At 74.8% G+C, this 56,867-nt stretch carries 44 protein-coding genes and 2 pseudogenes (1 of these 46 running past the window's edge); 15 read left to right on the forward strand and 31 right to left on the reverse strand.

Annotated elements, in window-relative coordinates; all coding sequences use genetic code 11:
• Positions 1 to 144 precede the first annotated feature (144 nt).
• From ACFW6A_RS20790 to ACFW6A_RS20810, 5 genes and pseudogenes are all read right to left on the reverse strand, one after another.
• A complete protein-coding gene (locus tag ACFW6A_RS20790; RefSeq protein WP_386641864.1) occupies positions 145 to 555 on the reverse strand; it encodes a hypothetical protein in 411 nt (136 codons plus the stop codon).
• Between the two features lie 58 nt (positions 556 to 613).
• Positions 614 to 1,852, reverse strand: coding sequence for an IS110 family transposase (locus tag ACFW6A_RS20795; protein WP_386642022.1), 1,239 nt, complete (start codon positions 1,850 to 1,852; stop codon positions 614 to 616).
• Positions 1,853 to 2,474: 622 nt separating this feature from the next.
• Positions 2,475 to 2,909 (reverse strand): hypothetical protein, encoded by a 435-nt coding sequence (locus tag ACFW6A_RS20800; RefSeq protein ID WP_386642025.1) that lies wholly within the window; start codon positions 2,907 to 2,909, stop codon positions 2,475 to 2,477.
• A gap of 318 nt (positions 2,910 to 3,227) precedes the next feature.
• A pseudogene (locus ACFW6A_RS20805) lies at positions 3,228 to 3,359 on the reverse strand (IS5/IS1182 family transposase); the annotation flags it as partial.
• Entirely contained in the window at positions 3,356 to 3,601 is a 246-nt protein-coding gene (locus ACFW6A_RS20810; protein ID WP_386641867.1) for a hypothetical protein, read from the reverse strand. The gene ACFW6A_RS20810 and the pseudogene ACFW6A_RS20805, both read right to left, overlap by 4 nt.
• Positions 3,602 to 4,142: 541 nt before the next feature.
• Between ACFW6A_RS20810 and ACFW6A_RS20815 the strand changes: the two genes are divergently transcribed.
• From ACFW6A_RS20815 to ACFW6A_RS20825, 3 genes and pseudogenes are all read left to right on the forward strand, one after another.
• Positions 4,143 to 4,955: a hypothetical protein gene (locus ACFW6A_RS20815; protein WP_386641870.1), complete on the forward strand. Its 813-nt coding sequence runs from the start codon at positions 4,143 to 4,145 to the stop codon at positions 4,953 to 4,955.
• Between the two features lie 145 nt (positions 4,956 to 5,100).
• Complete coding sequence (locus ACFW6A_RS20820) at positions 5,101 to 5,661, forward strand: SUKH-4 family immunity protein (RefSeq protein ID WP_386480661.1); 561 nt, start codon at positions 5,101 to 5,103, stop codon at positions 5,659 to 5,661.
• Positions 5,662 to 5,737: 76 nt separating this feature from the next.
• Positions 5,738 to 6,507 (forward strand): annotated as a pseudogene (locus ACFW6A_RS20825) (transposase).
• Positions 6,508 to 6,533: 26 nt separating this feature from the next.
• On the opposite strand, the gene ACFW6A_RS20830 reads toward ACFW6A_RS20825, so the two are convergent.
• The 3 genes from ACFW6A_RS20830 to ACFW6A_RS20840 form a co-directional block, all read right to left on the reverse strand.
• Positions 6,534 to 7,067, reverse strand: coding sequence for an Imm21 family immunity protein (locus ACFW6A_RS20830; protein WP_386480658.1), 534 nt, complete (start codon positions 7,065 to 7,067; stop codon positions 6,534 to 6,536).
• Positions 7,068 to 7,303: 236 nt separating this feature from the next.
• Positions 7,304 to 8,857 (reverse strand): acyl-CoA synthetase, encoded by a 1,554-nt coding sequence (locus tag ACFW6A_RS20835; protein ID WP_386641872.1) that lies wholly within the window; start codon positions 8,855 to 8,857, stop codon positions 7,304 to 7,306.
• Positions 8,854 to 9,963 (reverse strand): NAD(P)H-dependent flavin oxidoreductase, encoded by a 1,110-nt coding sequence (locus tag ACFW6A_RS20840; RefSeq protein WP_386641875.1) that lies wholly within the window; start codon positions 9,961 to 9,963, stop codon positions 8,854 to 8,856. The genes ACFW6A_RS20835 and ACFW6A_RS20840 overlap by 4 nt, the downstream gene beginning before the upstream one ends.
• 373 nt (positions 9,964 to 10,336) lie before the next feature.
• Here ACFW6A_RS20840 and ACFW6A_RS20845 point away from each other — a divergent pair, with 373 nt between their 5' ends.
• Entirely contained in the window at positions 10,337 to 12,184 is a 1,848-nt protein-coding gene (locus ACFW6A_RS20845; protein ID WP_386642028.1) for a serine hydrolase domain-containing protein, read from the forward strand.
• A gap of 34 nt (positions 12,185 to 12,218) precedes the next feature.
• On the opposite strand, the gene ACFW6A_RS20850 is transcribed toward ACFW6A_RS20845, so the two are convergent.
• The 9 genes from ACFW6A_RS20850 to ACFW6A_RS20890 all read right to left on the reverse strand — a co-directional run bounded on the left by ACFW6A_RS20850 (position 12,219) and on the right by ACFW6A_RS20890 (position 24,114).
• On the reverse strand, positions 12,219 to 13,136 hold the full coding sequence (locus ACFW6A_RS20850; RefSeq protein WP_351843095.1) for a LysR family transcriptional regulator: 918 nt from the start codon (positions 13,134 to 13,136) through the stop codon (positions 12,219 to 12,221).
• A 112-nt stretch (positions 13,137 to 13,248) separates the two neighbouring features.
• Entirely contained in the window at positions 13,249 to 14,448 is a 1,200-nt protein-coding gene (locus ACFW6A_RS20855) for a glycine C-acetyltransferase (RefSeq protein WP_351843093.1), read from the reverse strand.
• Positions 14,449 to 14,451: 3 nt separating this feature from the next.
• On the reverse strand, positions 14,452 to 15,486 hold the full coding sequence (tdh, locus tag ACFW6A_RS20860; RefSeq protein WP_351843260.1) for an L-threonine 3-dehydrogenase: 1,035 nt from the start codon (positions 15,484 to 15,486) through the stop codon (positions 14,452 to 14,454).
• Positions 15,487 to 15,648: 162 nt separating this feature from the next.
• Entirely contained in the window at positions 15,649 to 16,419 is a 771-nt protein-coding gene (locus ACFW6A_RS20865) for a 4'-phosphopantetheinyl transferase family protein (RefSeq protein ID WP_386641879.1), read from the reverse strand.
• Positions 16,420 to 16,452: 33 nt separating this feature from the next.
• A complete protein-coding gene (locus ACFW6A_RS20870; RefSeq protein ID WP_386641882.1) occupies positions 16,453 to 18,732 on the reverse strand; it encodes a tetratricopeptide repeat protein in 2,280 nt (759 codons plus the stop codon).
• Entirely contained in the window at positions 18,714 to 19,610 is an 897-nt protein-coding gene (locus ACFW6A_RS20875; protein ID WP_386641886.1) for an oxygenase MpaB family protein, read from the reverse strand. Before ACFW6A_RS20875 ends, ACFW6A_RS20870 begins: the two co-directional genes overlap by 19 nt.
• Positions 19,611 to 19,709: 99 nt before the next feature.
• On the reverse strand, positions 19,710 to 20,975 hold the full coding sequence (locus tag ACFW6A_RS20880; RefSeq protein ID WP_386641889.1) for a VWA-like domain-containing protein: 1,266 nt from the start codon (positions 20,973 to 20,975) through the stop codon (positions 19,710 to 19,712).
• Positions 20,972 to 22,279 (reverse strand): AAA family ATPase, encoded by a 1,308-nt coding sequence (locus tag ACFW6A_RS20885; RefSeq protein WP_386641892.1) that lies wholly within the window; start codon positions 22,277 to 22,279, stop codon positions 20,972 to 20,974. The genes ACFW6A_RS20880 and ACFW6A_RS20885 overlap by 4 nt, the downstream gene beginning before the upstream one ends.
• A gap of 269 nt (positions 22,280 to 22,548) precedes the next feature.
• A complete protein-coding gene (locus ACFW6A_RS20890; protein ID WP_386641895.1) occupies positions 22,549 to 24,114 on the reverse strand; it encodes a hypothetical protein in 1,566 nt (521 codons plus the stop codon).
• A gap of 214 nt (positions 24,115 to 24,328) precedes the next feature.
• Between ACFW6A_RS20890 and ACFW6A_RS20895 the strand changes: the two genes are divergently transcribed.
• Together ACFW6A_RS20895 and ACFW6A_RS20900 are read left to right on the forward strand one after the other, a co-directional pair.
• Complete coding sequence (locus ACFW6A_RS20895; RefSeq protein WP_351843079.1) at positions 24,329 to 24,802, forward strand: GreA/GreB family elongation factor; 474 nt, start codon at positions 24,329 to 24,331, stop codon at positions 24,800 to 24,802.
• Positions 24,799 to 25,629, forward strand: coding sequence for a hypothetical protein (locus tag ACFW6A_RS20900; protein WP_386480863.1), 831 nt, complete (start codon positions 24,799 to 24,801; stop codon positions 25,627 to 25,629). Before ACFW6A_RS20895 ends, ACFW6A_RS20900 begins: the two co-directional genes overlap by 4 nt.
• A 27-nt stretch (positions 25,630 to 25,656) precedes the next feature.
• On the opposite strand, the gene ACFW6A_RS20905 is transcribed toward ACFW6A_RS20900, so the two are convergent.
• Complete coding sequence (locus ACFW6A_RS20905) at positions 25,657 to 26,022, reverse strand: YybH family protein (RefSeq protein WP_386480850.1); 366 nt, start codon at positions 26,020 to 26,022, stop codon at positions 25,657 to 25,659.
• Positions 26,023 to 26,128: 106 nt separating this feature from the next.
• On the opposite strand from ACFW6A_RS20905, the gene ACFW6A_RS20910 reads away from it, so the two are divergent.
• Positions 26,129 to 27,019, forward strand: a complete 891-nt coding sequence (locus tag ACFW6A_RS20910) for a LysR family transcriptional regulator (RefSeq protein WP_386641900.1) — start codon at positions 26,129 to 26,131, stop codon at positions 27,017 to 27,019.
• Here ACFW6A_RS20910 and ACFW6A_RS20915 read toward each other — a convergent pair.
• Genes ACFW6A_RS20915 through ACFW6A_RS20930 form a run of 4 tightly spaced genes read right to left on the reverse strand, consistent with a single transcriptional unit; the run spans position 27,002 to position 31,055 of the window.
• Entirely contained in the window at positions 27,002 to 28,501 is a 1,500-nt protein-coding gene (locus ACFW6A_RS20915; protein ID WP_386641903.1) for a phytoene desaturase family protein, read from the reverse strand. The two genes, ACFW6A_RS20910 and ACFW6A_RS20915, sit on opposite strands and share 18 nt — an antisense overlap.
• 42 nt (positions 28,502 to 28,543) lie before the next feature.
• Positions 28,544 to 29,185: a DUF1345 domain-containing protein gene (locus ACFW6A_RS20920; RefSeq protein WP_351843069.1), complete on the reverse strand. Its 642-nt coding sequence runs from the start codon at positions 29,183 to 29,185 to the stop codon at positions 28,544 to 28,546.
• Entirely contained in the window at positions 29,182 to 30,009 is an 828-nt protein-coding gene (locus ACFW6A_RS20925) for a family 1 encapsulin nanocompartment shell protein (RefSeq protein WP_351843067.1), read from the reverse strand. Before ACFW6A_RS20925 ends, ACFW6A_RS20920 begins: the two co-directional genes overlap by 4 nt.
• Positions 30,006 to 31,055, reverse strand: coding sequence for a Dyp-type peroxidase (locus tag ACFW6A_RS20930; RefSeq protein WP_386480857.1), 1,050 nt, complete (start codon positions 31,053 to 31,055; stop codon positions 30,006 to 30,008). The genes ACFW6A_RS20925 and ACFW6A_RS20930 overlap by 4 nt, the downstream gene beginning before the upstream one ends.
• Positions 31,056 to 31,305: 250 nt before the next feature.
• On the opposite strand from ACFW6A_RS20930, the gene ACFW6A_RS20935 reads away from it, so the two are divergent.
• A complete protein-coding gene (locus ACFW6A_RS20935) occupies positions 31,306 to 33,627 on the forward strand; it encodes an FdhF/YdeP family oxidoreductase (RefSeq protein WP_351843062.1) in 2,322 nt (773 codons plus the stop codon).
• Here the strand turns inward: ACFW6A_RS20935 and ACFW6A_RS20940 are convergent.
• Positions 33,599 to 35,458 (reverse strand): FUSC family protein, encoded by a 1,860-nt coding sequence (locus ACFW6A_RS20940; RefSeq protein ID WP_386484762.1) that lies wholly within the window; start codon positions 35,456 to 35,458, stop codon positions 33,599 to 33,601. The two genes, ACFW6A_RS20935 and ACFW6A_RS20940, sit on opposite strands and share 29 nt — an antisense overlap.
• A gap of 209 nt (positions 35,459 to 35,667) precedes the next feature.
• Here ACFW6A_RS20940 and ACFW6A_RS20945 point away from each other — a divergent pair, with 209 nt between their 5' ends.
• Positions 35,668 to 36,588: a LysR family transcriptional regulator gene (locus ACFW6A_RS20945; protein ID WP_351856787.1), complete on the forward strand. Its 921-nt coding sequence runs from the start codon at positions 35,668 to 35,670 to the stop codon at positions 36,586 to 36,588.
• Between the two features lie 57 nt (positions 36,589 to 36,645).
• Here ACFW6A_RS20945 and ACFW6A_RS20950 read toward each other — a convergent pair whose 3' ends face one another.
• A complete protein-coding gene (locus ACFW6A_RS20950) occupies positions 36,646 to 39,195 on the reverse strand; it encodes an AAA family ATPase (RefSeq protein WP_351856785.1) in 2,550 nt (849 codons plus the stop codon).
• 459 nt (positions 39,196 to 39,654) lie between these two features.
• On the opposite strand from ACFW6A_RS20950, the gene ACFW6A_RS20955 reads away from it, so the two are divergent.
• Positions 39,655 to 40,188 (forward strand): N-acetyltransferase family protein, encoded by a 534-nt coding sequence (locus ACFW6A_RS20955; RefSeq protein WP_351856783.1) that lies wholly within the window; start codon positions 39,655 to 39,657, stop codon positions 40,186 to 40,188.
• A 48-nt stretch (positions 40,189 to 40,236) separates the two neighbouring features.
• On the opposite strand, the gene ACFW6A_RS20960 is transcribed toward ACFW6A_RS20955, so the two are convergent.
• From ACFW6A_RS20960 to ACFW6A_RS20975, 4 genes are all read right to left on the reverse strand, one after another.
• Positions 40,237 to 41,586, reverse strand: a complete 1,350-nt coding sequence (locus tag ACFW6A_RS20960; RefSeq protein WP_351856782.1) for a diacylglycerol kinase family protein — start codon at positions 41,584 to 41,586, stop codon at positions 40,237 to 40,239.
• Positions 41,587 to 41,593: 7 nt separating this feature from the next.
• Entirely contained in the window at positions 41,594 to 42,616 is a 1,023-nt protein-coding gene (locus tag ACFW6A_RS20965; RefSeq protein WP_386641908.1) for an ROK family protein, read from the reverse strand.
• A gap of 168 nt (positions 42,617 to 42,784) precedes the next feature.
• Positions 42,785 to 43,963, reverse strand: a complete 1,179-nt coding sequence (locus ACFW6A_RS20970; protein WP_351856778.1) for an acyl-CoA dehydrogenase family protein — start codon at positions 43,961 to 43,963, stop codon at positions 42,785 to 42,787.
• A gap of 168 nt (positions 43,964 to 44,131) precedes the next feature.
• Entirely contained in the window at positions 44,132 to 47,692 is a 3,561-nt protein-coding gene (locus tag ACFW6A_RS20975) for an ATP-binding protein (protein ID WP_386641913.1), read from the reverse strand.
• Positions 47,693 to 48,070: 378 nt separating this feature from the next.
• Between ACFW6A_RS20975 and ACFW6A_RS20980 the strand changes: the two genes are divergently transcribed.
• Both ACFW6A_RS20980 and ACFW6A_RS20985 read left to right on the forward strand, forming a co-directional pair.
• A complete protein-coding gene (locus ACFW6A_RS20980; RefSeq protein WP_351856683.1) occupies positions 48,071 to 50,155 on the forward strand; it encodes a SpoIIE family protein phosphatase in 2,085 nt (694 codons plus the stop codon).
• A 169-nt stretch (positions 50,156 to 50,324) separates the two neighbouring features.
• The gene (locus ACFW6A_RS20985) at positions 50,325 to 50,921 is read left to right on the forward strand and encodes a hypothetical protein (protein ID WP_351856685.1); all 597 of its coding nucleotides are present in this window, start codon (positions 50,325 to 50,327) and stop codon (positions 50,919 to 50,921) included.
• A 16-nt stretch (positions 50,922 to 50,937) separates the two neighbouring features.
• Here ACFW6A_RS20985 and ACFW6A_RS20990 read toward each other — a convergent pair whose 3' ends face one another.
• Positions 50,938 to 52,335, reverse strand: a complete 1,398-nt coding sequence (locus ACFW6A_RS20990; protein ID WP_386641918.1) for an NADP-dependent succinic semialdehyde dehydrogenase — start codon at positions 52,333 to 52,335, stop codon at positions 50,938 to 50,940.
• Positions 52,336 to 52,494: 159 nt separating this feature from the next.
• Positions 52,495 to 53,154 carry a ThuA domain-containing protein gene (locus ACFW6A_RS20995; protein ID WP_386641921.1) on the reverse strand — a complete coding sequence of 220 codons (660 nt, stop codon included), beginning with the start codon at positions 53,152 to 53,154 and terminating at the stop codon, positions 52,495 to 52,497.
• Between the two features lie 186 nt (positions 53,155 to 53,340).
• On the opposite strand from ACFW6A_RS20995, the gene ACFW6A_RS21000 reads away from it, so the two are divergent.
• Positions 53,341 to 54,186, forward strand: coding sequence for a DUF3626 domain-containing protein (locus tag ACFW6A_RS21000; protein WP_351856691.1), 846 nt, complete (start codon positions 53,341 to 53,343; stop codon positions 54,184 to 54,186).
• A gap of 268 nt (positions 54,187 to 54,454) precedes the next feature.
• Positions 54,455 to 55,261, forward strand: coding sequence for a class II aldolase/adducin family protein (locus tag ACFW6A_RS21005; RefSeq protein WP_351856693.1), 807 nt, complete (start codon positions 54,455 to 54,457; stop codon positions 55,259 to 55,261).
• On the opposite strand, the gene ACFW6A_RS21010 is transcribed toward ACFW6A_RS21005, so the two are convergent.
• Positions 55,225 to 55,875: a TetR/AcrR family transcriptional regulator gene (locus ACFW6A_RS21010; protein WP_351856695.1), complete on the reverse strand. Its 651-nt coding sequence runs from the start codon at positions 55,873 to 55,875 to the stop codon at positions 55,225 to 55,227. The genes ACFW6A_RS21005 and ACFW6A_RS21010 overlap by 37 nt on opposite strands.
• A 127-nt stretch (positions 55,876 to 56,002) precedes the next feature.
• On the opposite strand from ACFW6A_RS21010, the gene ACFW6A_RS21015 reads away from it, so the two are divergent.
• Positions 56,003 to 56,867, forward strand: the 5' end (the start) of a protein-coding gene (locus ACFW6A_RS21015) for an FHA domain-containing protein (protein ID WP_386641926.1). Its footprint extends 1,754 nt past the window's final position; the window shows 865 of its 2,619 coding nt (coding positions 1-865); it begins with the start codon at positions 56,003 to 56,005; the stop codon falls past the right edge of the window.

Consider the following 56,867-nt stretch of genomic DNA (forward strand, 5'->3'; position numbering starts at 1 on the left):
CGACCCTTGCGGTTCGCGTCTGCCCCTTCGTGTCGCAGCATGGTCACCAGCTTCCGGAACAGCCTCGGGCTGAGCCCCGTGAACGGGCCTATCCAGACACCTCACGTTGCTACGCCGTCAAGTCAGGCTGCCCGAGTGGTGAGGTCAGGCCTCGTCTTCGTCGAACAGGGCGTCTCCGATTTCGACGAGTTCATCGTCGGTCAGCTGCGGCGGGCTCCAGTTCCGGCTTCGGGCGTGCTGGACGAATCGCTGGTCCAGGGTGACGTGGTAGCGCTCGACGTAGTGGGCGAGGTCCGAGTACCAGAGCCACTGGCCGTCGGTGAGCAAGGACAGTCCGCCGATCAGCTCGCGCTCCGGGCTGAGGATGTCGTAAAGCCTGGTCCCGGTGACAGCAAGGACTCCCCCTTCACGCAGGTAACGCGCGAGGGACTGCTCGTCCGGGTCTCCTTCGTCACGTACAGCAGCATGGAGCGAGGGCCCGTCACGTCGGCCGTGCCCGAGTTCCCGGAAATCGCCGACGAAGCGGCCTGAGATGGAGGACTGGTCGCTGCTCATGGCTCGGGAGCCTAGCCACGCAAGCCATAGCTCCCTTGCCCTTTTCCAATGGCCAGGACTATGCAGCGTGCGCTGCCTCCTCGACCCCTGTCGGGAAGGCGACTGACTCGTCGAAACGTCGGCGGTGCTGGAGGCAGTGGTAGAGCTGTCCGATCATGCGGTTGAAGAGGTTGCGCTGGGCAGCAGCGTGCCAGTCGCCTTGTTCGCGGCGGCGCCGGTAGTGGGCGTTGGCCCCGGTGGATGCCCGTAGTGAGGCGAAGGCCCAGAGGTAGCCGGCGTGGTTGAGCCGGTCGTTCTTCACCCAGCGTCTGGTGATGGCAGACTTCTTGCCGGAGGCGCGGGTGATGGGTGAGGAGCCGGCGTAGGCCTTCAGGCCGCGGGCGTCGGCGAAGCGGGTGCGGTCGTCGCCGATCTCGGCCAGGACGCGGGCGGCGAGCTGGATTCCGAGGCCGGGGAAGCTCAGCAGGATCCCGGCGTCCGGGTGCTGAGGGAAGGCCTCTTCGACCGCTTCAGCGAGGTTGTCGGCGGCGGTGCAGGCGGCGTCCAGCTGGATGAGGAGGGCGAGCATCTGCTTGCCGAGCGCGTCCTCGACCAGCGGCGGCTGGTGGGCCCATTCGGCACGGAAGACTTCGCGGAGGCGCTCGGCCTCGGCTTCGATGCCGCGCTGGCGGTCGGCGCGCTTGAGGGCGGCTTGGAGCTGGATGCGGGTCAAACGTGCGGCCCGGGCCGGGGTCGGAGCGGTCTTGAGGAGTTCGCGCGCTTCGGGCCGGCACAGGCCGTTGGTCCAGGTGGCGAAGGCGGCCAAAGCGGCGGGGTAGTACTCACGCAGCAGGGACCTGAGCTGGTTGGCGAGCTGCTGCCGGTTCCAGAGAGAGTCCTGCTGGGCGCGGGCCAGGACGGTGATCGCGCGGCCGAGGTCGCTGTCGTCGGGCAGGGGCCGGTGGGCATGCATGTCGGTGCGGAGAATGTTGGCGAGGGCGAGGGCGTCGCCGGGGTCGGACTTCTTGCGGGAGACGGAGTGCCGGTCGCGGTAGCGGGCGGCGGCCATCGGGCTGATCGCGAAGACCTTGCGTGTGCCGGTCCGCAGGACCGCGACGAGCAGGCCGCGGGAGGTCTCGATCGCGACCGGGATCGGGGACTCTTCGGTGTCGCCGTACTCGGCGAGCAGTTCCAGCAGGATCTTGTAGCCGGCCGCGTCGTCGGTGATGTGCCGCTTGGCGAGCAGTTGGCCGGTGTCGTCGACCAGGGCGACGTCGTGGGTTCGTTCCGCCCAGTCGATTCCGCAGTAGATCAAGATCCCCCTCCCCAGAGCCCGGTGTTTGCGCTGGTCACGAGCGCATGCGGGCCACGCAGCGACCTAATCCCAGGCCTCGACCGCAGTGCGGTCGGGCCGCCACCTCACTAGCCGTTCGTGGCACCAGCGCACCTCACGGGCCTCGGTCTATGCGGGAGCTCGGCGGCTCGGGCGTATCGAGAGGTCACCGTGCGATGGGCTCGCACCACCAACGCAAACGAGTGATCAGGTCGAGAGGTGTTGACGCGCGACGGCCCTGGACGCCGCCGCTCTCTTAATAGGCATCGATGCCGGGTGAGTTTTGGGCATCCGTCCAGCGCCGACGAGCAGCAACACCTCTCGATGGTGGTGGCGGCCACGATGACGCCGGACGCCGCACGGTCTGTCCCGAGGCGTCGACGCCAGGCAGACATCAGGCATCCGTCCGGCGCCCACGTGACCGCCACCACAATCTGCACCAGACCCGTGCACCGATCTACGTTGAGGCCTCCGTGAGGCCCGGCTGCACCTGGATGTCACGGTCTGGTACTCGAACGCTCCGAGAAGCACCCGCTCCTACGGTTCGCTCATAACTACGGATTAAGACGACTCTGACGCCGTGATCACACCAGTCACGCCAAGATCATCACACCGAGGTCAAGCGGAGGTCCCCAGCCCAGCTCTCACAACGGACCCGACCCGTGGGGAATGTGAGCTCCAAGGCGACGCGCCCGGTGTTCCGCGCGTATTCCTCCCGCGCCTCCAGTACGTCCTCCCCGACGTGGTCCGCGAACGGCGTCTCCTCACCGATCGTCCCCACGTTGACGCGCCCCGAGTCGCCCATGTCGTAGCCGGCGTGCGGCTTCGACGCCTCGATGATCAGACACCAATCCGATCCGGTCGTGAGGTGGATGGCGGCACCCCGGTCATCGATCAGCCACACATCCAGCGGTCCCGCGGGGGCAGCACTGCCGTACATGTGCCACGAGCCGACGACCTCCACGAGCCGGCGACCCACCATGCTCTGCGCGCTCACCCCAGCATCATGAAGCGGGCACTCGTTCGACTTGTCAGGCTCCATCGGCCGACAGTACCGCCGACCGATCTCCCAGGTCACAGCCTTATACGGGACAAGCCTTGGTGAGCCTTTTCCCACTTCACGCTGTCGCGTGGTGAAGGACGAGGACGGCCTGGACGATCGCTGTGATGCGGGTGGTGCTGCAGCGGAGCTTCCGCAGGAGGCGCCACCCTTCGAGGGTGGCCATGGGCTGCTCGCCGAGACAGCGGATCTCGGCGTGGGTGGTGGTGTGGCGGCGCTTCCACCGCTTGAGGCGCGGCCCCGAAGCGGTACGCGGGCGGGATTGCCGGCGGCTTGGTACGCCTTGTCCGCCCGGCATCCGAGGCCTGCTTCGGCGAGGGCTTCGACGATCCCCTGGTGTCGCGCGGCGGTCAGATCGTGAGTCGAGCCGGGCAGAGCCGGCGAGGCCCGGAGCAGCCGTCCGAACGGATCGGTGAGGACCTGCACGTTCATGCCGTGGCGCTTGTGCGTCCCGAAGCGATAGGGGATGTCGGCGGCGAGGCGGTCGATCGGCAGCAGGGTGCGTCGAGGAGGGCGAACGCCTTCTCCCGGATCGTCCGCAGCGCCTCGGCCAGGGACGGGACAAGGCGTGCCAGGGCCTCGACGGCTTCGCATATGTAGCGGTAGACGGTCGCGATCCCGACGCCGAACCCGGCGGCCGGGTCGCCCGGCTGACCATCGACGACGCAGTCCACGATAGCGAGCAAGTCCTGCTGTGGTTCGGCGAGCCATCGTCCCGGTCCCCGCGCCGTTTGCCGAACTCCTTCCGTCTTGGGTCGACAACCGGGACAACATGAACACCGCGACGAGCTGCGACTCCTCCTGGCTGTTCCCTGGCGGACACGCTGGCCAGCCGCTGCATCCCTTCGCTCTCGCCGAGCCGCCCAACGGCCTTGGTGTCCCCGCGACCGCCAACCGGGCGGCGGCGATCCGCCAGCAAGTCCTGGAGATGCAGGCCCCCGTCGTCGCCGATGCCCTCGGCTACCACCAGGTCACCACGGCCCGCCTCATGTCCGAGGCCGGAGGCACCTGGAGCCGATACGCCCCCGGCGACCACACACGGTCACCCGCAGGATGGGCTCCACGAGGAAATGGCGACAGCTGATGGCGATTCCACCAGCACCGAGGCTGGCGTACCTCTGAACTTGCTCAACTACCGCTTAACCAAGGAATCCCTGCGGTATGCAGACCGTGCTCGCGCCAAGCAAAGAGAGCTCGGGTTAAAGGAGACTTCAGATGGACCAACTGGCAACTGCGATTATCGCCATGTCTGCTGTTGCATTTCTAATAGAGCTGATCGTCGGAATGAGGTCGGATGCCGGAACATGGATCCATGCCATTCTTGATCGAGAGTGGCTGACGTTCCGCTCCGGTGCTTTAATATTCCTTACCCTCACTGCGGCCCTGTCTGTAGGGGCAGGCAGAATTCTCATGAGTGGAGTGCTCCTCCTTTCTGCCGCCTCCATTCGCCTTCTTAGTCCTAGAGTAACGCGCACCGACTGGGGCTTCGACGACCTGAACTACCATATCGCCAGCGAGGTCTTCTTTCACTGTACGGCAATCCTTGGGACAGCCCTGGGGCTTGCAGGGGTAATCCTTGGGATTCTCTCCGACCTACAAACAGCACCTCGGGTCACGATCGCAGTGACACTTGCACTTGCCGGCCTCGTAGCGGTCAACAAGTCGGCAGCCCGCACCAGGAAGCTTTGCAGTGAAATCAGCAAGCGGAGCTCTGCTGTCGCCAGGTCTTTCACTCATCTCCACGCAATCTGCGATTCCGACGAGGCCGATCCGCGAATCGATGAGCTGAAGCAGAAATGCTTCGAAGATATCGATGACCTTGCTCGCGCGCTCGACACGCGCCTGAACACCGGATATCGCGCGATCGGAACACCGATTCTCCCTTCCCTCGCCTATCAGAGGACTGTTGCGGAACTCCGTGTAGCCGCTCGAAGCGGAGACATGAATGGTGCCGCGTGGCGGGGAGCTGAACCGAAGGTACGGAAGATCACACGGGCGTGTTCCAAATGGACAGACGAGATGGCTTGACCATTGGAGGCCGGAGGCAGCCGGAGCCAGTATGTCTCCGGCGGTCACACACGATTACCAAGGGCTGTCCCGCAAGTACGGTCGTGCCGTGACTGAGGCCGGCTCGATAGGGTCAGGACCCCAGCTGACGGAAGAGGGTCCTTCGATGGCGACGTACGACCAGCTGACCGAATGGGCCGGTCTGGGGCATGTCACGCGAGCCGGACGGGACGGTGTGGCTGGCTGGCGGATCTCTGGCTTCGCGAAGGCGCAGCTCGTCGAGGTGGGCATCCCGCTGGCTCCGCGCCTCATCGAACGGGTCGTGATGCAGAGCGAGGCTGAGCCGGTCCTGCTCACATCCCGAGGCCCGCTCTACCGTCTCACCGAGCAGGCGGACCCCGACGATCAGGCCGAGAGGTCATCGTTCGGCGTCGAGCCGGAAACCGGGGCGGTCTACTTCGTCATGCCGGACGGGGAGGCATGGTTCGCCAACTCAAGTGTCAACGCGTGGCTCAACGTCCTCCACTGTTACGGCAGTCGGGTCACAGCTTCAGAGCTTCTCAGCGAGCCGGACGGCCCAGAGGAGTACCTCTCCGAAGAGGAGGAAGAGCGGGCCTTTGCTGAGCTGAACCGGCTGGCAGAGGAGCTGAAGGAGATCGACCCGGCGGCCTTCAACGGCTACGAGGGGTTTCTCTGGCCAGCGCACCTGGACCGCTGGCTCTACTGACCTCGGGCGGCAGGTCCAGAGCCCGTAGGTCTGGACCGTGCAGGAACGCCAGGACCACCACTGAGATGATCTTCATGTGGGGGCTGTGATCACGGCGTCGGAGCCGTCATGGATAGCGCCGTACTCCGGGTTGAGTCCGAAGCAGTTCGGAAAACTGATCACCGTGCTGCGACGTGGAGGACCATCCCTTGTCTGCAGGGGTCGTCCGTGGAGTCTGCCACTGGAGGACCGGGTGCTACTGGTTGCCGCCTACTGGCGGACGAACCTGACCTTGCGGCAGCTGGCCCCCTTGTTCGGGATCTCGAAGTCGGCCGCGGGCCGGATCGTGGGCCAGCTCGGACCCCTGCGCGCGCTGCGGCCACGGAGCCGCTTCCGCAGAGACACGGTGCTGATCGTGGACGGCACCCTGGTGCCGACACGGGACCACAGCGTGCCGAGCAGTCCAAGAACTACCGCTACTCGACCAACCACCAGGTCGTCATCGACGCAGACTCACGCCTTATCGTCTCCGTCGGCCGGCCCGTGCCCGGCAACCGCAACGACTGCAAGGCATGGGAGCTATCCGGGGCGAAGGCCGCCGTCGGGAACACCATAGTGATCGCCGACGGCGGCTATCGAGGTACCGGGCTCGTCATCCCGCACCGCCGCGCCCCTGGACAGAGCGAACTGCCCGCCTGGAAGGAAGAACACACCACCTCCCACCGCAAGGTCCGCGCTCGGGTCGAACATGCCTTCGCCCGGATGAAGACCTGGAAGATCCTGCGCGACTACCGACTCAAGGGCGATGGCGTGCACCACGCGATGCTCGGCATCGCGCATCCGCACAACCTTGCGCGCCGCGGCTGACCACACCCGACCGAAGCGCGGCCCGTTCAGGATTCGGCGGGCAGGAGCCGGACCAGGCCGACCCAGTTCTCCTCGTCCACCTTGGTCTGCGTGGCGAGGACCCTCCAGCGGCCGGCCGGCAGTGGGACCGGCGCCTCAGCGGGCATCCCACCGTCGGGGTACTCGACGCCCAGGTCGGAACCTGCTTCGGCAGAGTCCATGAGCACCGCCGGACCGTCCGAGGCCCAGGTGCCGCACTCCTCCCACACCGTGGCCGGGTCCGCAAGGACGGTGTCCGCCGCGGCTCTCAGTCCGGCCTCGGAGTCAGCAGCTCGCCACCGCAGGAACGCTCGGTGCTGGGGCAGGTAGCAGCTGGTCACCGGCTCGTCCGCCAGCACCAGTGCCTGCGCACCGTTCTCGTCGACAGGGATCACACCGGCCAGATCGTCCACCGCGCAGGCCCGGTCGTAGTCGTCCGGGGTGGTGGCGTCTCCCGCCATAAGACCACCCTCCGTGCACCCGCCCCAGGAGGCCAGGGCGGAGACGGGGACGACGATCAGAGGACCGCCCATCGACTCCACCCAGACAAGGGAGGGGCTAGAGGCATCATCTGCGATAGATGGAGAGGTGAGCATGCAGTCAGTGTGCCCTCACCTCCTGACACCGCCATCACACTCATGCAGCAGTTACGGGACAGCCTTTAGCGAGGTGGACTCCGCGGGGAACTGGAGACGGTTGAATAGGCGAGCTCGCCAGTACCAAGGCCGGAGGAGGCGCGGCTGCTGCCGGTCCTGAGGGGTGGCGGGCCGGCGGGGCGTCACAGCGGGCGCTCGTGGCCCTCCCAGTACGGGTCGCGGAGGCGGCGCTTGTAGAGCTTGCCGTTGGGGTCGCGGGGCATGACCGGGGTGAAGTCGAGGGACTTGGGGCGCTTGAAGGCGGCCAGGTGGTCCGCGCAGTGGGCCAGGATCTCCTCGGCGAGCTCCGGCCCCTCCGCGTACCCCTCGGCGGTCTCGACGACCGCCTTCACCTCCTCGCCCCAGTCGGCGTGCGGGATCCCGAAGGCGGCGGCGTCCGCGACGGCGGGGTGGGCGAGGAGGGCGGCCTCGATCTCGGCGGGGTAGATGTTGACCCCACCGGAGATGATCATGTCGATCTTGCGGTCGCGGAGGTAGAGGTAGCCGTCCTCGTCGAGGTAGCCGAGGTCGCCGACGGTGAAGAAGTCGCCGACCCGGCTCTTCGCCGTCTTCGCCTCGTCCTTGTGGTACTGGAAGCCGCCGGTGTTCATCTTCAGGTAGACGGTGCCCAGTTCGCCGGGCGGGAGGCGGTGGCCGTCGTCGTCGAGGACGGCGAGTTCGCTGATCGGCCATGCCCTGCCGACGGTGCCGGGCCGCTTGAGCCACTCCTCGGCCGTGGCGAACGCGCCGCCGCCCTCGCTGGCCGCGTAGTACTCCTCCACGCACCCGCCCCACCAGGCGATCATCGCTCGCTTGACGTGCTCGGGGCAGGGCGCGGCGCCGTGGATGGCGTGCCGCATCGAGGACACGTCGTAGCGTGCGCGGACCTCCTCGGGGAGGGCGAGGAGCCGGTGGAACTGGGTGGGCACCATGTGGGTGTGGGTGCAGGCGTGCGCGTCGATCAGCCGCAGCATCTCCTCGGGCGTCCACTTGTCCATGAGGACCAGCGGATGCCCGATGTGCAGGGCGGCGGCCGCGAACTGGAGGACCGCCGTGTGGTACAGCGGGGAGCAGACCAGGTGGACGTTGCCGTCGAAGGGGCGGATGCCGAAGATGCCGAGGAAGCCGCCGAGATGGGACTCCTCGGGGAGGCGGCCGGGCAGCGGGCGGCGGATGCCCCGGGGGCGGCCGGTGGTGCCCGAGGTGTAGTTCATGACCCAGCCGAGCGTCCGCCCGTCGGGCGCCGACTCCGGCTGCCCGTCGAGGAGTTCGGCGTACGGGCGGAAGCCGGGGACCGCTCCGACGGCGTACCGGTGGCTCGGTGCGAGGCCCGCGCCGTCGGCGGCGGCGACGGCCGCCGCGGCGAAGCGCTCGTGGGCGACGAGCACCTTGGCGCCGGAGTCGGCGACGATCCAGGCGATCTCCGCGCCCACGAAGTGGTGGTTGACCGGGACGAGGTAGAAACCGGCCTGGGTGGCGGCGAGATGGGCGGTGAAGAACTCGACGCCGTTGGGCAGGACGACCGCGAAGGCGTCGCCGCGCTCCAGGCCCGCCGCGCGCAGCCCGTGGACCATGCGGTTCGCGGCGGCGAGCAGCCGGCCGGCCGACCACTCCTCGCCGTCGGGCGCCACCAGTGCCGTGCGGTCCGGGTCGGCGGCCGCCTGGGCCCAGAAGCCGTTGGGGGGCGTGTCGCTCATGACCGGCTCCTTCCCGCGATCCGGTTGATCCGGTTGACGGCCTTCTCGAAGCCCCGGGTCAGCTCGTCGACGACCTGCTGGACGCCGCGCTCGGAGTTCATCCGGCCGACGATCTGCCCCACCGGGGTGCCGAGCAGCGGGTCGACCTCGTACTTCTGGATGCGGGAGACCGCCTCGGCGACCAGCAGCCCCTGGAGCGGCATCGGCAGCGGGCCCGGGCCGGCCGGGTCCTCCCAGGCGTCGGTCCACTCGGTGCGCAGCTGCCGGGCGGGCTTGCCGGTGAGCGCGCGGGACCGGACGGTGTCGCCGGAACCGGCGGCGAGGAGCTTGGCGGTGAGGGCGCGCGAGTGGAGTTCGGCCTCGGTGGTGGTGAGCCAGATCGAACCGAGCCACACGCCCTGGGCGCCGAGCGCGAGCCCGGCGGCGATCTGCTCGCCGCTGCCGATGCCGCCCGCGGCGAGCACGGGCAGCGGGGAGACGGCGTCCACGACCTCGGGCGTGAGCACCATGGAGGCGATCTCACCGGTGTGGCCGCCCGCCTCGTACCCCTGGGCGACGACGATGTCGATGCCGGCCTCGGCGTGCCGGCGGGCGTGCCGGGCGCTGCCGGCGAGCGCGGCGACGAGCACCCCGTGCTCGTGCGCGCGGGCGACGACGTCCGGCGGCGGGGAGCCGAGGGCGTTGGCGAGGAGCTTGATGGGGTAGTCGAAGGCGACGTCGAGCTGGTTGCGCGCGACCTCCTCCATCCAGCCGGTGATCCGCCACCCCGACGCCTCGCCCTCGGCGAGTTCGGGCACGCCGTGCTTGGCCAGGACCGACCGGACGTACTCGCGGTGCCCGGCGGGGATCATGGCCTCGACCTCGGCCTCGCTGACGCCCTCGACCTTCTTGGCGGGCATCACGACGTCGAGGCCGTAGGGCCGCCCGTCGGTGTGCTCCTGCATCCAGTCGAGGTCGCGGGCGAGGTCGTCCGGCGCGGTGTAGCGGACCGCGCCCAGCACGCCGAAACAGCCGGCCCGACTGAGGGCGGCGGCGACCGCGGGGAAGGGCGTGAAGCCGAAGATGGCGTGCTCGATCCCCAGTGTGCGACTCAGCTCCGTCTCCATGGGCGGCAGGATGCCGCAGCGGGGCGGTGGAGGGAAGAGGTTTTCTGATGGAGCGTCAGATTCTTTGGTGAGGGGGCGGTTCGGGGGCGGTGGGGGTGGTTCGGGGGCGGTGGGGCGGTTCGGGGGCGGTGGGGGTGGTTCGGGGGCGGTGGTGCGGGGGTGGTGGCGCGGGGGTGGTGGGGACGGTGAAGGGTGCGGGAAAGGAGCGGGGAAGAGGGGAGGCCGGCGGGACGGGGCGCGAGGGGTTCGCGGCGGGCCGCGGCGGGCCGCTGCGGCCCGAGAGGGGGCGCGTCGGGGAGGGTGGGGGCGTACGACGGCGGCCGTGGTGAGCGTGGCGGCGGAGGTGGCGGGCGTGACGACGGAAGGCGGGCGGATGGGCGAGGCGGGGAGCGGTCCGGACGGGAGGCTCGACGGGTGCGGGCCGGGTGGGGGGAGGCCGGACGGTGGTACGCCCGACGACGGCGGGCCCGGCGGCGGGAGGCCCGACGACGGTACGCCCGGTCCCGGCAGCGGAAGGCCCGGCGACGGTACGCCCCACAGCGGCGCGCCCGGCGGCGGCGAACCCAGCGGGGGCGCGGTGCTTCGGTGGGGGACGGCGGCGGAGGCGGGGCTGCTCGGGCGGGAGCTGGAGGGGATGGTCGCGGACGTGAGCCGGTTCCTCGGGCCCTCGCCGGTGCGTCCCTGGTGCGCGGGGGCCGTGCTGCTCGCGGGGCGGGGCCGGACGGTGGCGCTGCACCGGGCGGTGGGGTGGGCGGCGCGCTGGGCCGCGTACGACGAGGCGCACGACACGGCGGTCGAGGCGGCGCCGGAGCTGCGGGTCCCGATGACCCCGGACACCGTCTTCGACGTGGCCTCGCTGACCAAGCTCTTCACCTCCCTGCTGGCCGTGCGGCAGGTCGAGCGCGGCGCGCTGGAGCTCGGGGAGCGGGTCGCGGCGTACCTGCCGGAGTTCGGCCGGGCGGGGAAGGCGGGGATCACGGTCCGGCAGCTGCTCGCGCACACCTCGGGCCTACGGGCGGAACTGCCGCTGTACGGGGCGCCGGACCGGGAGGCGCGGCTGCGGATGCTGTGGGAGGACGCGCCGGTCGACCCGCCGGGGACGGCGTACCGCTACTCGGACCTCAACCTGATCGCGCTGCAGCTGCTCCTGGAGCGGATCACCGGTCGCGGTCTGGAGGTGCTGCTCCGCGAGGAGATCACCGCCCCGCTCGGGATGCGCCGCACGCGCTTCGTCCCGCCCCCCTCGTGGCGGGCGGAGACCGCGGCCACCGAGGACGCGCGCCGGCCGTGGGCCCGGCTCGACCGGGGCATGGTGCGGGGCGAGGTCCACGACGAGAACGCCTACGCGATGGGCGGCGTCGCCGGTCACGCCGGCGTCTTCTCCCGCGCCCGCGACCTCGCCGTCCTGGCCCGCACCCTCCTCGACGGCGGCGCGTACGGCTCCGTGCGCGTCCTCTCCCCCGAGTCGGTGCGCCTCCTCCTCACCGATGTCAACCAGGACTTCCCCGGCCACGCCCACGGCCTCGGCTTCGAACTCGACCAGCGCTGGTACATGGGCGCCCTGTCCGGGCCGCGCACCGCGGGGCACACCGGTTTCACCGGCACCAGCCTGGTCCTCGACCCGGAGGCCGACGCGTTCCTGATCCTCCTCGCCAACGCGGTGCACCCCGTCCGCACCTGGCGCTCCGGCTCGGCCCCCCGCGTGGCCGCCGCCCGCCGCCTGGCCCGGGCGATCCCGGTACGCCCTCCGGCCGGTACGGGCCCCACGGCCTGGTTCTCCGGCATGGAGGCCCCCGACGGCGCCGTCCTCGCCCTCCCCGCGACGGGGCCGGGCGCGGCCCGCCTCACCTGCCTCCTGTGGTGGGACACCGCTCCGGACGCCGACCGCCTCGTCCTGGAGGCCGCGTCCGCCTCCGGCCCGCGGCCCGTCCCCTTCCGCACGGCGCCCCTCGACCACCCGGCGGAGGCGCTCCCCCACCCGGACGGCGCCGCCACCGGCTGGTCCGGCCGCCGCTGGCACCGCCTCACCGCCGACCTCCCGCCCGCCGCGCCCCTCCGGCTCCGCTTCCGGTACGCCACCGCCTCCCCCGCCGTCGGACGGGGGGCGTACGTGACCGCGATCCGGCTCCTGGACGGCGCCGGCCGGCCCCTCTTCGACGAGTCCCGCCCGGCGGACGCCTCCCGGATCGAGGCGTCCGGATGGCACCGCTCGGCCGACTGAGGAGAGCGGACCGGCCCGCGCGGGCCGGCAGGGGTCAGGGCGTGCCCGGGCCGGGGGCGGCCGCCGTGCGGAGGGCGGCCAGGACGGGGGAGATGAGCGGGTGGTCCTCGGCGCCCCGGCGGACGGCCGCGAAGACCCGGCGGGTGGGCGCGACGCCCTCGACGGGGCGGATCGCGACGTCCGTGAGGTCCATGCCGCGCAGCGCCGAGCGGGGCACGAGCGCCGCGCCGGCGCCGGCGGCGGCGAGCGCGACGACGGCCCTGAAGTCGTCCGAGACGTGCTCGAAGCGGGGGGCGAACCCCGCGTACTCGCAGGCCAGCACGGTCACGTCATGGCAGGGGTTGCCCGCGGACTGGCCGACCCAGGCGTCCTTGGCCAGGTCGGCGAGCGCGACCCGCTCCCCCGCCGCGAGGGGGTGGCCCGGCGGCAGCACCGCGTCGAAGGGCTCCGCGTAGAGCGGGACCCGGGTGAGCCGGTCGTCGTCCTCGCCCGGGGCGCCCCGGTACTCGACGGCCACGGCCACGTCCACCTGCCGGTCCAGCACCATCAGCAGGCTCTCGTCCCCCTCGGCGTCCCGCACCCTGACCCGGATGCCCGGAGCCGTCGCGGCCAGCGCCGCGATGGCCGGGGCCACGACCAGCCCGATGCCGGTGGCGAATGCGGCGACCGTGACGGTGCCCGCCTCGCCGGAGCCGTACGCGGCCAGCTCCGCCTCCGCCCGCTCCAGCTGGGCGAGAACGGCGTTGGCGTGGCTCAGGAGGATCTCCCCGGCGGGCGTCAGCCGCGCGCCCCGGGCGCTGCGGTCGACCAGCCGGTGGCCGGTCTCCTGCTCCAGCGCGGCGAGCTGCTGCGAGACGGCGGAGGGGGTGAGGTACAGCGCGGCGGCCGCCGCCGTCACCGTGCGGTGGTCGGCCACCGCGCGGAGGATGTGCAACCGCCGTGCTTCGATCATGCGTCCAGTCTCCCAGGCCGGGGGTGGGGGTCGTGCCCACGGCCGGGGCCTGGGAGAGAGGATCCGGGAGGTCGGTTCCGGAAGGTCGGATCCCGGATCCCGGATCCGTGGCTCAGCCCTGGAGTTCCGCGCGCGCCGCCACGAACGCCTCCACCGCGCGGTTGACGTCCTCCGTGGAGTGCGCGGCCGAGAGCTGGACGCGGATGCGGGCCTGGCCCTGGGGGACGACCGGGTAGGAGAAGCCGATCACGTAGACGCCGCGCTCCAGGAGCAGCTCGGCCATCTTCCCGGCCTCCGAGGCGTCGCCGATCATGACGGGGGCGATGGCGTGGTCGCCGGGGAGGATGTCGAAGCCCTCCTCGGTCATGCGGCTGCGGAAGAGCGCGGTGTTGGCGTTGAGCTTGTCCCGCAGGTCGCCGGCGGACTCCAGGAGGTCGAGGACCTTGAGGGAGGCGGCGGCGATGACCGGGGCGAGGGTGTTGGAGAAGAGGTAGGGGCGGGAGCGCTGGCGCAGCAGGGCGACGATCTCGGCGCGGGCGGCGACGTAGCCGCCGGAGGCGCCGCCGAGGGCCTTGCCGAGGGTGCCGGTGATGATGTCGACGCGGTCCATGACGCCGTGCAGCTCGGGGGTGCCGCGGCCGCCGGCGCCGACGAAGCCGACGGCGTGCGAGTCGTCGACCATGACCATGGCGTCGTAGCGCTCGGCCAGGTCGCAGATCTCGGCGAGCGGGGCGACGTAGCCGTCCATGGAGAAGACGCCGTCGGTGACGATCAGCTTGCGCCGGGCGCCGCCCTCGGTGGCCTCCTTGAGCTGCTGCTCCAGGTCGGCCATGTCGCGGTTGGCGTAGCGGAAGCGGCGGGCCTTGGAGAGGCGGATGCCGTCGATGATGGAGGCGTGGTTGAGGGCGTCGGAGACGACCGCGTCCTCGGCGCCGAGGAGGGTCTCGAAGACGCCGCCGTTGGCGTCGAAGCAGGAGGAGTAGAGGATCGTGTCCTCCTGGCCGAGGAAGGAGGACAGGCGCGCCTCCAGCTCCTTGTGGACCTCCTGCGTGCCGCAGATGAAGCGGACGGAGGCCATGCCGTAGCCCCAGCGGTCGAGGGCCTCGTGGGCGGCGGCGACGACGTCGGGGTGGTCGGCGAGGCCGAGGTAGTTGTTGGCGCAGAAGTTGAGCACCTCGCCCGGGCGTCCGCCGGCGGTGACCTCGACGGTCGCGGACTGGGGGGTGCCGATGACGCGCTCGGGCTTGAAGAGGCCGTCCGCCCGGATCTCGTCGAGGGTGGCGCGGATGTCGTCGCGTACGGAATCGAACATGGGTCAGGCTCCCGCAGTCCAGTCGAGGATGATCTTGCCGCTCTTGCCGGAGGCCGCGTCGTCGAAGGCGGCCTCGTAGTCGGTGAAGTCGTACCGGCCGGTGATGACCGGGGAGAGGTCGAGCCCGCCCTCCAGGAGGACGGACATCGCGTACCAGGTCTCGAACATCTCGCGGCCGTAGATGCCCTTGATGGTGATCATCGAGGTGACGATCTTCGCCCAGTCGACGGCGAAGTCCTCGCTCGGCAGGCCGAGCATGGCGATCTTTCCGCCGTGGGTCATGTTGGCGATCATGTCGCGCACGGCGTGCGGGTTGCCGGACATCTCCAGGCCGACGTCGAAGCCCTCCTTGAGCCCGAGGGTGCGCTGGCCGTCGGCGATGGTCCCCTCCGCGACGTTGAGCGCGAGGGAGACCCCGGTCTTGCGGGCGAGGGCGAGGCGCTCCTCGCTGACGTCGGTGATGACGACGTTGCGGGCGCCGGCGTGCTTGGCGACGGCGGCGGCCATGATGCCGATCGGGCCTGCTCCGGTGACCAGCACGTCCTCGCCGACGAGCGGGAAGGAGAGCGCGGTGTGGACGGCGTTGCCGAAGGGGTCGAAGATCGCGGCGACGTCGAGGTCGACGGGGACGCGGTGCACCCACACGTTGGAGGCGGGCAGCGCCACGTACTCGGCGAAGGCGCCGTCGCGGCCGACGCCGAGGCCGACGGTGGCGCGGCAGAGGTGGCGGCGGCCGGCGAGGCAGTTGCGGCACTTGCCGCAGACGAGGTGGCCCTCGCCGCTGACCAGGTCGCCGACGGCGATGTCGGAGACGTCACGCCCGACGGAGACGACCTCGCCGACGAACTCGTGGCCGATGGTCATCGGGGTCGCGATGGTCTTCTGCGCCCAGCCGTCCCAGGACCGGATGTGCAGGTCGGTGCCGCAGATCCCGGTCCGCTTGACCTTGATCAGTACGTCCCCCGGACCGGTCTCCGGCTCGGGCACGTCCGTGAGCCAGAGTCCCGGCTCCGCCTTCAGCTTGACCAACGCCTTCAATGCCACGGCTCCCGACGTGCGTGTCCTGTGATGTACGGGTCAGGGCACGCGCACGCGCCCAAGATCCTCGGGGAAGAATCTTCCGTACCGGGGGCCCGCGGTCCATCGAGGTTTTCTTAAGCGCGCTCGCAGTTCAGCTTCACGCCGGGGCGTCGCCGCTGCTCAGAAGGGTCCGCCGGCGCTCGCGGCGGTCACGAAGGCGGGCGGAAGCCAACTCGTACGGACGCGTCCCATGGAGCCTTCGACGGCGACGGCCGCCGCGTGTCCGTCGGCGGTGGGCACGCACCGGACGTCCCAGCCGCCGGGGAGGGCGGAGGGGTCGCGCTCGCCGAGGTAGTCCTTGTCGAGGGAGCGGGCCACGCCGATGCCGATGCCCTTGAGGTAGGCCTCCTTGCGGCACCAGACGCGGGCGAAGGCCTCGGGCGCGTGCCCGGCCCCGGCTATCTCGGCCTGCTCCGCCGGGTGGAGGACGGAGGTGACCTCGCGGACGGTGGTGGCCTGGGGGAAGCTCTCGACGTCCACGCCGACGGGCCGGGCGGCGATGCCGATGAGGACGACGTCGCCGCTGTGCGACAGGGAGAAGTGCGGGGCTCCCGGCGGGCCGTCGACGGCGGGGCGGCCGTGCGGGCCGCCGCAGCCGGGGCAGGCTTCGCGGCGGTACGCGATCTCGGCCGGCGCGACGCCCAGGCGCGGGGCCAGGAGGCGGCGCAGGGCGACGTGGCCGATGCCGTACCGGAGCCGGTCGGCGACCCGGAGGGGGGCGGCGAGCCGGGCGCGCTCCTCTGCGTCGAGCTCGGAGGGGTCGAGGTCGTCCTCGGCGAGGTGGTCCACCCGCAGCTGCCACAGGTCGACGTCGACCCGGTCGGGGCCGGGGGCGGCGTCGGCGGGCGTACGGGACTCGGGGGCGGGGTCGCCGGGGCGGTCGGTGATCACGTCGGTCATTAAATCAGCGCGGCCCGGGCGGACTCAGGGCGCGCCGGGGGCGGTCGGGCCGCCGGGGCCGGGGCCTCCGGGAACCACCGCGCCGCCCCGGCGGACGGCGTCGGCCTCGGTGTGGCGGCCGAGCCGGTCGAGGCAGTGGGTGAGGTCGGCGAGGGCGGAGAGGGTGTCCGGGTGGAGGGGGCCGAGGGTCCGGGCGCGGGCCTCCGCGAGGGAGCGCAGCGGGGCGAGGGCCTCGTCCCAGCGGCCCAGCCGGCCGAGGACGACGGCGGCCTCGCGGCGGCTGCGCAGGGTGTCGGGGTGGTCGGGGCCCAGCACCCGGCGGCGGGCGGCGTGCACGGCCTGGGCGGTGTCGAGCGACTCCTGCCAGCGGCCGAGCCGGGCGAGGTGGAGGGCGAGGGCGTGCCGGACGCGGAGCGTCTCCGGGGCGTCGGCACCCTGGGTGCGGGTGCGGACGGCGACCAGGTCCCGGCAGACGGCGAGCGCGTCGGCGGCCCGGCCGAGCCGGCCGAGGCAGGCACTGGTCTCGTAGCGGGCGGCGAGGGTGTCCGGGTGGTCCGGGCCGAGCGAGGAGGCCCGCCCCTCGGCCACCGCGCGGTACTGGTCGAGGGCCTCCTCGACGCGGCCCAGGCGGCCGAGGGTGTGGGCGAGTTCGTGGCGGGTGACGAGGGTGTCGGGGTGGTCGGCGCCGAGCAGCCGGGTGCGGGTGTCGGCGACGGCCAGGCCCGTGCGGTACGACTCCTCCAGGCGGCCGAGCCGGGCGAGGGTGTACGCGAGGTTGTGGCGGCAGCGCAGGGTGTCGGGGTGGTCGGGTCCCGCGGTGCGCTCGCGGACGGCGAGGACGTCGGCGTAGAGGTCGTGCGCCTCGGCGTGGCGGCCGAGCCGGCCGAGGGTGAAGGCCCGCTCCTGGCGGGCGGCCAGGGTGTCGGGGTGCTCCGGGCCGAGGACCCGGGCGCGGGCCTCGGCGACGCGCTCGAACGCCTCCAGGGCCTCGGCCGCGCGGCCGAGGCGGCCCAGCGCGAAGGCGACCTCGTAGGCGCTGGCCAGGGTGTCGGGGTGGTCGGGGCCGAGGACCCGGACGCGGTCGCCGGCGACGGAGCGGTGCAGGTCCTCGGCCTCGGCCCAGCGGCCGAGCCGTCCGAGGCCGAGTCCGGCCCGGTGGCGGGCGGCCAGCACGGCGAGCAGTTCGGGCGTGGCGTCCGTCGTGGGGCGGGTGGGGCGGGCGGGGCCGTCGGCGGTCGCCCCGGCGGTCGTCCACTCGGTGGTGAGGACGGCCGCGGCGGGGTCGTGGCCGGCGGGGCGGGGCGCGCCGGGCGCGGCGGGGCGCGGTCCGCCGGTGAGGGCCCGGGCCCACGCGGGTGGGGGGCCGGACTCCGGCGGGGGGAGGGCGCCGGCTCCGTCGGTGGGGTGCGGCGGGCGGGACGGGATCGGCGGCAGGACGCGGGGCTCACCGCCGAGGGTGCGTCCGGTGACGATGCGGCGGCGCAGGTCGGAGGCGTCGCGCGGGCGCTGGTCGGGCACCTTGGCGAGAAGGTCGACGACGAGCCGGTCGAAGTAGTCGGGCAGTTCGGAGCGCAGGACGCGCGGCGGGCTGGGCACGGTGTCCCGGTGGCCGACGAGGACCGCCCAGGAGTCGTCCAGGTCGAACGGCGGTGCGCCGGTGGCGAGTTCGTACAGGACGCAGCCGAGCGAGTACAGGTCGCTGCGGTGGTCGATGTCGCCGCCGCCGATCTGCTCGGGGGACATGTAGTGGGGGGTGCCCATGGCGATGCCGGTGCCGGTGAGCCGGGAGGTGAAGCCCATGTCGGCGCCGAGGCGCGCTATCCCGAAGTCGCAGATCTTCACGGTGCCGTCGCGCAGCCGCATGATGTTGGCGGGCTTGAGGTCGCGGTGGACGATGCCCATGCGGTGGGTGTATTCGAGGGCGTCGGCGACCTGGTCGGCGATGTCGACGACCTCGTGGACGGGGAGCGGGCTGCGGGCGTTGGCGGCGAGGAGCTGGCTGAGGTTCTGGCCCTCCAGGAGCTCCATGACGAGGAAGAGCACGCCCTCGTACTCGCCGAAGTCGTGGACGACGGTGATGCCCCGGTGCTGGAGCGCGGCGGCGACCCGGGCCTCGCGGCGGAAGCGCTCGCGGACCACGGTCTGCACCCCGGCGTCCTGGTGCGGGCCCAGCGGTTTGAGGCACTTGACCGCGACCCCGCGGCCCAGTGCCTCGTCCGTGGAGCGCCACACCTCGCCCATCCCGCCGCGGCCGATGACCTCGTGCAGGCGGTAGCGCCCCTGGATCAGTCTGATGTCCCCCATCGTGCGCCGTCGCCCCCGTCGTCCTCGTGCACGCTCTCCGGCCCGTCCAGTATGGCCGCAGGGTCGGACAGTGTGTACGGGTCGGGTCGGGTGTCCGGGCCGAGCCGGTCCACGGCGCGGAGGATGTGGCGGGGCGGGAGGCGCCAGCGGAGCGTCGCGGGGACGCGGCGCAGCAGGCGGGCGGTGGAGGCGAGGCGCCGGGTGACGGCGGCCGGGGGCGGGGCGGGGCGGCCGTACAGGTCGTGGGCCCAGTCCGGCAGCGTGTCGTACGCCAGCGAGCTGACGCGCCGCCACAGCAGGGCGCGGCCGGCGAGCAGCGCGGGCGGGACGGGCGGTCTGCGCAGGAAGGCGAGGACGGCACGGGCGTCCTCGCCGGCGGCGAGTTCGCCCCGGACCGAGTCGAAGTAGGCGGCGAGCCCCGCCTCGGTGGCGGGGACGTCCGCCGGGTCGAGCCCCACGAGCCGTGCGGAGGTGCGCTGCTCGTCCACGTACCGGTCGGCGGGCGCTCCGGTCAGCGGCAGTCCGGAGCGGCGGGCGACGGAGACGTACGAGTCGATCTCGGCGCAGTGCACCCAGAGCAGGAGCGCGGGGTCGTCGACCCCGAGCAGCCGGTGGATCCGCCGGACCCGGGCGCCCGCGGCCTCGGCGGCCTCCCGGGTCCCGTAGCTGAGCGTGCCGACGAAGCTCGCGGTCCGCAGGAGCCGCCCCCAGGGGTCCTCCCGGAAGCTGCTGTTGATCATGACTCCGCGCACGGCGACGGGGTGCAGGGCCTGGAGGTACAGGGCCCGCACCCCGGCGATCCACATCACCGGGTCGCCGTGCAGCTGCCAGGTGACGGAGCGGGGCCCGAAGAGCCCGGGGTCGGCGTCCTGCCTCATGGGATGCAGGCTACGCGGCCGGATCCAGGAGGCTGGATACCGGATCCAGCCACCCCGTCGGGCTCGTCGGGCTCGCGGGGTTCGAGGAGTTCGACGGGCTCATCCGATCTCCACCACCCGGGCCCACTCCGGCGGCCGCGGCAGGTAGTCGTCCTCCCCGTCCGACCCGTCCTCGTCGTCGTGGGCGGGCGGCCGGGGGAAGAGGCCGACGACGGTGCGGCAGGAGGGGGCGTCCTCGGGCCAGGGGGTCTGGCCGTCGGTGAGGACGACGAGGACGTCGGGGCGGGGGTTCAGGCGCAGCGCGCGGGCGAAGCCGGCGCGCAGGTCGGTGCCGCCGCCTCCGAGGAGGGGGACGCCGGCGCCGTCGCAGAGCCGCTGGGCGGAGTGGGCGGCGGCGTCGCAGGCGATGACGGAGACGAGGTCTCGGCGGCCTCCGAGGGCGCGGGCGAGCGCGGCGACCTCCAGGAGGGCGCTGCCGAGTTCGGCGTCGGAGACGGAGCCCGAGGTGTCGATGACGACGGCGACCGGGGGCGGGGTGCGACGGAGCCCGGGCAGGACGGCGCCCGGGAGGGCGGTGGCGCGGCGGGAGGGACGGCGGTAGGTGTGGGCGCCGCCGGTGCCGGCCGCGACGGCGGCGCCGAGGGCCGCGCCGAGGAGTTCGCGCCAGGGCTGGGGCGGGTGGCAGACCTCTTCGGCCCAGCGTTCCCAAGCCGCGGGGGCGGAGCCGGGGCGGCCCTTGATGCCCTGGGCGACGCGGTACACGACGGCCGCGTGTTCCTGCGGGGTGAGGCCGTCGGCGCCGTCGGGACCCAGCTCCCAGGCGCGGGCCAGGCCGTCGGCGCCGCTGCCGCAGTCGAGCCAGGCCATCCCCGGGCTGCTCGGCGTGATCCGTACGGCCCGGACGTAGTCCTCCATGAGCAGCCCGGGGGCCAGTTCCAGCATCTCGGGGCGGAGGGCGCCGACGGGGCGCGGGAGGCCGTCGCCGTAGACGTCGTCGTTGATCTCGAAGTCGCCCGCGATGTTCATCCGGTGCCGGTCGGCCTCGCCGTCGAGGCCGAGGTCGCGGGCGAGGCGGTCGCCCCGGCCGTGGTGGTCGCGGAGCAGGTGGGCGGCCTCGTGGACCCAGACGCCGGCGAGTTCGCGCAGCGGCGTCCGGTCGACGAAGGCCGGGGAGACGTACATCCGCCAGTGGCGGTCGACCCCCATGGTGGGGACGGACCGGGAGGGCACCACGCGGAGGGCGAAGAGGGCGGTGGCCAGGTAGGGGCGGACGCGGACGGCGTAGAGGCGGGCGGCGTACAGCTTGTCGTGGTCCAGGGCCTCCTCGGCCGGGACCGGGCCCGCGGGGGCGGCGGGGGCGTTCACCGGCGTCCCCGGGCGGCGTGGCGGACCGCGCGCCGGGAGAGGTCGACGGCTCCGGCGAGGCGGTCGATGGCGGCGGGGACGTCCCAGTCGTCGCGGCGGAGCGCGGCGAGCGTGGTGGCGGGCACGACGACGAGGTCCGGGGGGCCGGTCTCGGCGGCGCGGGCGAGCAGGGCCCAGGCGGCGTCCCAGCGGTCGCGGTCGGGGTGTTCGCGGACGGCGGCCACGACGCCTTCGAGGGCGGCCTGGCGCCGGTCGCCGCGCTCGGGGAGCGGGGCGCCGGCCGGGTCGGCGAGGAGGTCCTCGGGGTCGGGGAGGTCCATCCGGTCGAGCCAGGCGAGGAGTTCGAAGCCGGGGCCGTCGCCGACGGTGCCGCGGACCAGGAGGGAGAGGACGTCGCGGGAGGAGCCGGCGACGGTGGCGAAGGCGATCAGCCGCAGCGTCATGTCCCAGCTGCGGGGCGACGGCCAGGGGCCGCCCCGGCGGGTCTCCTCCCCCGGCAGCCGGTGGACCAGCGTCGGGCGGCCGCCGAGCAGTCCGCAGACCGCCCGGCGGGCGTGTGCCACGGCTTCGGGCAGCCGCTCCGGGGCGAGCCGGGGCAGGGTGACGCGGGGCCAGGTGCCGCCGAGGCCCCGGACGACGACCTCGTGTTCGTGGGTCCAGCGCAGGTGGACGAAGCGGTTGGCGAGCGGGGCGCTCAGCTCCCAGCCGTCGGCGGCCGAGGCGCGGGGGTTGGCGGCGGCCACGATGCGCACGCCGGGCGGGAGCGTGAGGGCGCCGACCCGGCGCTCCAGGACGAGCCTGAGGAGGGCGGCCTGGACGGCGGGCGGGGCGGTGGACAGCTCGTCGAGGAAGAGCAGGCCGCGGCCCTCGCGGACGAGCCGGACGGCCCAGTCGGGCGGGGCCATCGCCACGCCCCGTACGGCCGGGTCGTCGCCGAGGACGGGCAGGCCGGAGAAGTCGGTGGGTTCGTGGACGCTGGCGATGACGGTGGTGAGCGGCAGGTCGAGCTCCTCGGCGAGCCGGGTCAGGGCCGCCGTCTTGCCGATGCCGGGCTCGCCCCACAGGAGCACGGGCAGGTCGGCGGCGACCGTCAGGGTCAGCGCCTCCAGCTGGTCGTCGGCGCGGGGCTCGGTGCGGGTGTCGCCGAGGAGGGCGAGCAGATCGGCCGCGACGTCGAGCGGAGTGGGGTCGAGCGGAGCGGACTCGGCCGGGGCGGGGCGGGGCGTGGGGTCGGCCGGGGCGGGGTTCGGCGCGGGGCGAGTGGCGTGGACGGGGTGGCCGGGACGGGTGTCCTGGATGCGCATGGGTCATCACCTGGGGTGGGTGCGGGCGTGCCGGGGCACGGCGGCGGAAGGAGGCGTGCGGAGCGGGGGCCGTCGGTGGACGGGTGCGGTGGTGCGGCGAGTACGGCGGTACGGGAGGTGCGGCGGGTACGCCGGGTATGTCGGGTACTGCGGCCCGCCGGGTACGGCAGGTACGGAGGACGCGTCGGGTACCGCAGGTACGGAGGACGCGTCGGGTACGGCAGGCATGGAGGACGCGTCGGGTACGGCAGGTGCGGCGGGCTCGGCGGTCAGCGGGCGAGGGCGTGGCGCGGGTGGTCGCGGTGGGAGAGGGCCCGGCGGGCCTCCCGGGCGCCGGGCCGGGTGCCGCGGGAGCGCCGGAGCGGGCCCCGGTCCGGGTCGGGGCGGGGTGCGGGCGGCGGTTCGGCGACGTCGGCGGGGCCGGTGGCGCGCAGGCCGGTGCGGTAGAGGCCGTGCAGGACCTTCCGTTCGGCGGCCCGTTCGAGGGCCTCGCGCAGGGGTCCGTCGCGCAGGGCGGCGCCGGGGCCGAGGAGGGCCTCGACGGCGGCGAGCGCGCCGGCCGTGTCGCCGTGGGCGAGGCGTTCGCGGATGCCGGTGAGGCTGTCGGGCCTGCGGTGGGCCGTGTCGATCGCCCGCAGGCAGGGCAGGGGCGTCCCGCCGAGGGCGACGAGGAGTTCCTCGCGGCGGAGTTCGGCCGGGTCGTGGTCGAGGGGGACGAGGACGCCGTCGACGAGACCGATGCGGTGCCGGCTCCCCCGGCACTCCACGAGCCGCCGCCCGTCCTCGGCGCCCGTCCGGCGGCCGGTCCCGTGGCCGGGGGCCAGCGCCTCCGCGACGAGCGGGTGCAGGTCGCCCGGGGTGAGCAGGCCGGCGCGGAGCAGGGCGAGGTCGGGCGGGGTCCAGACGGCCGCGTCGGGGAGCACGGCCGCCCGGCGGGCCGCCCCGTCGCCCCCGGGGCCGTGCCGTTCCCGGCCCTGCGGCGCGGGTTCGGTGCGGGCGGTGCCGTCCGGCTCGGGCGTGAGCAGGATCCGGTGCCGGGCCCCGAGGCGTACGAGGACGGGGCCGGTGGTCCGGCCGTCGGCGGCGAGCAGGAGGCGGGCCTCGGCCGCCCAGCGGTGCACGGCCCAGCCGGGGCCCGGCGGGTCGCCGGGCGAGGCCGGGAGGGCGGGGAGCAGGTCCGCGCCGGACCGGGTGCGGAGTTCGCCCGCGCGGGTGGCGTCCCACAGGTGCCGGTGGAGGTCGAGCCGGAAGCGGGGGCCGGGGTGCGGGTGGGGGTGCGCGGCGGCGGGATCGTGTGCGCTCCACCGGCACGGTGCGGTGTCGGCCGGGTCGTACGGGCTCCGCCGGCGCGGCTCCGGGCCGGCGGGGTCGTCCGGGCTCCGCCGGCGCGGCCGCGGGCCGGCGGGCGGGCCGTCCCAGAGGGCGAGGGAGATCCGCTGTCCGGCGTCGGCCCAGGCGGGCGCGGTGCGGGCCACGAGGTGGACCGGGCGCGCGCGGTGCCCGCCGGGTTCCTCGTGGTCGGCGTAGACGGCCAGGGTGAGGGTGGTCCCGGGGCGGAGCAGGCCGTCCGGGGCGGTTCTGGGCAGGTGCCAGCGGAGCAGGTCGGGGGCGAGCCGGCGGAGGTCGGCGCGGACGCGTGCGGCCAGTTCGGTGCCGTGGGTCCGGGCCAGGGCCCTGGGTGTCAGGTCGAGGTCGACGCCCGCGGCGGCGCACGCGCCGGCCCAGTCGCCGGCGAGGCGGCGGGCGGTGGCGGTCTCGATCGTGGTGGGCGGCACGGCGTAGGCGCGCACGCGCCGCCAGAGGGAAAGGCGGGTGTCCTCCCGCACGGTGTCCATCAGGACGCTCCGTGCGTGGTGAGGACCCCCCATCGGCGTGAGGAGTGAGTGATCATCGCGGTCACGCTAACGCTCCCGGTCCCGGGGGCGCCAGGGGTTTTCCCGGGGCCCCTGCGGGCCCGCGAACGTTCCGTGCGATTTGACGGGCTTTTCCGGTGATGTCGGAATGGTGAGCGTCGTCCTTCGTCTCCGCCACCGCACGACGGGAGCAGTCATGACCGCTGGACCGGAGCCCATGAGCGAGGCCGCCCGCGCGGCGCTGAACCGCGAACTGTCCGAGCTGCGCACCGAGCGGGCGAACGTCGCCGCGACGCTCGGCGACGCCGACGAGCCGGGCGACCGGGCCGACCAGGCCGACGAGTTGCAGCGGGCCACGGAGGCGGACCGGCTGGACGCGCGGATCGAGGAGATCGAGGGGCGGCTGCGGGAGGCGTCGGACGCCGGGCCGCCGTCGGAGGGGACGATCGGCGTGGGCAGCACGGTGGCCGTGCGGTTCGGCGACGGCACGGAGTCGACCCTGCACATCGGCGAGCTGGCCGACGCGGACGATCCGGCCCTGGTGACCACCGACAGCCCGCTCGGCCGGGCGCTGCTCGGGCACGCGGCCGGCGACAGCGTCGCGTACGCGACGCCCCTCGGCCGGACCACCGCCGTCGTCCTCTCGGTGGGCGCGGGCGGCGGCTCCTGACCGGGGCGGCCGACGCCCGCGCCGACCGGGACCTGGAGGAGGAGCGCCGGGCCGACCGCAAGGGCGGTCCCGGGCACACCGTCCTCCTCGCGCTGGCGCTCGCCGTGCCGGTGGCCAAGGTGGCGTACACGGTGGGCGGCGGGGACGCGGTGCGGGACGTGTTCGTCGGCATGGAGCCGGCGAACTGGCCCGACGTGCTGCTCGGCATGGTGATCACCGATCCGCTGCTCGGCTCGGTCCTCGCCGTGGTGGTCTCCCGCGTCGCCTTCGCCCTCTTCGCGGCGCGCGGCGCCGTCCCCGCGGGCCGGGGAACGCTCGCGCACCTGCGCAGGGTCGGGGTCACCGTCCTGAACCCGCTGGCGGTCGGCGTCATCGACGCCTGCCTGTTCGGGCCCTGGTGGGGCCTGGGCACGGCGCTCGCCGCGTACGCGCTCCGCAAGGGCGTGGTCGTGGAGTACCGGACGGGGCGGCGCCGGCCGCACCGCGCGCACGGCACCGCGCACGACGACCCGCACGACCCGGAGTACCGCCCGCCGCCGTGGCTGCGCCGGGCGGCGGGCGCGGAGCAGTGGGTGGCCCTGCTCCTCACGGTCGTGGTCCTGCCGTCGCTCTTCCTCGTCTCGGCGCTCGACGGGCAGGCGTGGACCTCGATCGTGGCCTGCCGGGTCACCGACGGGACCCGCACCGCCGACGCGCGGCTGATCGAGCTGAGCCGCAAGGGCAACGGGGTGGTGGGCTGGAACCTGGAGGCCGAGGAGATCTCCAACGGGCTGGGCTGCACCGCCACCGAGAGCCGTTTCGTACGGGAGCCCTGGTGGCGGTCGTAGGCACGCGCGCGCGTGCGCGGGTCCGTCTCAGCGGGCCGGCGGGAGGAACTCGGGCTGGTCCAGGATCCGCAGCCAGCTGCCGTCGGGCTGACGCCGGACGACCTGGGCCCGCGCGCCGGCGCCGTCCCCGGGCGGGGTCGAGGTGAGGGCGGTGTCGCCGTTCACCAGGGTGGGCAGCGGCTCCTCCGGCTCGAAGTGCGGCCGGTGGGCCAGCACCTTCGCCCACAGCTCGCGGATCGCCTCCCGACCGACCGTCAGCTCGCCGGGCGGGTAGGCCAGCACGGCGTCCTCGGCGTAGAGCGCGGCGACGCCGGCCGCGTCGCCGGCGTTGGACCGCTCGACGAAGAGACGGGTGATGTCCTCGGGGCGCATGGCCTTCTCGTACTCCTGCACGACTTCCTCCTGGGGCGCTTCCTGGTCGTTCCCGGTGTCTCCAGCCTCGCGCCCGGCCGATCAGAAGTCCAACAGATGGTTCTCCTGCCTACTAGAATCTCCAGTCATGGACCTGAGGCAGCTGGAGTACTTCGTCGCGGTCGCCGAGGAACGGAACTTCACCCGGGCCGCCGAGCGGGTGCACATCAGCCAGTCCGGTGTCAGCGCGCAGATCCGGCGGCTCGAACACGAGCTGGGCGCCGAGCTGTTCGACCGGTCGGCCCGCGCGGTGACCCTCACGGTCGCCGGGGAGGCCGCCCTCGCGCACGCACGCGCGGCACTGGCCTCGGCCGACGCGGTGGGGCGGGCGGTGGACGAGGTGACCGGCCTGGTGCGGGGCCGGCTGACCGTCGGCATGGTCGCCGGCTGCACCCTCACCCCGCTGTTCGACGCCCTCGCCGCCTTCCACCGGGCGCACCCCGGGGTGGAGGTCCTGCTCCGGGAGGACGACTCCGACCGGCTCGCCGACGGCGTCCGGAGCGGCACCCTCGACCTCGCGCTCCTCGGGGCCGCCGCGACCACCCCCGACGGCCTCGACGCGCTCACGCTCGTCAGCGAGGGACTCGTCGCGGCCGTCCCGCCCGGCCACCCCCTGGCCGGCCGGTACGCCCTCTCCCTGCGCGACCTGACGGCCCACCCGATCGTCTCCATGCCCCCCGGCACCGGGCTGCGCGCGGTCCTCGACCGGGCGTGCGCCGCACAGGACCTCCGCCCGGCCATCGCCCTGGAGGCGGGCGCGGCGGACGCCATCGCCGGCCTCGCCGTCCGCGGCCTCGGCGTCGCCGTCCTCAGCGCGTCGATGGCCGCCCCCTACGCCGACCGCCTCACCGCCCTCCCCCTCCACGACGTGGACGTCCCCGCCCTCCTCGCCCTGGTCTGGAGACCCGCCCACAGCCCCGCCGTCCGCGCCTTCCTCCCCCACGCCCGCCACGCGTTCGGGTCACCGGGCGGGGCGTGACGGCTCCCCCTGCCGCCAGGGTGCCCTGAGGCCCAGGTGGCGGAGGGCGGAGGTGGCCGCGCCGGCGCCGGACATGCCGTGGGCGCCGGGGCCGGGCGGGGTGGCGGCGGAGCAGAGGTAGACGCCGGGGAGGCCGGTGGCGTAGGGGTCGAGGGCGGGGCGGGCGCCGAGGACGAGCTGGGGGACGTTCTTGGCGCCCGTCAGGATGTCGCCGCCGGCGAAGTTGGGGTTGGCGGCGGCGAAGTCGGCGGGGCGGGTGACGCGCAGGCCGACGATCCGGTCGCGGACGCCGGGCGCGAACTGTTCGAGGCGGGCGAGGACCGCTTCGGTGGCGTCGCCGTCGTAGCCGTGGGGCACATGGGCGTACGTCCACACCGGGTGGACGTCGCCGGCGGAGCGGGTGGGGTCGGCGAGGTACTGCTGGCCGACCAGGACGAAGGGGCGCTCGGGCATCCGGCCGGCCGTCACGTCCCGTTCGGCGCGGACGACCTCGGCGAGCGGGCCGCCCAGGTGGACGGTGCCGGCGCGGCGGGCGGCCTCCGCCCGCCAGGGCACGCCGCCCTCGACGGCGAGGTCGACCTTGAAGGCGCCGGGGCCGCGCCGGAAGCGGCGGTACGCGGCGGCCGTCCGGGGCGGCAGCAGGTCGCCGTACACCCCGGCGACCTGCGCGGGGTCGAGGTCGAGGAGGGTGAGGTCGGCGGGCGGCAGCTGGGTGCGGTCGGTGATCCTGACGCCCGTCTCGATCCGGCCGCCGTGGGCGCGGAGCGCGGCCGCGAGCGCGTCGGTGATGGCGCGGGAGCCGCCCTCGGCGACGGCCCAGCCGGCCGCGTGGCCCGCGGTCAGGATGCCGAGTCCGATGGCCGAGCTGAAGGGCTCGGTCAGCGGGCGGTACGCGTGGGCCGCGACGCCCGCCCACAGCGCGCGGGCGCCGGGGGTGCGGAAGAGCCGGGCGAGGGCGGCGGCGGGCAGGACGGTCGGCAGGCCGAAGCGGGCGAGGAGCAGCGGGTGGTCGGGGAGGCGGAGCAGCGGGCCCATGACGTCCGTGGAGAGGGCTTCCCAGCGGCGTACGGAGGGGCCGAGCAGGGCCCGGTAGCGGGCGGCGTCGGCGCCGAGGCCGGCGGCGGTCTCGGTGACGGAGCGGTACAGGGCGGCGGCGGTGCCGTCGGCGAGCGGATGGGCGCAGTCGATCTCGGGGAGCCGCCAGGTCAGCCCGTACCGGTCGAGGCGGAGGTGGCGCAGGGCGGGCGAGGCGACGGCGAGCGGGTGGACGGCCGAGCAGTGGTCGTGGAGGAGTCCGGGCAGGATCGCCTCGTCGGTGCGGGTGCCGCCGCCGATCGTCTCCGCGGCCTCCAGGACCGTGACCTCGACGCCGGCCGCGGCGAGCAGGGCGCCGGCCGCGAGCCCGTTGGGGCCCGCGCCGACGACGACGGCGGTCGGGACGGATCCGGCGGGCCGGGCGGGGCGGGGGCGCTCGCTGCTCATGGGGCGAGTCTGCCGGGGTGCTCGCGGGGCGCGCACACCGGGTCAGCCGGTGACGATGCCGGCCACCAGGTTGATCGCGGTGGCGAGGATGCTGGCGCCGAAGACGTAGGACAGGAGGCAGTGGCGCAGGACGACCGCCCGGATACCGGGGTCCGAGACGTTCGTGTCCGAGACCTGGTAGGTCATGCCGAGGTTGTACGAGAAGTACAGGAAGTCGGTGTACCGGGGGCGGGCGTCGGAGTTGAAGTCGATGCCGCCCTCGGGCGGCCGGTGGTAGAGGTAGGCGTACCGGGTCGCGTACATGAGGTGGAGCGCCGCCCAGGCCATGAAGACGCCCCAGAGGGCCGTCGCGGCGGCGGCGCGGTCGTAGCCGGAGTCGACGAGGAGCAGAGCGACGATGGCGACGAGCCCGCAGAGGGCCGCCCCGACCACCGCCAGTTCCTCGACGACCGGCCGGAACTCCTCGCGGCGCAGGGTGCGGCGGGTGGTGGCGGCGTCCATCGGCCACAGCACGATCCAGCCGGTGACGACGAAGAAGGTCTCGGCCGTGGCGATCCCGGCGAGGATGCCGAGCGCGGTGTCGGCGAGGGCGCCGGTGACGGCCCCCGCGGCGGTGCCGAGGACGGCGGCGCCGGCCAGCCGGGGGACCGCGTACCGCCACGACCAGGCGCGGAGGCCGCTCATGCGCCGAGGACGACCACGGCCTCGTCCGTGTACGCGAAGAAGGTCAGGGTCTCGTGGAGGTACAGCTCCACGGTGTCGGCGTCGTGCCGGGTGTAGCCGATGGAGACGTCCTGGCCGAGGCGGAGTTCGAAGTCGCCGCCGCGCGTGGAGAGCACGAGGCCGCCCCGGAGGGCGGGGGCCCAGATCGGGGGGCCGTCGAGCATGCGGGCGAGGTGGGCGGCGACGGGGTAGCCGTGGTCGGAGGTCTCGCTGACGGACCGGTACTCCTCGGCGCCGAGGAGGAGTGCGTACGGGCCGTCGACGCCGGCCAGTCTGAGGGCGGTGAGGGCGCGGCTGACGGCGTCGGGGTAGTCGGGGGGTTCGGCGGGGAGTGCGACGGCCGGGTTGGAGGAGGCGGCGCGCAGGCCGCGGACGCCGGCGGCGTCGTAGCCGTCGAAGACGGTGCGGTCCTCGGCGAGGGCGAGGGTGCGGGCGGCGTCCTTGACGGGCTGCCAGTCGGAGTCCTTGGCGCCGCGTTCGACATCGTCGACGGCGGAGCGGTCGACGGTGAAGGGGACGAAGAGCTCGACCAGCGGGCGGGCCTCGCGCAGCCGGGCGCGGACGCCGTGGGCGGGGGCTTCGAGTTCGGTGAGGTGGCCGGTGCCGACGGCGGCGAGTCCGGCGCCGCCGGGGTCGGGCACGTCCACGACGCGGCGGCCGGCGACGTGGCGGCGGAAGGTGCGGCGGGCCTCCTCCTCGATCTCGGCCCAGGCGGCGGGGGTGACGGGGGCGAGTTCGCGGTGCAGGTTGCTGGTGGGGGCGGGCGTGCCGGGGAGGCTGGTCATGACGCCGGGGCTCCTTTCAGGCTGCCGATGCCCAGGGAGAACCCCGGGTGGACGGCTTCGGCGGGCACGGGCTCGGGCTCGGGCTCGGTGGCGCTCTCCCGTGCCGCTCCGGGGGCGGGGAGGTCGTCGAGGAGGGTGGCGCTCGGGACGAAGAAGAGGCCCCCGGTGACGGCGGTGGAGAAGTCGAGGATGCGGTCGGTGGTGCCGGGCGGGTCGCCGAGGAACATGTTGCGGAGCATCCGCTCGGTGACGGCCGGGGTGCGGGAGTAGCCGATGAAGTAGGTGCCGAACTCGGCGGTGCCGAGCCGTCCGAAGGGCATGTTCTGGCGGACGATCTGCCGCTCCTCGCCGTCCTCGTCCTCGACGGTGTTGAGGGCGACGTGCGAGTCGGGCGGTTTGACGTCGTCGGGGAGTTCGACGTTGTCGGCCTTGGAGCGGCCGATGACGCGCTCCTGCTCCTCGGTGGGGAGGGCGTTCCAGGCGGTGAGGTCGTGGAGGTACTTCTGGACGACGACGTAGCTGCCGCCGCGGAAGTCCGGGTCCTCGTCGGCCACGAGGACGGTGTCGGCGGCGGCGGAGCCGGTGGGGTTCTCGCTGCCGTCGACGAAGCCGAGCAGGTCGCGGTCGTCGAAGTAGGTGAAGCCGTGGACCTCGTCGACGACGGTGACGGCGTCCCCGAAGCCGTCGAGGACGAGCCGGGCCAGTTCGAAGCAGAGGTCGGCGCGGCGGGCCCGCAGGTGGAGGAGCAGGTCGCCGGGGGTGGCGGGGGCCCGGTGCCGGGGGCCCTGGAGCGGGGTGAAGGGGTGCAGTTCGCGGGGGCGGGGGCCGCCGGCCAGCCGGTCCCAGGCGTCGGAGGAGATGCCCGCGACGCAGGCGAGGGCGTCGTCGCGGGCGCGGAAGGCGACGGAGCGGGTCAGTCCGGACAGTCCCTGGAGCCCTTCGCGGACATCGGCCTCGCGGCCGGGCGCGACGGTGAGGGTGAGGAAGAGGGCGGCCTTGGTGGGCGGGCCGAGGACGAGCTGGGGGACGGGCTGGGGGACGGCCATGCGACTCCCGTCGGACGCGGGGAACGAAGGTCAGAGGCGGGTGAGAGGGGCGAGCGGCAAGGACAAGAGAGAGTAAACAGGAGCAAATCGGCGCCAGCGTATCCACGGCGGGACGCGCCCGCAGCCCGTCGCCGTCCGGCCGGCGGCCGTCCGGGGCCCGGCTGGCGGCCGTCCGGGGCCCGGCTTAGCCTGCCGGGAGGGGGCCGTACGTGATCCCGCGCGCCCGGTGCGCCGGAAGGGTGGCAGGCCCATGAGCCTCGACCGAGCCAAGCAGCAGGACGACGGCGTGGAGCCCCGCGTGGGCCCGGTGCCCGACGGGGAGCCGGAGGTCCGGCCGTACCACCACCCCGCCGCCGGCTGGGGCGCCGCGAAGAGCGTGACCCGGTTCATGCTCCGCGAGGGCGCCCTGCCCGTGGACGGGCCCCGGGCGATCATGAAGATGAACCACGAGCGCTCCGGCTTCGACTGTCCCGGCTGCGCCTGGCCCGACGACACCAAGGGCCTCCATCTGGACATCTGCGAGAACGGCATCAAGCACGTCACCTGGGAGATGACCCGCAAGCGGGTCGGGCGGGAGTTCTTCGCCGCGCACTCGGTGACGGAGCTGGCCGGATGGTCCGACTACGCGCTGGAGAACGAGGGCCGGCTCACCGAGCCGATGGTCTACGACCCCGACACCGACCACTACGTGCCGATCGGCTGGAAGGACGCCTTCGAACTGGTCGGAAGCGCCCTGCGCGGGCTGGACGACCCCGACCAGGCGTCGTTCTACACCTCGGGGAGGCTCGGCAACGAGGCGACCTTCCTCTACCAGCTGCTCGCCCGCGAGCTGGGCACCAACAACCTCCCCGACTGCTCCAACATGTGCCACGAGGCGAGCGGGCGGGCCATGCAGGCGTCCCTGGGCACCGGCAAGGGCACGGTGGACCTCGCCGACTGGGAGACCGCCGACGCGCTCTTCATCCTCGGGGTCAACGCCGCCTCCAACGCGCCCCGGATGCTCACCGCCCTCGCCGAGGCGTACGACCGGGGCGCGCAGATCGTGCACGTCAACCCGCTGGTGGAGGCCGCCGCGACCCGCGCGATCATCCCGCACGACTTCAAGGACATGGCGACCTTCCACTCCACGCCGACGTCCACGCTCAACCTCCAGGTCCGCATCGGCGGCGACATGGCCTTCGTACGGGGGATGGCCAAGGCGGTGCTCGAACAGGCGGCGTCCGACCCGAAGGCGCTGGACCGGGAGTTCGTCGAACGCCACACGGACGGCTTCGAGGAGTACCGGGCCGTGTGCGAGGCCACCCCGTGGGAGGAGATCGAGCGCCAGTCGGGGCTCTCCCGCGAGGAGATCCTCGCGGCGGCGCGGGTGTACCGGGAGGCGGACCGCTCCATCATCAGCTGGTGCCTCGGCGTCACCCAGCACGAGCACGGCGTCGACACGGTCCGCGAGATCGTCAACCTCCTGCTGCTGCGCGGCAACCTGGGCCGCGAGGGCGCGGGCCCCTCCCCCGTGCGCGGCCACAGCAACGTCCAGGGCAACCGCACCTGCGGCATCGACCACCGTCCCGCCGACGCCTTCCTCGACCGGCTCGCCGAGGTCTGCGGGATCGACCCGCCGCGCGCCCACGGCCTCGACACCGTGCGCACCGTCCGGGCGATGGCCGACGGGGACGTGAAGGTCTTCGTCGCCATGGGCGGCAACTTCGCGCTGGCCGCGCCCGACACCCCGGTGACGTACGAGGCGCTGCGGAACTGCGAGCTGACCGTCCAGGTGAGCACCAAGCTCAACCGCAGCCACGTGGTGCACGGCCGGCGGGCGCTGATCCTGCCGTGCCTGGGCCGCACCGAGAAGGACCACCAGCGTAAGGGCGAACAGGTCACCTCGGTCGAGGACTCGATGAGCATGGTCCACCTGTCGCGCGGGATGAAGAAGCCCGCGTCGCCGCACCTGCTCTCCGAACCGGCCATCGTCGCGGGCATGGCGCGGGCCGCGCTCCCGGAGAGCGCGACGCCGTGGTCCTGGTACGTGGAGGACTACGACCGGATCCGGGACGTCATGGCCCGGGTGCTCGACGGCTTCGAGGACTTCAACCGGCGGGTGCGGCTGCCGCTCGGCTTCCGCATCAAGCAGCCCGCGCGCGAACTCGTCTTCCTCACGCCCTCGGGGAAGGCCGAGTTCTCCTCCGCCCCGCTGCCGGACGTCGTCCCGGAGCCCGGCACGCTGGCCCTGGGCACGATGCGCTCGCACGACCAGTGGAACACCACGATCTACTCCGACGACGACCGCTACCGGGGCGTGAGCGGGCTGCGCACCCTGGTCTTCATGAACCGGGCCGACATGCGCGAGCGGGGCATCGCGGAGCTCGCCCCGGTGGACATCACGGCCACCGCCCGCGACGGCAGCCGGCGCTCGCTCCACGGCTACCTGGCGGTGCCGTACGACATCCCGCGCGGCTGCGCGGCGGGGTACATGCCGGAGATGAACGTGCTCTGCGCGCTGGGCGACTACAGCACCCAGAGCGACCAGCCGATCATGAAGCACCTCAAGGTCGTGATCGAGCCGGCGGGCTGAGCACCGGGGGCGCGGGGAGGGGCACGGGACCCGGGCCGGGGGCCGTACGCGCCTCCCGGCCCGCGGCCGCCAGCAGCCGCAGGAGGCGGTGGGCGCGGCGTTCGGCGCGGGCGAGTTCGGCCGGGTCGGCGCCGGCCGGCCAGAGTTCGCCCGCGGCGGCCTCCTCGGCCTCGCGCAGCTCCACGACGGCCGCGGCGAGACGGGCCTGGAGCACCGCCGGGGCCTCCGCCGCCCGCCCGGCCGCGAGCGCCTCGCGGGCCTGCGCGGACGCCAGGACGCAGGCGGCGAGCGCCCGGCGGAGCCGGACCGCCGCCCGGTCGTGCACGACGGCCAGGGCGCACAGCAGCGCGAGCAGGATGCCGAGGAGGCTGCCGAGGGCCCGGTCGAGGACGAGCGCCCCGGTCCGTTCGGCCGGCGCGGCCAGTTCGGTCAGGAGCAGGGCGAGCGGGGTGAGGAAGACGACGCCGAGGCCGTAGTTGCGGGCGACGGCGTACTCCAGGAGGAACTCCAGGGCGACGGCCGTCCCGGCGAGGGCGAGCGGTCCGGGGCCCAGCCCCAGGACGGCGACGGCGAGGACGAGCCCGGCGGCGGTGCCCAGGGTCCGCTGGACGGCCCGGCGGCTGGCGGTGCGGACGTCGACCGAGTGCAGGACGGCGGCGGCGGAGACCGCCGCCCAGTAGCCGTGCCCGAGGCCGAGCCCGAGCGCGACGGCGCCGGCCAGTCCGGTGCCGAGCACCATCCGCAGCGCGGGCACCAGCGGGGCGGGCGCGGGGCGGGGCGTCCCGTGCGGGCGGCAGACGGCGGACGGCGGCGGGAGCGGCGGCCCGCCCCCCGGCGGGCGGCGCGTGAGGGCGCGGGCGTGGGCCCGCAGCGCCCGGGCCGTCCGGGCCGGGTCCTGGTGCGGCGGCCGGCGGCGGCCGGTCCCGACGAGCAGCTCCCAGCAGAGGTCGGTGAGGCGCAGGGCGGGGTCCGGCTCCCCGGGGCGCCGTGGTGCCGCCCGCCGCGTTCCGGGCACGCCCCGCGCCCCGGGCGTCCCGGCCGGTCCTGGTGTCGTCGGCGGCCCGGGCGGGCCCGCCGTCCCCGGCGTGGCCGGGGTCTCCCGCCTCACGGGCGGGCCCGGAGGGCCGAGGGTGCGGTACGCCTCCAGGACGGCGGCCGTCGCGCGGTGGCGGGCGGGCGCCGGGTCGGTGCCGGCCGCCTCGGCGTCGAGCAGGGCGGCGACCGCGTGGAGTGCGGTGGCCGCCGCGTGCCGCCGGGGGCCGTCGCGGTGGGTCAGGCGGCCGGCCAGCGCGCCGAGCCAGGCCGCGGCCGCGCCTCCGGCGGCGAGCAGGGTGCGCGGGAGCACCTCGGCGGGCGCGGGCGCGCCGTGCGCGGCGACGGCGAAGGCGAAGAGCAGCATCACCGCGCCGAGCCCTCCGAGGCCGGTCCGGTCGCAGGAGAGCTTGGCGGCCCCGGCGACCAGGGCCGTGGCCACGACCACGAGGAGCGCGCCCGCTCCCCCGTCCTGCGGGCGCAGGCCGGCGCCGAGGGCGGAACCGGCCGCCACGCAGAGCGTCATGGCGACCGCGACGGCCGCGAGGACGCGGGGGCGGCGGGCGTACGGCATGCGGCGGCCGAAGGTGGTGGTGAAGGAGCCGAGCATGGCGAAGACGGCGTCGCCGGGGCGGCCGGAGAGGACCGGCGGCAGGGCGGCGAGGGCCGTGACGAGGGCGGCGCGCAGGGCGAACGGCAGGGCGTCGTCCGCCCGCTGGAGCGCGAGTGCGCCGCGCGGCGAGAGGACGCCGCGCAGGGAGGCCGCGGGGGCCGTTCGGTGGAGGGGCGGGTGCCGCACCGTTCGGCCTCCGGTTCCTTCTCCGTCCGGCCGTCCCCGGTCGGCGGCCGCTTTCCCGAAGACTCTCCCCGCATTTCGCCGCACGGTCAAACAGGCCTTTCCGATCACCCGATCGGCCGCGCCTGTCAACCCCCTTCTCGAATATTCAACCGAGCAGGTCAGCAGTGTGGGAAATGGGAATCGGAAAGGTTTTCCGATAGGACCGTGGAATGCTGCTGCGCCAACTCGAATACCTGGTCGCCCTTTCCCGCGAGCGTCATTTCGCCCGCGCCGCGCGGTCCTGTCACGTCTCCCAGCCCGCGCTCTCGGAGGGGGTGCGGAAGCTGGAGGAGGAGCTGGGCGTGCCGCTGGTGCGGCGCGGGCGGGCGTACGAGGGGCTGACGCCCGAGGGCGAGCGGATCGTGGAGCGGGCGCGTCGGATCCTGGCCGACCGGGACGCCCTCGCGCACGAGGCGGGGGCGCTGCGCACCGGTCTCTCCGGGCGGCTGCGGATCGGCGCGGTGCCGACGGCCTCGGGGGCGGTCGCCCGGCTCACGGGGCCGTTCTGCGCGGCGCACCCGCTGGTGACCGTGGAGGTCCGGGCCGGTCTGCGGTCGGCGGACGTGCTGGGCGGGGTGCGGGACTTCGAGCTGGACGCCGGGATCACGTACCTCCACCGGGACCCCGGCGGGGAGTTCCGCGCCGTCCCGCTGTACGAGGAGCGGTACGTCCTGCTCACGGACGCGTCCGACAGTCTGGTGTCCGGCCCCACGGCGACCTGGGAGGACGCGTCGCGGCTGCCGCTCTGCCTGCTGGACGGGTCGATGCAGGGCCGGCAGGTCCTCGACGAGGTGTTCGCCGGGGCGGGGCTGCGGGCGGCGCCCCGGCTGGAGACGGACTCGGTGGCGGCGCTCTTCGCCCAGGTGCGGGTCGGCCGGTGGGCGAGCGTCGTGCCGTACGCGTGGCTGCACGTCTTCGGGGTGCCGCCCGGCATGCGGGCGGTCCCGCTGACCGCGCCCGAGCGGGCGGTCCCGGTGGGTCTGGTGGTGTCGGCCCGCGAGCCCGCTCCGGTGCTGGCCCGCGCGCTGTCCGGGCTGGCGGCCGGGATCGACGTGGCGGGGGCGCTGGAGCACCTGCCCGGGGAGGCGTGACGGGGCACCCGCGCGGCGCCGGAGCGGGCGCGGGTGCCTCGGGGGCGGTGCGGCGCGTCAGGCCGCGGCCGGGGCCGCCTCCGTACCGCCGGAGGCGCCTCCGGGAGCGTCTCCGGGGCCGCCCTTGCGGACGGTGCAGTGCAGGGTGTCGTCGACGACGTCGGCGACGATGGTGTCGCCGGGTTCCGCCTCGCCGCCCAGGAGGAGGGAGGCGATGCGGTTGTCGAGTTCGGTCTGGATGGTGCGGCGCAGCGGGCGGGCGCCGAACTCCGGCTGGTAGCCGTGGGCGACCAGGAGCTTGGTGGCGGCCTCGGTGACCTCCAAGGTCATGCCCTGGGCGTGGACGCGGTGCTTGCTGCGGTCGAGGAGGTGCTCGACGATCTCGGTGAGGTCCTTCTCGGTGAGGCTGTGGAAGACGATGATGTCGTCGATGCGGTTGAGGAACTCGGGCAGGAAGCGGCCCCGCAGGTCCTCCATCAGCTCGTCCTTCAGCTCGGCCGCGTCGCCCTCGTGGGCGAGGATGCGGTGGGCCCCGATGTTGGACGTCATGATGACGACGCAGTGGCGGAAGTCGACGGTGCGGCCCTGGCCGTCGGTGAGCCGTCCGTCGTCGAGGATCTGCAGCAGGGTGTTGAAGACGTCCGGGTGGGCCTTCTCGACCTCGTCGAAGAGGACGACGCTGTACGGCTGGCGGCGGACCTTCTCGGTGAGCTGGCCGGCCTCCTCGTAGCCGACGTATCCGGGCGGGGCGCCGACGAGCCGGGCGACGGTGTGCTTCTCCTGGAACTCGCTCATGTCGAAGCGGATCATCCGGTCCTCGTCGCCGAAGAGCAGTTCGGCGAGGGTCTTGGCGAGTTCCGTCTTGCCGACGCCGGTGGGGCCGAGGAAGAGGAAGGAGCCGACGGGCCGGTTCTCGTCGCCCATGCCGGCGCGGTTGCGGCGGACGGCCTCGGAGACGGCGGTGACGGCCTCGTCCTGGCCGACGATCCGGGCGTGCATCTCCTCCTCCAGCTTGAGCAGCCGCTCCTTCTCGCTGGTGGTGAGCTGGGCGACGGGGATGCCGGTGCGGCGGGAGACGATGTCGGCGATGTCGGAGGCGGTGACGGAGACGACGCCCTCGCGCCGCTCCTCGATGCCGGCGAGTTCGCCCTCGACCTCGGCGATCTCCTCCTTGAGCTGCTTGGCCTTCTCGAACTCCTCGGCGGCGACGGCCTGGTCCTTCTCGCGGCGCAGCTTGGCGAGCCGGTCCTCGCGGCTGATCACCTCGGTGGAGCGGCCCGCGCTGCGGAGCCGTACGCGGGCTCCGGCCTGGTCCATGAGGTCGATGGCCTTGTCGGGCAGGAAGCGGTCGCTGATGTACCGGTCGGAGAGTTCGGCGGCGGCGGCGAGGGCGCCGTCGGCGAACCGGACCTGGTGGTGGGCCTCGTAGGCGTCCCGGAGTCCTTCGAGGATCTGGATCGTCTCCTCGACGGTCGGCTCGGGGATGAGGACGGGCTGGAAGCGGCGTTCGAGCGCGGCGTCCTTCTCGATGTACTTGCGGTACTCGTCGATGGTGGTGGCGCCGACGACGTGCAGCTCGCCGCGGGCGAGGGCGGGCTTGAGCATGTTCCCGGCGTCCATGGAGCCCTCGCCGGTGGCGCCGGCGCCGACGACGGTGTGCAGTTCGTCGATGAACAGGACGATCTCGCCCTCGGACTTCTGGACGTCCTCGATGACCTTCTTGAGGCGCTCCTCGAACTGGCCCCGGTACTGGGCTCCGGCGACCATGCCGGAGAGGTCGAGGGAGACGACCCGCTTGTCCTTGAGGGTGTCGGGGACCTCGCCGGCCACGATCCGCTGGGCCAGGCCCTCGACGATGGCGGTCTTGCCGACGCCGGGCTCGCCGATGAGCACGGGGTTGTTCTTGGAGCGGCGGGAGAGGATCTCGATGGTCTGCTCGATCTCCTCGGCGCGGCCGACGACCGGGTCGAGCCTGCCGGCCTTCGCCTCCTCGGTGAGGTCGCGGCCGAACTCGTCGAGGGTGGTGGCCGGCTGCTGGGACTTCGCGGCGGGGGCGGTGGTGTCGCCGCCGCGGGCGGCCTGGTCGGTCACCCCGCGCAGCTTGGAGACGTCGAGGTCCTCGGCGCGCAGGAAGCGGGAGGCGCCGGAGTCGGCGTCGCCGAGGAGGGCGCCGAGGATGTGCTCGGGGCCGATGTACGAGACGCCGGCGGCCTGCGAGGTGGCGTGGGCGAGCGCGAGGGTCCGCTTGGCCGCGGGGGTGAGGCCCGGCTCGGCGGAGGGCTCCTCGGACTCGTGCGGCAGCACCTTGGCGATCCGGTCGGCCAGCCCGTCGGGGTCGACGCCGGCGCGCGCGAGGAGCCTGCGGGTGGGCTCGACCTGGGTGGCGGCCCACAGCAGGTGCTCGGTGTCGAGGTCGGTGGTGCCGTCCGACACCGCCTTGGCGGTGGCGGTGTTGAGGAGCTCGTGGGACGACTCGGTGAGGAGGCGACCGATGGGGACCCGCTGGACGGCCGGCGGCGAGGACGCCGGGGACATTCCGAAGAAGCGGTTCAGCAGGTCGCCGAACGGGTCGGAGGGACCGAAGGAGGAACCAAACGCCATCGACATGTCTGCGCTCCTGAAAGGGCATGGGGGGTCACCCACACTGAAACCCGCCCGTTCCGGCTCCGCAAACGGAACGGCCCCGGCGGCCGGAGAACCGGACGGCGCGGGGCGGCACGCGGACGCCCGTACGGCCGGGGCCCGGGCGGCCTTCCCCCCCCGCCCGGCGACGGGGAACGGACCCGCACACGGAGGGCCGAACGGCACGGCCGCCGACGGGGCGGGGGGGCGCGGGCCGCCCGACCGCCTGACCGCGGGCGCGGGAGCCGGCGCACGCGCAGGCCGTAGGGCCGGGCGCCCGGCCACAGGCGCTGGTCGCCCGGCCGCGGGCCGCCCTCTCGCCCCGCCCTGTCCCCCGGGCCCGTCCTGACCGTCGCCCCGGCCCTCGCCTCCTCGGTCGTCCGGCCCTTCACCCTCCCCCCGCCCCCGCCCCCGCCGCTCCCCTCCTCCCCCTACGATCGGCGGATGACCGCGCCCGAGCCGCCGCTGATCCGTCCCGCCGTCCCGGCGGACATGGAGGCCGTCGCCTCCCTCTACGCCCACTACGTCCTCCACACGGTCGTCACCTTCGACGAAACGGCGCCGCCCGTCGCGTACTGGCACGAGCGGCTGGCGGACCTGACCGGCCGGGGCCTGCCGTTCCTGGTGGCGGAGGTGGCGGGCCGGGTCGCGGGCTACGCGTACGCCTCGCCCTGGCGTCCGAAGCCCGCCTACCGGCACTCGGTGGAGAACTCCGTCTACCTCGCGCCGGAAGCCACGGGCCGGGGCCTGGGCACCCTGCTCATGCGCCCCCTCATCGCCGCCTGCGCCGAGGCGGGAGCGCACCAGATGATCGCGGTCGTCGCGGACTCCGGCACGGCCGCCTCGCAGGCGCTGCACCGCCGGCTCGGCTTCACCGAGGCGGGCCGGCTCAGGGCGGTCGGCCACAAGCACGGCCGCTGGCTGGACACGGTGCTGCTCCAGCTCACGCTGACGGAGGGGTCCGTCCCGGCGCCGTAGACGCACTCGGCCCGGTGGGCGTGGCCGTGCCCGGCGGCCGCGGGTCGCTCACGGGGTGGTGGTCCGCTCCGTGCGGCCGAAGGCGAGGTGGAGGACGCGCCGCCAGTCGACGGCGGGCGGGGGCGCCACGACGCCCGGCCGGTCGCGCGGGACCTGGACCCGCAGCGCGCCGACGCGGAGGGTGCAGACGACGGGGGTGGGCATCCGGAGCGCCTCGCCGTCGACCGCCACGGGGATCTCCTCCCGGTCCGCGGCGGTCACCTCGACGCGGTGGGCGCTCAGGACGGTCAGGCCGCTGGACTGGGAGCCGCGCACGGCCAGTTCGGCCGCCTGTCCGGCGTCCTCCACCCGGATGCCGAGCACTCCCAGTTCCCCGTCGTCGAGCCGGGGGCGGCGGCCGGCCCCGCTGAGCTCGTCGGGGGAGAAGTAGGGGTTGTTGCTGACGAGCAGTGCCTGCTGGTCGTCGAGGGGCTCGCCGTCGACGAGGGAGTCGAGCCGTCGCACGCCGTCGCCGAGGAGCAGGTCCGGCATGAGGCTGAGCGCCGTGCCCGCCTTGTCGTCGCGGTACTCGGGGCGCTGCACGACGTCGGCGTACACCCCGAAGGAGACGGTGTTGACGAAGGCCCGCCCGGAGACGTCTCCGAGGTCGATGCGGAGTTCCTCGCCGTCGGTCAGGGCGTCGAGGCAGCGGGCGGGGTCGTTCCGGTCGAGCCCGAGGTCCATGGCGAGGTGGTTGCGGGTGCCGGCGGAGATCACCAGGAAGGGGAGGTCGTGCTCGGCGGCGACCGCCGCGACCAGCGCCTGGGTGCCGTCGCCGCCGGCGACCCCGAGCAGGTCCGCGCCGTCGGCCACTGCCTCCCGGGCCAGGGCGGCGACGTCGGCCGGTGCGGACGGGTCGAGCAGGATCACCCGCGCGCCCAGCTCCTCCGCCCGCGCGACGAGCCCGAACTTCTCGACCTTCCCGCCGCCCGACTTCGGGTTCATGATCAGCACCGGTCTGCGCGGCCTGGCCGCCGCGGTCGCCTTCTGCGGCCTCTCCGGCCGTGACCGGCGCAGCGCGGCCCGGGCGCAGAACAGGGCGAGCGCCCAGCACAGGCACAGGGCCAGTGCGGTCGGCCACAGCCCCTCGTAGGCGAAGAGCACCACGACCCCGGCGGGGGCGAGGACGACGAGGAGCGCCCCGATCAGCCGCAGCGGACCACGGTGCGCCACGAACCACCAGACGCCGACGGCGCAGAGGACCAGCCCGAGCAGCCCGGCCCCGATCACCAGGAGACCGCCCTCCCCCAGGGCCAGTACGAGCACGGCCAGCGAGCCGACCACGGCCAGCAGGGCCAGTCTCGCCAGCAGCCGTGCGGCCGCCGGGGCGCCGGTGCCCGTCTCCCGCGTCGCGCCCATGCGTGCCTCACCCGACCCTCTCGCCCCCGAGCCCAGCCCGAGGCACCAGCCTGCACGCCTGCGGGGCGGGCGGCATCCCGGCGGGTCCACGCGGATGAGGCGCCCGCGAGCCCCGGGCCGTCACGGCGGCCGCGCCGATCAGTCCGGCGTCGAGGGCCAGCGCGGCGGGCACGACCGGGACGTCACGGGTGAAGTCGAGGACGGCGCAGGACTTCAGGTGGTGGCGCAGCGGCCCGAACAGCACCTCGCCGGCCTGGGAGACGCCGCCGCCCACGACGACCAGGTCGAGCTCGACGAGCGCGGCCGTCGCCGCGATGCCGGCGGCCAGGGCGCGGCCGGCCCGGTCGAAGGCGGCGAGCGCCCTCAAGTCGCCCGCGCGGGCCGAGGCCGCGACCTCGCGGGCGGTGGCGGGAAGGCCCGCCGGGGGCGTCCAGCCCGCTTCCAGGGCGTGGGCCGCGATCGCCGTACCGCTGGCGTAGCGCTCGACGCACCCCCGGGCGCCGCACGGGCACACCGGCCCGTTCTGGTCCACGGTGATGTGCCCGATATGACCCGCGTTCCCCGTCGTCCCCGCGTGGACGGAGCCCCCCAGGACCAGGCCGCCGCCGACCCCGGTCGAGACGACCATGCACAGGGCGTTCGCCGCGTCCTTGGCCGCACCGATCCAGTGCTCCGCCGCCGCCATCGCGACCGCGTCGCCGACCAGCACCGGCTCAACGCCGCGGGGGACGGCGGGATGGCTCCGCACCCGCTCCACCAGGGGGAAGGAGCGCCAGGCCGGGATGTTCACCGGGCTCACCGTGCCGGCGAAGGTGTCCACGGGGCCGGCGCTCCCGATCCCCAGGCAGGACAGCGACGCCCACTCGGGCCGGGCGGCCAGCTCGTCCACCACCGAGGTCACCGCGGCCATCAGCGCCTCGGCGGACCCGCGCGCGGGCGTCGGCCGCTGCGCCCTCACCACCACGCGCCCCTCGGCGTCGACCAGCGCTCCGGCGATCTTCGTACCGCCGATGTCCAGCGCTCCGTACACCGTCCGCCCCGCCTCTCCACCACCGTCCGAACCGTGCGGAGCACTACTCTGCCGACGGATGACAACGTTGTCCAGCGAGGAACGGATCCGGTCGGGCAAGGGGAGGAAGGCGGGCGGCCGGGCCGGCGCGGGTGGCGGCGCGCCGGCCCGGGGTCCCGTCGCGGCCGGTCAGCGGCGGACGCGGGGCATGCCCAGGCCGATCCAGGAGATGATCTCGCGCTGGATCTCGTTGTTGCCGCCGCCGAAGGTGAAGATGACGGCGGAGCGGTAGCCGCGTTCGAGTTCGCCGTGGAGGACGGCGCCGGGGGAGCCCTCCTTGAGGGCGCCGGCCGCGCCGACGACCTCCATGAGGGCGGCGTAGGCGTCGCGGCGGGCCTCGGAGCCGTAGACCTTGACGGCGGAGGCGTCCTGGGGGGTGAGGGTGCCGTGGTGGACGGCGTTGACCATCTGCCAGTTGAGGAGCTTCATCGCGTCGAGGCGGGCGTGGGTGCGGGCCAGGGTGCGGCGGACCCAGGGCAGGTCGAGGACGCGCCGGCCGTCGGAGAGGAGGGTGCCGTCGGCCCAGCGGCGGACGTCGTGGAGGGCGCGGATCGCCATGGTGCCGTGGGCGGCGAGGGTGACGCGTTCGTGGTTGAGCTGGTTGGTGATCAGCCGCCAGCCCTCGTTCTCCTCGCCGACGCGGCGCGTGACGGGGACGCGGACGTCGTCGTAGTAGCTGGCGGTGGTGTCGTGCGAGGCGAGGGTGTTGATCACCGTGCAGGAGTAGCCGGGGTCGCTCGTCGGGACGAGGAGCATGGTGATGCCCTTGTGGGGGGCCGCGTCGGGGTCGGTGCGGACGGCGAGCCAGACCCAGTCGGCGGTGTCGCCGTTGGTCGTCCAGATCTTCTGCCCGTTGACGACGTACGTGTCGCCCTCGCGCACCGCGCGGGTCTTCAGGGCCGCGAGGTCGGTGCCGGCGCCGGGTTCGCTGTAGCCGATGGCGAAGTCGAGCTCGCCGGAGAGGATGCCGGGCAGGAAGAAGGCCTTCTGCTCGTCCGTGCCGAACCGCATGATCGTCGGGCCGACGGTGTTCAGCGCCATGAGCGGCAGCGGGACGCCCGCCTGGGCGGCCTCGTCGAAGAAGATGAACTGCTCCATGGGCGTGAGCCCGCGCCCGCCGTACTCGACGGGCCAGCCGACGCCGAGCCATCCGTCGGCGCCGAGGCGGCGGATCGTCTCCCGGTAGAAGCGCTTCTGGGCGGCCGGGTCGCCGTAGCGGCCGTGCACGTCCTCGGGGACGAGTTCCGCGAAGTAGGCGCGCAGTTCGGCGCGCAGGCGGTTCTGTTCCGGCGTGTACTGCAGGTGCATCCCGGCCTCCCGTGACGGCTGTCGGCGTCGGCGTCCTCGGCACGACGGCGGTCACGGTAGAACGTGTTCCACAAATGTGGAAGGCCCGGGGCGGCGCCGGGTGCAGCACCGCCCCGGGCCCCTGCTCGTACGGGGGTCCGCGGAAGGACCCACGGGTCTCGCGGGTGTCTACGGAAGGAGTTCGTCCAGGGAGGCGCGGCCCTTCTCCGCCATCCTGCGTTCGGCCCAGGCCAGCGTCTGGGGCGTCACGTCGCGGCCGGAGGCGAGCACCACGTCCTCCGCCGTGAACTCGCCCTCCGAACCGGAGTGCAGCAGCCGGTCGGGGGTCGGTACGTCCCCCCGGGACTTCTCGTCGGGCTCAGCGTTCATGCCGTCTCCTCCATGCTTCTGCGGGTGGGTCCCGGCACTGGCCATTGTCGTGTCCGGCCCCGCGCCCCGCATCCGGGCGCCCGGCGCGGGTCCGGCGCCCTCCGCCGCCCGCCGCAGCAGCGCGGCCGCCTCCGCCACCGGGAGCGCCCGGCCGGCCGCGTACGCGTCGGCGTACTCCCCCTCGGTGAGCCCGGCCCGCACGGCGGACCCGGCGCCCCGCCGGATCAGCTCCTCGGTCCGGGAGGTGTACGGGCGGAAGCCGCCGCCCCGCCCGCCGGCGTCGTGGGCGTCGTACGCGCCGAGGAGCAGGGCTCCCGTGCGCGCGTCGCCGGGGCCCGCACGGCCGCCTAGCGCCCACGCGCCCGTGGCGAGCTGGGCGACGAGCAGGTACGGCGCCACCAGGTGGGCCAGCGTCTCCAGGTCGTCGACGGCGCGGCCGAGCCGGGCCAGGGCGCGGTCGTGGGCGCCGTCCAGGCAGTCGACCCAGGCCCGCATCCCGCCGACGAGCCCCCAGAACAGGGCGGGGGTGTGGTCGCCGAACTCGGTCTCGGCGCGGCCCAGCTGCTCCTGCGCGAGACCGGTGCGGCCGGTGTGGGCGTAGTGCTGGGCCAGCAGCAGCCGGCCGCTGCCGGCGGCCTCCGCGCCCCAGCGGGCGGCCTCCTCCGCGGAGCGGACGAGGAGCCGTTCCGCCTCCTCGTCGCCGTCGGGGCGGAGCCGGAGGCGTACGGCGGCGAGGCGGGCGGTGAAGACCGGCACCTGCGAGCGGGCGCCCGCCTCCCCGGCCGCGGCGGCGGCCCGGCCGAGGTCCCCGGCCGCCTCGGCGAGCCTCCCGGCGCGTTCGTACGCCTCGCCGCGGGCCGCGAGGGACTCCGCGATGCCCCAGGCGTCCCGCGCCTCCTCGAACAGGGCGAGGGCCTCGGCGGCCTCCTCGGGGCCTTCGCCGGCCAGCCTGGCCCGCATGAGCAGCGCGAAGGCCAGGTCCCAGGGGTCGCCGTCGGCGCGGCAGGCGTCGACGAGGAGGCCGAGGGTGGTGTCCAGGCCGGTGAGCCCGCCGGTCATGAGCCGGGCGAAGAACCAGACGGTGCCGGGCTGCCGGCAGGTCTGCGGCAGGCCGGGCCGGTAGGCGGCGGCGATCCGGTGGAGCCGGTCGCGGACCCGGGCGTCCTCTTCCATGGCGGTGGCGCCGGACCCGCCCTGGGCGGCGAGCGCGTACAGCCGGACGCCGCGCCTGGCCTCCCGCAGCCGCTCGCCCGTCCAGGGCGGCGGCACGTCGTGGCAGCGGCCGGGGAAGGGCTCGGCGGGCCGCACGGGCGGGTCGAAGGGGTCGGGGCCGAAGCGGCCGGCGGCGGCGGTCCAGGTGCGGGAGTCGTGCTGGTGGTTGCGGAGCTGCCAGAACCAGGCGAGGGAGTGGACCAGGCACAGGACCTCCTGCTCCTCGCCGGCGGCGACGGCCGTCCGCAGGGCGGTCCGCAGGTTGTCGTGCTCGCGCTCGAAGAGGGCGAGGGCGGTGGCCTGGCGGGGGCCGCGGAGCGCGGGGTCCTGGGTGCGGGCGAGTTCGCGGTAGTACGTGAGGTGGGCCCGCTCGACCGCCGCCCGCTCCCCCGCCTCGTCCAGCCGCTCCCCCGCGTACTCGGCCACCGTCTCCAACAACCGGAACCGCATCCCGCGCTCCCCCGGCGCCGCCACCACCAGCGACTTGTCCACCAGCGCACCCAGCACGTCCAGCACCTCCGCGCCCTCCGGCCCGGCACACACCGCCTCCGCCGCCTCCAGATCACACCCGCCCGCGAACACCGCCAACCGCCGCAGCACCGCCCGCTCCGGCCCCTCCAACAGATCCCACGACCAGTCCACCACCGCCCGCAACGTCTGCTGCCGCGGCAGCACCGTCCGCGCCCCCGACGTCAGCAACCGGAACCGGTCGTCCAGCCGCTCCGCGATCTGCCGCACCGACAACACCCGCAACCGCGCCGCCGCCAGCTCGATCGCCAACGGCAGCCCGTCCAGCCGCCGCACGACCTCCCGCCCCGCCGCCACGTCCCGCTCCACGTCGAAACCCGGCCGCGCCGCCGCACCCCGCTCACCCAGCAACCGCAGCGCCGTCGCCTCCGGCAACGGCCCCAGCGGCCGCAACCGCTCCCCCGGCACCCCCAGCGGCTCCCGGCTCGTCGCCAGCACCCGCACCCCCGGACACCGGGCCAGCACCGCCTCCGCAAGCCGGGCCGCCGCCCCCACCACGTGCTCGCAGTTGTCCAGGAGCAGCAGCATCCGCCGCCCCGCACAGTGCTCCACCAGACGCGACAGCGGATCGCCGCCGAGGAGTCCGTCGGAGCCGCGGAGCATCGTCTCGCGGGCGCCGAGGGCGGTGAGGACGGCGCCCGGGACCTCCGACTCCTCGCGCACGGCCGCGAGTTCGGCGAGACGGACGATGCCTTCGCCGTCGTACGCCTCCGCCGCCTCCAGGGCCAGCCGGGTCTTGCCGACGCCGCCGGGCCCGAGCAGGGTCACCAGCCGCGCGGACGGCAACTCGTCCGAAAGGGCCGAGAGTTCCTCCTCGCGGCCGATGAAGGAGGTGAGGCGGGCGGGGAGCGCCGGCTCCCGGCGGGCGGGGGCTTCGGGGCGGGTCCCGGCGAGCAGCTCCCGATGGAGGGCGCGCAGCTCGGGCCCGGGGTCGGCACCGAGCCGGTCGGCCAGCGTCCGGCGCACCTCCTCGTACCCCGCCAGCGCCTCCGCCGCCCGCCCCGCCTCCCGCAGCGCACGCAGCCGCAGCACCTGCACGGACTCGTCGAGCGGCCGGTCCGCGCAGAGCGCGGTCAGCTCGGGCAGGACCTCGGCGGCCCGGCCGAGGGCGAGACCGGCGGCGAGCCGGGCACGGCGGGCGTCCGCGTGGCGTCGCTCGACGCGCACGACGAGCGGGTCGGCGGCGCGGTCGGGCAGGTCGGCGAGGGCAGGCCCCGACCAGAGCCCCAGCGCCTCGTCGAGGAGCGCCACCGCACGACCCGCCTCCCCCGCCGCCAGCGCGGCCGACCCCTCGGCGGCGAGCCGCTCGAAACGGAACAGGTCCACGTCCTCACGGGCCGCGCCGAGGCGGTAGCCGCCCGGTTCCGAGACGACGGCCCCGGCGCCGAGGGTCCGGCGGAGCCGGGCGACGAGGGCCTGGAGCGCGGCGGCGGGCTCCTCGGGGGCGGTGGTCCCGTCGGCCCACACCCGGTCGGCGAGGGCGGCGGCCCCGACGGTCCGGCCCCCCGCGGCGGCGAGCGCCGCGAAGAGGGCGGCGAGACGGGCGCCCCGAACGGGCCCCTCCGTGCCGTCGGCGCGGCGGGCCCGGCCTGGGCCGAGGACGCGGTAGGTGGGCTGCACCGCCCCATTCTGCCCCGGCCGCCCGAGCCCCCCGCCCTCCTCCGGCCCTCCCGGCCGCCGGGCCGCGCACCTCCGCCCGGCCGGCCGACCAGGGGCGGTACGGACTCCGCGCGGCGGATGGTCCGGGGCGGTACAGCTCCACGCGGCCGGTGGTCCGGGGGGCCGTACGGCTCCGCCCGACCGGTGGCCCGAGGGCCGATGCGGCTCCGCCCGACCGGTACCCCGGAGCCGCCCCTATGGCCCACCCGACCGACAGCCCCGAGGGTGGGGGCGGGGTGGTTCGGGCGGTGCGGTTCCGCCTCCTCCGGGCGGGGGCCGGTGCGCCGCGCCGTGTCGCAGGCATGGCGTCGGCGGGGTGCGGGTTCGACAATGGGGGGGATGACCGATGACGATCCGCGTGCGCGCGATGGCGGGATCGGGCCCGCCGAGTGGCTCGCCATGAACCGGACCGGCAGCTTCGACTGGGATCTCGACACGGGCACCATCGATGTCGACGCGTCCGGGCTGCTGGTCTTCGGTGTGCCCCCGGAGGGCTTCGACGGGCGGCCGACGAGCCTGGTGGCGCGGCTCGACCAGGTGGAGCGGATGCGTCTGGACCACGTGGTGCGGGCGGCGGTGACCGGCGGCCACACCTCGTACAGCACCCACTTCCCGATCCCGCAGGACGACGGGACACCCCATTGGACGCACGTGCTGGCCCGGATCCTGCGGGACGGGGACGGGCGGGCGCACCGGATCGTGGGGGCGGTGCGGGACACCACGGCCGAGGTGTCGCACGCGGCCTTCGTGCAGCAGCTGGAGAAGCGCCGCGAGATGCAGACGAGCATCGTGGAGCGGACCACGCACGCCCTGTCGCGGGCCGTCACGGTGGACGACGTGACGGCGTCGCTGACGGGGCCGGGCGGCCTGGCGCGGCTGGGGGCGGACGGTCTGGCGCTCGGTCTGGTCGAGAACGGCTCGCTGAACGTGATCGCGCTGAGCGGGGACTCGCTGGACGTGCTGGACGGGCTGCGGACCCGGCGGCTCGACCGGGGGCTTCCGCTGGCGGAGGCGGTGCTGAGCGGCCGGCCGCGGTTCGTGTCCTCGTTCGCCTCGCTGGGGCGGGACTTCCCGGAGCTGGCGCCGTATCTGGAACGCCTGCCGTTCCGGGCCGCGTGCTATCTGCCGCTGGTGGCGCAGGCGCGTTCGCTGGGCGGCATGGCGCTGTTCTACCGCGGCCGGACGGCGTTCACGGCCGACGAGCGGAACCTGGCGCTGGGGCTCGCCGCGATCGTCGCCCAGTCGCTCCAGCGGGCGATCCTCTTCGACGAGGAGCGGGAGCTGGCCACCGGGCTCCAGGAGACGATGCTGCCGCGCCGGATCCCGGAGATCACCGGCGGGGAGATCGCGGTCCGCTACCACGCGGCGTGGAGCGGCCGGCAGGTCGGCGGGGACTGGTACGACGTGATCGCGCTGCCGCGCGGCCGGGTCGGGGTCGTCGTCGGTGACGTGCAGGGCCACGACACCCACGCGGCGGCCATCATGGGCCAGCTGCGGATCGCGCTGCGGGCGTACGCGGGCGAGGGCCACGCCCCGTCGACGGTGCTCGCCCGGGCCTCCCGCTTCCTCGCCGAGCTGGACACCAACCGCTTCGCGACCTGCACCTACGCGCAGGTGGACCTGGCGAGCGGCACGGTGCGGGCGGTGCGGGCCGGGCATCTGGGGCCGCTGATCCGGCACACCGACGGGCGGGTGGGGCAGCCGAAGCTGCGCGGCGGCCTGCCGCTGGGGCTCGCCAGCGTGTTCGGCGAGGAGGAGTTCCCGGAGACCCGGCTCGACCTGGTGCCGGGCGAAACGCTGGTGCTGTGCACGGACGGGCTCGTCGAGCAGCCGGGCACCGACATCGAGGCGGGGCTCGCGGCCCTGTCGGAGGCGGTGAGCAGCGGTCCGCCGCAGGCGGAGGCGCTGGCCGACCACCTGTCGGAGCGGCTGTGGGAGCGGTGGGGCTCGGGCGACGACGTGGCGCTGCTGGTGCTGCGGCGGAGTCCGGACCCGGGCACGCAGCGGGCGCCGCGCATCCACCAGTACATCCACCAGGCCGACCCGCAGGGCCTGTCGGACGCGCGGGCGGCCGTGGGTCAGGCGCTGCGGGACTGGGGGATGCCGGAGATCGCCGACGACGCCGAGCTGTTGACGGGCGAGCTGCTGGTGAACGTGCTGCTGCACACCGAGGGCGGCGCGGTGCTGACCCTGGAGGTGCTGCCCGAGCCGGTGCGGCGGGTGCGGCTCTCCGTGCAGGACCGGTCGAGCGCCTGGCCCCGGCGGCGCACCCCGGGCGAGGCGGCGACCTCGGGCCGTGGGCTGCTCCTGATGGACGCGCTGGCCTCGCGCTGGGGCGTGGAGCCGCGCGGCGAGGGCAAGGCGGTGTGGTGCGAGATCGGGCCGGCGCCGGTGCGCGCGGACGTGTCGGCGCCGGGCGGCTGAGGAGCGGGTCGCGGCCCCTGCGCCGGCGTTCCGGCGTCGGGGTGTGCCGGCGCTCCGGCGTGGCGGTGCCGGGCCGATCGCGTTCCGCGCGGGAGCGAGCGCGGGAGCGAGCGCGGGAGCGCGGGAGCGGCCGGCGCGACCTGGGCGGCGCCGGCTCGTTGAGCGGTCCGTGAAGAAGCGCACCCTCCTGCTGTCCTCGCTCGGGATCGTCCTCGCCGCCGGCGGGCTGACGTGGTGGTACGCCGCCGAGGTCGCGGCGCACACCGACGTCATCTCCTGCTTCTGCGCGTACGGGCGCGAGGACGCGGCGCACGTCGCCGCCGACTCCCGTGCGCTGGTGGCGGGGACGGTCGGGGAGGTGTGGACGTACCGGCGGCCGGGCGGCGGGGGCCGCGCGGAGGAGCGGGTGGTCCGGGCCCGTCTGTCGGTCGACACCCGGTTCGTGCACCGGGATCCGCTCCGCGGCCGGTTCGCGCCGGGGAGCACCGTGGAGGTGGAGCAGGTCGCCGGGGAGCACGAGGAGTTCTGGGCGACGCTGGAGCCGGGCGGCCGCTATGCCGTGTCGCTGTCCCCGCTGAGGTTCACGGGGGAGTCGTCCTACGACGCGGTCGCGGTGGAGGAGCTGCGCGGCCGGGCCCCGGGCGACGCGCGGTGGCGGCGCGCGGTCGCCGAGGCGGAGGGGCTGGAGAACCCGTGCACGCGGCAGGACCGGGAGTTCCGCGAGAACTACGGGGCGGACGACGTGGTGCGGGAGTGGTTCGCGTGACGTCCGCCGGGCGGTGTCAGGCGCGCTGCCAGACCGTGGTGGCGTTGCAGAACTCCTTGATGCCGTGGCCGGACAGCTCGCGGCCGTAGCCCGAGCGCTTGACGCCGCCGAAGGGGAGCGCCGGGTGGGAGGCGGTCATGCCGTTGACGAAGACGCCGCCGGCCTGGAGGTCGCGGACGAAGAAGTCGACGTCCTCGTCGCGCCGGGTCCACACGTTGGAACTGAGCCCGAACGGCGAGTCGTTGGCGACGGCCACCGCCTCCTCGGCGTCCCGCACGGCGTAGACGGTGGCGACGGGTCCGAAGGTCTCCTCCTGGTGGATCCGCATGGCGGGGGTGATGCCGGTGAGGACGGTGGGCCGGTAGTACCAGCCGCGGGCGAGCTCCGGCTCCTCGGGGCGGTGGCCGCCGCAGAGGGCGGTGGCGCCGAGGCGTACGGCGTCGTCGACGAGTTCCTCCAGGTCGGCGCGGCCCTTCTCGGTGGCGAGCGGGCCGACGTCGGTGGACTCGTCGAGGGGGTCGCCGACGGTGAGGGCGTTCATGGCGGCGGTGAAGCGTTCGGTGAAGTCCTCGTAGACGTCCTCGTGGACGATGAACCGCTTGGCGGCGATGCAGGACTGGCCGTTGTTCTGCACGCGCGCGGTGACGGCGGTCTTCACGGCCCGGACGATGTCCGCGGAGGGCATCACGATGTACGGGTCGCTGCCGCCGAGCTCCAGGACGGTCTTCTTGACGACGTCCCCTGCGACGGCGGCGACGGCCCGGCCGGCGGGTTCGCTGCCGGTGAGGGTGGCGGCGGCCACCCGGGGGTCGCGCAGGACGTCCTCGACCTCGGCGGAGCCGATGAGGAGGGTCTGGAAGCAGCCGTCGGGGTAGCCGGCGCGGCGGAAGAGGTCGCCGAGGTAGAGGGCGGTCCTGGGCACGTTGGAGGCGTGCTTGAGGAGTCCGGTGTTGCCGGCCATGAGGGCGGGGGCGGCGAAGCGGATCACCTGCCAGAGGGGGAAGTTCCAGGGCATCACGGCGAGGACCGGGCCGAGGGGCCGGTAGTGGACGCGGGCCCGGTCGGCGCCGGAGTCCCGGACGTCGCTCTCGGCCGGGTGCTCGTCGGCGAGCAGTTCCTCGGCGTGCTTGGCGTACCAGCGCATGGTCTTGGCGCACTTGCCCGCCTCGGCGCGGGAGGCGGTGAGCGGCTTGCCCATCTCCAGCGTCATGGTGCGGGCGATGTCCTCGGTGTCCTCGTCGAGGAGCGTGGCGGCGGCGCGCAGCAGCCGGGCCCGTTCGGCGAAGGGGGTCGTGCGCCAGTGGCGGAACGCCTCGTGGGCGGCCGCGATCCGCCGTTCCACCTCTTCCGGCCCGTGGGCGTCGTAGGTGCGCAGCGTCTCGCCTGTGGCGGGGTTCACCGTGGCGATGGCCATGGCCTTCTCCTCATGCGTCGGCCCCCACGGGAAACCTCCCGCTTCCGGGGCCGGCGCGCAAGGGGGGCGGGTGCGGTGGGGTGACGCACGCGCGCGTGGCTCAGCCGGAGGACGTCGAGACGGCCCTGGACCGGCTGCCGTGACGCACGCGCGCGTGGCTCAGCAGAGGAGCCAGGCGAGGGCTCCGTCGAGGTGGGCGAGGAGGACGGGGTCGCGGTACGCCTCGGGGGCGTGGCCGAGGGCGGTGAAGAGGAACCGGCCCCGGTCGACGGTGCGGCACCAGGCGAGGGGGTGGTCGTCGCCGAGCGTGCCGCCCTCGTACGCGGTCTCGTCGGCGCACAGCAGGACGTGGACGCCCGAGGCGCGCGGGTGGGAGGTGTACTCGTACCACTCGTCCGTCCACTCCCAGCGGGGCGGCAGCGGGGCGGAGGCGGGGTGGCCGGCGTCCTCGACGAGGACGGCGCCGGGCTGGAGGGGCGGGTGGCCGGCGAAGCGGGTGCCGAGGAGGTCGCCGTAGAAGGGCCAGTCGGGTTCGGCGTTGGCGGCGGCGTGGACGGCGAGCAGGGCGCCGCCTGCGCGCAGGTACGCCTCCAGGGCGGTGCGGCCCTCCGGGGTGAGGACGGTCCCGGTGGTGGAGAGCAGGACGACGAGGGCCCGGCCGGCGAGCCCCGCGCCGGAGAAGGCGGCGGGGTCCTCGGTGGTCTCGGCGGTGAGGCCGCGCGCGGCGGCGAGCCCGGCGAGGGCGGCGGCCCCGTCGGGGATGGACGCGTGCCGGTACCCGGCGGTGCGGGTGTAGACGAGGACGTCGGCGGTGGGCACGGGAGGCTCCTGGGTCGGGGGCGTGTGAAGGGGCCTGAAGGGTAGGGGGTCGGGGCGTGCGGGGAGGTCCGACGGCGTCGGGGGTGCGGGGGAAGCAGGGGAGTAAGCGCTTTCTTTCCGCTCGGTGCGACCGTAACCAGCGAAAACCCCGCGCCGCAAGCCCGGCGGCTCGGGCAGACTCGCCGCATGACGACGACCTCCGCATCCCGCCCCGCCCCCCTCCGGCTCCACGACGCGGCCCGGCGGGCCCTCGCCCACGTGGAGGCCCGCTCGTCGGGGGCCCCGATGGACCCGGCGCTGCGCGTGACGCTCAACTTCCACCCGCACTTCCTGGACCGGCTGGCCGACGAGGGCGTCTACCGCTCGCAGTTCGTGACCGGCACCAGCAACGGCGGGCTCACCGCCCGGCCCGGCGGCGACCGCTGGAACTGGGAGAGCCGCATCTTCGGCGGCGCGTACGACGAGGCGCCCGCGCACGAACGGCCGGTCTACGGCGCGCTGGACTTCCGCCGCCGCCCGTACGGCGCCGCGCCCCGCTTCGGCTCCGCACACCTGCGGCTGACGCCGGAGGCCGCCGCCCGGACCAGCTTCTGCTACCCCGACAGCTTCCTGGAGCCCGCGGACTTCGGCGTGGCGTCCCGGATGGCACTGGTGGCACTGGCGGAGGCCGACGAGAGCGACCCGCTGGACGACTACGTCGAGGCGCAGGTGCACGGACCGGTCGAACTGGCGCGGGACGTGGAGGCGCTGGTCCTGGACCCCAGCCACCGGGGCACCGAGGTGGAGGAGGCGGCCCGCCGCCTGCCGTGCCCCGTCGAGTGGCACGGCGGCTTCCGCCTCTCCGTCGCCGAACTGCGCCGCCACCCCGACTTCCGCGGTCCCGAGTACGTCGAACTGGGCGCCCGCATCGCCGTCGACGGCCACCTGGACCCGCGGATCGTCCAGGACGCGTCCCTGTCGGGGGCGTACGACCCCCAGGACGTCAAGCGGGTCTGGCACTACCTGGCCCGCTTCGGCGCCCCGAACGCCTGACCCGCGCCTCCCGCCCCGGTAACCGCGTCGGCCCCTCGGTGCCGCGCCTCCCGCCCCGGTAGCCGCGCCGACCGCCCGGTGCCGCGCCTCCCGCTCCGGTGCCCCCGCCGGTCCCTCCGGTGCCCCCGCCGGCCGAGGAGCCGACCGGGCACCGGGGCCCCGCGGCCCCGCGGCCCGGCGGAACCCCCCCCGGTGCATTGATGTACCGGATACGCGGCTGTATCTTTTCGGCTCGCCGCGCACCCACCTCCGCATCCCTGGAGTCGCCATGAGCACCGTGCCGCCCGCCCTCGCCGCCGCCGTGGGGCCGCTGCCCGACGGGGTGGAGCTGCCGCTCCCGCCGAGCTTCGGGAGCGTCGAGGAGGAGCGCAGGTACCGCAAGGAGCAACTGGCCGCCGGGTTCCGGATCTTCGGGCGGTTCGGGTTCTCCGAGGGGGTGGCCGGGCACATCACCGTCCGCGACCCGGGCGACCCGGACGCCTTCTGGGTCAATCCCTTCGGCATGAGCTTCGGCCAGATCAAGGCCTCAGACCTGATCCTCGTGGACCACGAGGGACGGGTCCTGGAGGGGCGCCGGCCGGTGAACCGGGCCGCCTTCGTCATCCACTCCCGCGTCCACGCGGCCCGCCCCGACGCGGTCGCCGCCGCGCACTCGCACTCGCTGCACGGCAAGGCGTTCTCCAGCCTGGGCATCCCGCTCGACCCGATCACCCAGGACGCCTGCGCCTTCTTCGAGGACCACGGGATCTACGACGACTACCGGGGCGTGGTGAACGAGACCGAGGAGGGCGAGCGGGTCGCCAAGGCGCTCGGCGACCACAAGGCGGTGATCCTGAAGAACCACGGGCTGCTGACGGTGGGTCACTCCGTCGCCGAGGCGGTCTGGTGGTTCGTCACCATGGAGCGGTCCTGCCAGGCGCAGCTGCTCGCCATGGCCGCCGGTACGCCGCAGCTCATCGACCGGGAGACGGCGCTGCTCACCCGGGGGCAGATCGGCGGTCACCTGGCCGGCTGGTTCCAGGCCCGGCCGCTGTGGGATCAGATCACGGCGTCCGACCCGGACCTCTTCGACTGAGGCGGCGGCGCGGGCCGGGTCGAGGCCTCCAGGAGCGGGGGCAGGAACTCCCGCTCCAGGTCGCCCGGCGGCAGCGCCTCCGGCTCCACGTAGCTCTGCGCGAGGCCGCCCTCGCGCAGGGCGATGAGGAGCCGGGCGAACCGGTCGGCGTCCACGGTCAGTTCGCGGCCCGCCCGGCGCAGCACCAGGGTGAGGCCGCGGGCGATCTCGGCCCGCAGCCGCTCGTCGTGCCGGGCCAGCACCCAGGCGGCCTGCGGGTCGCGGATGGCGTGCAGGGTGAACTCGGTGGTGACCAGGTACCAGTCGCGCTCGTCCGGCTCGATCGTGGCGGCCAGTTCGGCGAGCCGCGCGAGGGTGTACTCCTCCGCGGCGAGGGCGTCGATGGACGCGGCGAGCCGGGCCACGGTGCGCTCGCTGTGCTCGTCGAAGAGGGCGAGGAAGAGTTCTTCCTTGCTGGCGAAGTTCGAGTAGTACGCGCCCCGCGTGTAGCCGGCGCGCTCGCAGACCTGCTCGATGGTGGTGGCGTGGAAACCGTGCTCGGCGAAGGCCTCCAGCGCGGCCTTCAGGAGCGCCGCCCGAGTGCGCGGCCGCCGCCTCGTGACGCCCTTCGGCACGTCCGCCTCCCTTGTCCGTCCGGCGCCGCTCCCCGCGCCGCCCGGCGCCCACCCTACCCGCGCCCGGCGCCCCCGCCCCCGGCTCCGGCGCCGGGCGGTCCCGGGCCCCGGCGGATAGGATTCACGCATGGGAGAGCGGCCGGTAGCGCCCGCCGCACCCGGCCTGGTCCTCCTCGTCGACGGCGTCACGACACGGATGGACCCGGGCCGCGTCTACCGCGTCGGGCGTGATCCCACCAGCGACGTCGTGCTCGCCGACGCCCGGGCGTCCTGGCACCACGCGGTGCTCCGCGCCGCCGGCGGCCAGTGGACGCTCGCGGACGAGGACAGCACCAACGGCACCTACGCGGACGGCGTGCGGGTGCGGCTCCCCCGGGTCGTCGGCCCGGGCACGGTCGTCCGCTTCGGCCATCCGCAGGACGGCCCCCGCGCGGTCCTCACCGCACCAGCGGACGATCCGGGGGCCGCCGCCCCTGAGCGGCCCGCCGCACCCGTGGGACGGCCCGTGGAGCCCGCCCCGCGTCCCGAGCGGCCCGCGCCCGCGCCGCCCCCTCCCCCACCGCCTTCCGAGACTCCCCCGGTCCGGCCCGCGGCCGACCTGTCCGCAGCCGACCTGGCCGCGGCCGGCACGGACGCCGCGGCCCCGGCGGCCCCGGCGGCCCCGGCGGCCCCGGCGGCCCCGTCTCCGTCACCCTCGCCCTCGCCCTCGCCCTCGGGGGTGTCGCGGCCCGGGGCGACGGGGACCTTCCGGCGGCCGACGGCGGTGCGGCCGCTGCCCGAGCACACCGTGCGGATCGGGCGGGCGCCGGACAACGACGTCGTCGTCGCCGACCTCGTGGTCTCGCGGCACCACGCGGAACTCCTCGCCCGGCCCGACGGGACGTACTGGATCCACGACCTCGGCAGCCACAACGGCACCTTTCTCAACGGCCGTCCCGTCGTCGAGCCCGTAAGGGTCACGGCCGACGACATCGTCGGCATCGGGCGCAGCG

Origin of the sequence: Streptomyces sp. NPDC058758 (genome assembly GCF_042746075.1) — a bacterium.
In the GTDB taxonomy this organism is placed as follows: Bacteria; Actinomycetota; Actinomycetes; order Streptomycetales; family Streptomycetaceae; genus Streptomyces.

Coding starts and splice junctions, on each gene's coding strand:
- ACFW6A_RS20790 (WP_386641864.1), bottom strand. CDS start 555: ATGAGCAGCGACCAGTCCTCCATCTCAGGCCGCTTCGTCGGCGATTTC.
- ACFW6A_RS20800 (WP_386642025.1), bottom strand. CDS start 2,909: ATGGAGCCTGACAAGTCGAACGAGTGCCCGCTTCATGATGCTGGGGTG.
- ACFW6A_RS20815 (WP_386641870.1), top strand. CDS start 4,143: ATGGACCAACTGGCAACTGCGATTATCGCCATGTCTGCTGTTGCATTT.
- ACFW6A_RS20820 (WP_386480661.1), top strand. CDS start 5,101: ATGGCGACGTACGACCAGCTGACCGAATGGGCCGGTCTGGGGCATGTC.
- ACFW6A_RS20835 (WP_386641872.1), bottom strand. CDS start 8,857: ATGAGCGACACGCCCCCCAACGGCTTCTGGGCCCAGGCGGCCGCCGAC.
- ACFW6A_RS20840 (WP_386641875.1), bottom strand. CDS start 9,963: ATGGAGACGGAGCTGAGTCGCACACTGGGGATCGAGCACGCCATCTTC.
- ACFW6A_RS20845 (WP_386642028.1), top strand. CDS start 10,337: ATGGGCGAGGCGGGGAGCGGTCCGGACGGGAGGCTCGACGGGTGCGGG.
- ACFW6A_RS20850 (WP_351843095.1), bottom strand. CDS start 13,136: ATGATCGAAGCACGGCGGTTGCACATCCTCCGCGCGGTGGCCGACCAC.
- ACFW6A_RS20855 (WP_351843093.1), bottom strand. CDS start 14,448: ATGTTCGATTCCGTACGCGACGACATCCGCGCCACCCTCGACGAGATC.
- ACFW6A_RS20870 (WP_386641882.1), bottom strand. CDS start 18,732: ATGGGGGACATCAGACTGATCCAGGGGCGCTACCGCCTGCACGAGGTC.
- ACFW6A_RS20875 (WP_386641886.1), bottom strand. CDS start 19,610: ATGAGGCAGGACGCCGACCCCGGGCTCTTCGGGCCCCGCTCCGTCACC.
- ACFW6A_RS20885 (WP_386641892.1), bottom strand. CDS start 22,279: ATGCGCATCCAGGACACCCGTCCCGGCCACCCCGTCCACGCCACTCGC.
- ACFW6A_RS20890 (WP_386641895.1), bottom strand. CDS start 24,114: ATGGACACCGTGCGGGAGGACACCCGCCTTTCCCTCTGGCGGCGCGTG.
- ACFW6A_RS20895 (WP_351843079.1), top strand. CDS start 24,329: ATGACCGCTGGACCGGAGCCCATGAGCGAGGCCGCCCGCGCGGCGCTG.
- ACFW6A_RS20910 (WP_386641900.1), top strand. CDS start 26,129: ATGGACCTGAGGCAGCTGGAGTACTTCGTCGCGGTCGCCGAGGAACGG.
- ACFW6A_RS20915 (WP_386641903.1), bottom strand. CDS start 28,501: ATGAGCAGCGAGCGCCCCCGCCCCGCCCGGCCCGCCGGATCCGTCCCG.
- ACFW6A_RS20920 (WP_351843069.1), bottom strand. CDS start 29,185: ATGAGCGGCCTCCGCGCCTGGTCGTGGCGGTACGCGGTCCCCCGGCTG.
- ACFW6A_RS20925 (WP_351843067.1), bottom strand. CDS start 30,009: ATGACCAGCCTCCCCGGCACGCCCGCCCCCACCAGCAACCTGCACCGC.
- ACFW6A_RS20930 (WP_386480857.1), bottom strand. CDS start 31,055: ATGGCCGTCCCCCAGCCCGTCCCCCAGCTCGTCCTCGGCCCGCCCACC.
- ACFW6A_RS20935 (WP_351843062.1), top strand. CDS start 31,306: ATGAGCCTCGACCGAGCCAAGCAGCAGGACGACGGCGTGGAGCCCCGC.
- ACFW6A_RS20945 (WP_351856787.1), top strand. CDS start 35,668: ATGCTGCTGCGCCAACTCGAATACCTGGTCGCCCTTTCCCGCGAGCGT.
- ACFW6A_RS20950 (WP_351856785.1), bottom strand. CDS start 39,195: ATGTCGATGGCGTTTGGTTCCTCCTTCGGTCCCTCCGACCCGTTCGGC.
- ACFW6A_RS20955 (WP_351856783.1), top strand. CDS start 39,655: ATGACCGCGCCCGAGCCGCCGCTGATCCGTCCCGCCGTCCCGGCGGAC.
- ACFW6A_RS20960 (WP_351856782.1), bottom strand. CDS start 41,586: ATGGGCGCGACGCGGGAGACGGGCACCGGCGCCCCGGCGGCCGCACGG.
- ACFW6A_RS20970 (WP_351856778.1), bottom strand. CDS start 43,963: ATGCACCTGCAGTACACGCCGGAACAGAACCGCCTGCGCGCCGAACTG.
- ACFW6A_RS20980 (WP_351856683.1), top strand. CDS start 48,071: ATGACCGATGACGATCCGCGTGCGCGCGATGGCGGGATCGGGCCCGCC.
- ACFW6A_RS20990 (WP_386641918.1), bottom strand. CDS start 52,335: ATGGCCATCGCCACGGTGAACCCCGCCACAGGCGAGACGCTGCGCACC.
- ACFW6A_RS21000 (WP_351856691.1), top strand. CDS start 53,341: ATGACGACGACCTCCGCATCCCGCCCCGCCCCCCTCCGGCTCCACGAC.
- ACFW6A_RS21005 (WP_351856693.1), top strand. CDS start 54,455: ATGAGCACCGTGCCGCCCGCCCTCGCCGCCGCCGTGGGGCCGCTGCCC.